At 56.5% G+C, this 55,966-nt stretch carries 53 protein-coding genes and 1 tRNA gene (1 of these 54 cut by a window edge); 24 read left to right on the top strand and 30 right to left on the bottom strand.

What is annotated here, in order from left to right:
- The 4 genes in view from MUY35_RS15350 to MUY35_RS15335 are tightly spaced (at most 50 nt apart) and all read right to left on the bottom strand, a layout consistent with a single transcriptional unit that may run on beyond the window.
- Positions 1-1,438, bottom strand: the 5' portion of a protein-coding gene (locus tag MUY35_RS15350; protein ID WP_248370059.1) for a Ppx/GppA family phosphatase. 104 nt of this gene lie to the left of the window's left edge; the window shows 1,438 of its 1,542 coding nt (coding positions 1-1,438); the start codon lies at positions 1,436-1,438; its stop codon lies beyond the left edge, outside the window.
- A gap of 50 nt (positions 1,439-1,488) precedes the next feature.
- Positions 1,489-3,687, bottom strand: coding sequence for an RNA degradosome polyphosphate kinase (locus tag MUY35_RS15345; protein ID WP_248370058.1), 2,199 nt, complete (start codon positions 3,685-3,687; stop codon positions 1,489-1,491).
- Between the two features lie 41 nt (positions 3,688-3,728).
- Positions 3,729-4,412 (bottom strand): DnaA/Hda family protein, encoded by a 684-nt coding sequence (locus tag MUY35_RS15340; RefSeq protein ID WP_248370057.1) that lies wholly within the window; start codon positions 4,410-4,412, stop codon positions 3,729-3,731.
- Positions 4,412-5,497 carry an AI-2E family transporter gene (locus MUY35_RS15335; RefSeq protein ID WP_248370056.1) on the bottom strand — a complete coding sequence of 362 codons (1,086 nt, stop codon included), beginning with the start codon at positions 5,495-5,497 and terminating at the stop codon, positions 4,412-4,414. Before MUY35_RS15335 ends, MUY35_RS15340 begins: the two co-directional genes overlap by 1 nt.
- Positions 5,498-5,669: 172 nt before the next feature.
- On the opposite strand from MUY35_RS15335, the gene MUY35_RS15330 reads away from it, so the two are divergent.
- From MUY35_RS15330 to MUY35_RS15320, 3 genes are all read left to right on the top strand, one after another.
- Positions 5,670-5,858: a hypothetical protein gene (locus tag MUY35_RS15330; RefSeq protein WP_248370055.1), complete on the top strand. Its 189-nt coding sequence runs from the start codon at positions 5,670-5,672 to the stop codon at positions 5,856-5,858.
- Positions 5,859-5,983: 125 nt separating this feature from the next.
- The gene (proS, locus tag MUY35_RS15325) at positions 5,984-7,336 is read left to right on the top strand and encodes a proline--tRNA ligase (protein ID WP_248370054.1); all 1,353 of its coding nucleotides are present in this window, start codon (positions 5,984-5,986) and stop codon (positions 7,334-7,336) included.
- A 140-nt stretch (positions 7,337-7,476) separates the two neighbouring features.
- Positions 7,477-7,962: a DUF2937 family protein gene (locus MUY35_RS15320; RefSeq protein WP_248370053.1), complete on the top strand. Its 486-nt coding sequence runs from the start codon at positions 7,477-7,479 to the stop codon at positions 7,960-7,962.
- Between the two features lie 24 nt (positions 7,963-7,986).
- On the opposite strand, the gene MUY35_RS15315 is transcribed toward MUY35_RS15320, so the two are convergent.
- From MUY35_RS15315 to MUY35_RS15300, 4 genes are all read right to left on the bottom strand, one after another.
- A complete protein-coding gene (locus MUY35_RS15315) occupies positions 7,987-8,709 on the bottom strand; it encodes an outer membrane beta-barrel protein (RefSeq protein WP_248370052.1) in 723 nt (240 codons plus the stop codon).
- A gap of 232 nt (positions 8,710-8,941) precedes the next feature.
- The gene (locus tag MUY35_RS15310; protein WP_248370051.1) at positions 8,942-10,018 is read right to left on the bottom strand and encodes a 5-(carboxyamino)imidazole ribonucleotide synthase; all 1,077 of its coding nucleotides are present in this window, start codon (positions 10,016-10,018) and stop codon (positions 8,942-8,944) included.
- Entirely contained in the window at positions 10,011-10,499 is a 489-nt protein-coding gene (gene purE, locus MUY35_RS15305; protein WP_248370050.1) for a 5-(carboxyamino)imidazole ribonucleotide mutase, read from the bottom strand. The genes MUY35_RS15310 and purE overlap by 8 nt, the downstream gene beginning before the upstream one ends.
- Positions 10,500-10,553: 54 nt before the next feature.
- Positions 10,554-10,772 (bottom strand): DUF465 domain-containing protein, encoded by a 219-nt coding sequence (locus tag MUY35_RS15300; RefSeq protein ID WP_248370049.1) that lies wholly within the window; start codon positions 10,770-10,772, stop codon positions 10,554-10,556.
- Between the two features lie 166 nt (positions 10,773-10,938).
- On the opposite strand from MUY35_RS15300, the gene MUY35_RS15295 reads away from it, so the two are divergent.
- Together MUY35_RS15295 and MUY35_RS15290 are read left to right on the top strand one after the other, a co-directional pair.
- Complete coding sequence (locus MUY35_RS15295) at positions 10,939-11,352, top strand: Hsp20 family protein (RefSeq protein ID WP_248370048.1); 414 nt, start codon at positions 10,939-10,941, stop codon at positions 11,350-11,352.
- A gap of 4 nt (positions 11,353-11,356) precedes the next feature.
- Positions 11,357-11,596 (top strand): DUF1150 family protein, encoded by a 240-nt coding sequence (locus tag MUY35_RS15290; protein ID WP_248370047.1) that lies wholly within the window; start codon positions 11,357-11,359, stop codon positions 11,594-11,596.
- Positions 11,597-11,669: 73 nt separating this feature from the next.
- On the opposite strand, the gene MUY35_RS15285 is transcribed toward MUY35_RS15290, so the two are convergent.
- The 3 genes from MUY35_RS15285 to trxB form a co-directional block, all read right to left on the bottom strand.
- Positions 11,670-13,382 carry a bifunctional sulfate adenylyltransferase/adenylylsulfate kinase gene (locus MUY35_RS15285; RefSeq protein WP_248370046.1) on the bottom strand — a complete coding sequence of 571 codons (1,713 nt, stop codon included), beginning with the start codon at positions 13,380-13,382 and terminating at the stop codon, positions 11,670-11,672.
- A 167-nt stretch (positions 13,383-13,549) separates the two neighbouring features.
- Complete coding sequence (locus MUY35_RS15280; protein ID WP_248370045.1) at positions 13,550-14,050, bottom strand: RES family NAD+ phosphorylase; 501 nt, start codon at positions 14,048-14,050, stop codon at positions 13,550-13,552.
- Positions 14,051-14,064: 14 nt separating this feature from the next.
- Complete coding sequence (trxB, locus tag MUY35_RS15275) at positions 14,065-15,006, bottom strand: thioredoxin-disulfide reductase (protein WP_248370044.1); 942 nt, start codon at positions 15,004-15,006, stop codon at positions 14,065-14,067.
- Positions 15,007-15,250: 244 nt separating this feature from the next.
- Between trxB and MUY35_RS15270 the strand changes: the two genes are divergently transcribed.
- Entirely contained in the window at positions 15,251-15,751 is a 501-nt protein-coding gene (locus MUY35_RS15270; RefSeq protein ID WP_248370043.1) for an Lrp/AsnC family transcriptional regulator, read from the top strand.
- A 67-nt stretch (positions 15,752-15,818) separates the two neighbouring features.
- Here the strand turns inward: MUY35_RS15270 and pgeF are convergent, their stop codons facing one another.
- Genes pgeF through lgt form a run of 3 tightly spaced genes read right to left on the bottom strand, consistent with a single transcriptional unit; the run spans position 15,819 to position 18,567 of the window.
- Positions 15,819-16,577 (bottom strand): peptidoglycan editing factor PgeF, encoded by a 759-nt coding sequence (gene pgeF, locus MUY35_RS15265; RefSeq protein ID WP_248370042.1) that lies wholly within the window; start codon positions 16,575-16,577, stop codon positions 15,819-15,821.
- Complete coding sequence (locus tag MUY35_RS15260; protein ID WP_248370041.1) at positions 16,574-17,662, bottom strand: SAM-dependent methyltransferase; 1,089 nt, start codon at positions 17,660-17,662, stop codon at positions 16,574-16,576. The genes pgeF and MUY35_RS15260 overlap by 4 nt, the downstream gene beginning before the upstream one ends.
- Entirely contained in the window at positions 17,659-18,567 is a 909-nt protein-coding gene (gene lgt / locus MUY35_RS15255; RefSeq protein ID WP_248370040.1) for a prolipoprotein diacylglyceryl transferase, read from the bottom strand. The genes MUY35_RS15260 and lgt overlap by 4 nt, the downstream gene beginning before the upstream one ends.
- A 92-nt stretch (positions 18,568-18,659) precedes the next feature.
- Between lgt and MUY35_RS15250 the strand changes: the two genes are divergently transcribed.
- The gene (locus MUY35_RS15250; protein ID WP_248370039.1) at positions 18,660-18,911 is read left to right on the top strand and encodes an accessory factor UbiK family protein; all 252 of its coding nucleotides are present in this window, start codon (positions 18,660-18,662) and stop codon (positions 18,909-18,911) included.
- An 88-nt stretch (positions 18,912-18,999) separates the two neighbouring features.
- Here the strand turns inward: MUY35_RS15250 and MUY35_RS15245 are convergent, their stop codons facing one another.
- Positions 19,000-19,788: an SseB family protein gene (locus MUY35_RS15245; protein WP_248370038.1), complete on the bottom strand. Its 789-nt coding sequence runs from the start codon at positions 19,786-19,788 to the stop codon at positions 19,000-19,002.
- Positions 19,785-20,393: a uracil-DNA glycosylase family protein gene (locus tag MUY35_RS15240; protein WP_248370037.1), complete on the bottom strand. Its 609-nt coding sequence runs from the start codon at positions 20,391-20,393 to the stop codon at positions 19,785-19,787. The genes MUY35_RS15245 and MUY35_RS15240 overlap by 4 nt, the downstream gene beginning before the upstream one ends.
- A 96-nt stretch (positions 20,394-20,489) precedes the next feature.
- Here MUY35_RS15240 and MUY35_RS15235 point away from each other — a divergent pair, with 96 nt between their 5' ends.
- The 8 genes from MUY35_RS15235 to MUY35_RS15200 all read left to right on the top strand — a co-directional run bounded on the left by MUY35_RS15235 (position 20,490) and on the right by MUY35_RS15200 (position 28,412).
- A complete protein-coding gene (locus tag MUY35_RS15235) occupies positions 20,490-20,831 on the top strand; it encodes a metalloregulator ArsR/SmtB family transcription factor (protein ID WP_248370036.1) in 342 nt (113 codons plus the stop codon).
- Positions 20,824-21,873, top strand: coding sequence for a permease (locus MUY35_RS15230; RefSeq protein ID WP_248370035.1), 1,050 nt, complete (start codon positions 20,824-20,826; stop codon positions 21,871-21,873). Before MUY35_RS15235 ends, MUY35_RS15230 begins: the two co-directional genes overlap by 8 nt.
- Positions 21,874-22,025: 152 nt before the next feature.
- A complete protein-coding gene (locus MUY35_RS15225; protein ID WP_248370136.1) occupies positions 22,026-23,324 on the top strand; it encodes a Na+/H+ antiporter NhaA in 1,299 nt (432 codons plus the stop codon).
- 217 nt (positions 23,325-23,541) lie between these two features.
- Entirely contained in the window at positions 23,542-24,201 is a 660-nt protein-coding gene (locus MUY35_RS15220; RefSeq protein WP_248370034.1) for an ATP-binding cassette domain-containing protein, read from the top strand.
- Positions 24,179-25,900, top strand: coding sequence for a capsule biosynthesis protein (locus MUY35_RS15215; protein ID WP_248370033.1), 1,722 nt, complete (start codon positions 24,179-24,181; stop codon positions 25,898-25,900). Before MUY35_RS15220 ends, MUY35_RS15215 begins: the two co-directional genes overlap by 23 nt.
- A gap of 1 nt (position 25,901) precedes the next feature.
- Entirely contained in the window at positions 25,902-26,735 is an 834-nt protein-coding gene (gene kdsA / locus MUY35_RS15210) for a 3-deoxy-8-phosphooctulonate synthase (RefSeq protein WP_248370032.1), read from the top strand.
- Positions 26,732-28,186: a phosphomannomutase/phosphoglucomutase gene (locus MUY35_RS15205; RefSeq protein WP_248370031.1), complete on the top strand. Its 1,455-nt coding sequence runs from the start codon at positions 26,732-26,734 to the stop codon at positions 28,184-28,186. Before kdsA ends, MUY35_RS15205 begins: the two co-directional genes overlap by 4 nt.
- A 151-nt stretch (positions 28,187-28,337) precedes the next feature.
- Positions 28,338-28,412 (top strand) — tRNA-Gln (locus tag MUY35_RS15200).
- Between the two features lie 216 nt (positions 28,413-28,628).
- Here the strand turns inward: MUY35_RS15200 and MUY35_RS15195 are convergent.
- From MUY35_RS15195 to MUY35_RS15185, 3 genes are read right to left on the bottom strand one after another with little or no spacing between them, the layout of a single operon-like run.
- Entirely contained in the window at positions 28,629-30,308 is a 1,680-nt protein-coding gene (locus MUY35_RS15195) for a recombinase family protein (protein WP_248370030.1), read from the bottom strand.
- Positions 30,305-30,742 carry a DUF2924 domain-containing protein gene (locus MUY35_RS15190; protein ID WP_248370029.1) on the bottom strand — a complete coding sequence of 146 codons (438 nt, stop codon included), beginning with the start codon at positions 30,740-30,742 and terminating at the stop codon, positions 30,305-30,307. The genes MUY35_RS15195 and MUY35_RS15190 overlap by 4 nt, the downstream gene beginning before the upstream one ends.
- Positions 30,742-30,978: a DUF3489 domain-containing protein gene (locus MUY35_RS15185; RefSeq protein ID WP_248370028.1), complete on the bottom strand. Its 237-nt coding sequence runs from the start codon at positions 30,976-30,978 to the stop codon at positions 30,742-30,744. The genes MUY35_RS15190 and MUY35_RS15185 overlap by 1 nt, the downstream gene beginning before the upstream one ends.
- An 848-nt stretch (positions 30,979-31,826) precedes the next feature.
- On the opposite strand from MUY35_RS15185, the gene MUY35_RS15180 reads away from it, so the two are divergent.
- From MUY35_RS15180 to MUY35_RS15170, 3 genes are all read left to right on the top strand, one after another.
- Positions 31,827-32,582 (top strand): hypothetical protein, encoded by a 756-nt coding sequence (locus tag MUY35_RS15180; protein WP_248370027.1) that lies wholly within the window; start codon positions 31,827-31,829, stop codon positions 32,580-32,582.
- 231 nt (positions 32,583-32,813) lie between these two features.
- Positions 32,814-33,593: a DUF1837 domain-containing protein gene (locus MUY35_RS15175; protein WP_248370026.1), complete on the top strand. Its 780-nt coding sequence runs from the start codon at positions 32,814-32,816 to the stop codon at positions 33,591-33,593.
- Positions 33,577-37,095 (top strand): DEAD/DEAH box helicase, encoded by a 3,519-nt coding sequence (locus MUY35_RS15170; RefSeq protein ID WP_248370025.1) that lies wholly within the window; start codon positions 33,577-33,579, stop codon positions 37,093-37,095. The genes MUY35_RS15175 and MUY35_RS15170 overlap by 17 nt, the downstream gene beginning before the upstream one ends.
- 373 nt (positions 37,096-37,468) lie before the next feature.
- Here the strand turns inward: MUY35_RS15170 and MUY35_RS15165 are convergent, their stop codons facing one another.
- A complete protein-coding gene (locus MUY35_RS15165) occupies positions 37,469-38,470 on the bottom strand; it encodes an IS110 family transposase (RefSeq protein ID WP_248370024.1) in 1,002 nt (333 codons plus the stop codon).
- A 230-nt stretch (positions 38,471-38,700) separates the two neighbouring features.
- Between MUY35_RS15165 and MUY35_RS15160 the strand changes: the two genes are divergently transcribed.
- Positions 38,701-41,607 carry a UvrD-helicase domain-containing protein gene (locus MUY35_RS15160; protein WP_248370023.1) on the top strand — a complete coding sequence of 969 codons (2,907 nt, stop codon included), beginning with the start codon at positions 38,701-38,703 and terminating at the stop codon, positions 41,605-41,607.
- Between the two features lie 120 nt (positions 41,608-41,727).
- Here the strand turns inward: MUY35_RS15160 and MUY35_RS15155 are convergent, their stop codons facing one another.
- The 3 genes from MUY35_RS15155 to dcm are packed head-to-tail and all read right to left on the bottom strand — an operon-like array spanning position 41,728 to position 44,726.
- Entirely contained in the window at positions 41,728-43,014 is a 1,287-nt protein-coding gene (locus MUY35_RS15155; RefSeq protein WP_248370022.1) for an MvaI/BcnI family restriction endonuclease, read from the bottom strand.
- A 25-nt stretch (positions 43,015-43,039) separates the two neighbouring features.
- Entirely contained in the window at positions 43,040-43,501 is a 462-nt protein-coding gene (locus MUY35_RS15150; RefSeq protein ID WP_248370021.1) for a very short patch repair endonuclease, read from the bottom strand.
- A complete protein-coding gene (dcm, locus tag MUY35_RS15145; protein WP_248370020.1) occupies positions 43,494-44,726 on the bottom strand; it encodes a DNA (cytosine-5-)-methyltransferase in 1,233 nt (410 codons plus the stop codon). The genes MUY35_RS15150 and dcm overlap by 8 nt, the downstream gene beginning before the upstream one ends.
- Positions 44,727-44,901: 175 nt before the next feature.
- Here dcm and MUY35_RS15140 point away from each other — a divergent pair, with 175 nt between their 5' ends.
- On the top strand, positions 44,902-45,117 hold the full coding sequence (locus MUY35_RS15140; protein ID WP_248370019.1) for a hypothetical protein: 216 nt from the start codon (positions 44,902-44,904) through the stop codon (positions 45,115-45,117).
- A 92-nt stretch (positions 45,118-45,209) separates the two neighbouring features.
- Here MUY35_RS15140 and MUY35_RS15135 read toward each other — a convergent pair whose 3' ends face one another.
- The 4 genes from MUY35_RS15135 to MUY35_RS15120 all read right to left on the bottom strand — a co-directional run bounded on the left by MUY35_RS15135 (position 45,210) and on the right by MUY35_RS15120 (position 47,731).
- Entirely contained in the window at positions 45,210-45,617 is a 408-nt protein-coding gene (locus MUY35_RS15135) for a DUF5681 domain-containing protein (protein WP_248370018.1), read from the bottom strand.
- Entirely contained in the window at positions 45,614-46,942 is a 1,329-nt protein-coding gene (locus MUY35_RS15130) for a DNA methyltransferase (protein WP_248370017.1), read from the bottom strand. The genes MUY35_RS15135 and MUY35_RS15130 overlap by 4 nt, the downstream gene beginning before the upstream one ends.
- A 77-nt stretch (positions 46,943-47,019) precedes the next feature.
- Entirely contained in the window at positions 47,020-47,520 is a 501-nt protein-coding gene (locus MUY35_RS15125) for a hypothetical protein (RefSeq protein WP_248370016.1), read from the bottom strand.
- Complete coding sequence (locus tag MUY35_RS15120) at positions 47,510-47,731, bottom strand: helix-turn-helix transcriptional regulator (RefSeq protein WP_248370015.1); 222 nt, start codon at positions 47,729-47,731, stop codon at positions 47,510-47,512. Before MUY35_RS15120 ends, MUY35_RS15125 begins: the two co-directional genes overlap by 11 nt.
- 113 nt (positions 47,732-47,844) lie before the next feature.
- Between MUY35_RS15120 and MUY35_RS15115 the strand changes: the two genes are divergently transcribed.
- Positions 47,845-48,381, top strand: a complete 537-nt coding sequence (locus MUY35_RS15115; RefSeq protein WP_248370014.1) for a hypothetical protein — start codon at positions 47,845-47,847, stop codon at positions 48,379-48,381.
- 154 nt (positions 48,382-48,535) lie between these two features.
- On the opposite strand, the gene MUY35_RS15110 is transcribed toward MUY35_RS15115, so the two are convergent.
- From MUY35_RS15110 to MUY35_RS15100, 3 genes are read right to left on the bottom strand one after another with little or no spacing between them, the layout of a single operon-like run.
- Positions 48,536-50,029 (bottom strand): S8 family serine peptidase, encoded by a 1,494-nt coding sequence (locus MUY35_RS15110; RefSeq protein WP_248370013.1) that lies wholly within the window; start codon positions 50,027-50,029, stop codon positions 48,536-48,538.
- Complete coding sequence (locus tag MUY35_RS15105) at positions 50,026-51,093, bottom strand: phosphatase PAP2 family protein (protein WP_248370012.1); 1,068 nt, start codon at positions 51,091-51,093, stop codon at positions 50,026-50,028. Before MUY35_RS15105 ends, MUY35_RS15110 begins: the two co-directional genes overlap by 4 nt.
- A 17-nt stretch (positions 51,094-51,110) precedes the next feature.
- Complete coding sequence (locus MUY35_RS15100; protein WP_248370011.1) at positions 51,111-52,775, bottom strand: hypothetical protein; 1,665 nt, start codon at positions 52,773-52,775, stop codon at positions 51,111-51,113.
- Positions 52,776-52,925: 150 nt separating this feature from the next.
- On the opposite strand from MUY35_RS15100, the gene MUY35_RS15095 reads away from it, so the two are divergent.
- The 3 genes from MUY35_RS15095 to MUY35_RS15085 all read left to right on the top strand — a co-directional run bounded on the left by MUY35_RS15095 (position 52,926) and on the right by MUY35_RS15085 (position 55,684).
- Positions 52,926-53,279 carry a hypothetical protein gene (locus MUY35_RS15095; protein ID WP_248370010.1) on the top strand — a complete coding sequence of 118 codons (354 nt, stop codon included), beginning with the start codon at positions 52,926-52,928 and terminating at the stop codon, positions 53,277-53,279.
- A 29-nt stretch (positions 53,280-53,308) separates the two neighbouring features.
- Complete coding sequence (locus MUY35_RS15090) at positions 53,309-54,334, top strand: hypothetical protein (protein WP_248370009.1); 1,026 nt, start codon at positions 53,309-53,311, stop codon at positions 54,332-54,334.
- Positions 54,335-54,919: 585 nt separating this feature from the next.
- A complete protein-coding gene (locus MUY35_RS15085; protein WP_248370008.1) occupies positions 54,920-55,684 on the top strand; it encodes a DUF6538 domain-containing protein in 765 nt (254 codons plus the stop codon).
- Positions 55,685-55,966 lie beyond the last annotated feature (282 nt).

Here is a 55,966-nt window from a genome sequence, read left to right as displayed (position 1 = left end):
GCGTAAGAACAAGCTGGCGCTTCTTCGGGAACCACTTCAGCCCACCCAGTTTTGTCGGGTCATCCATCGTCAGCATGGCGCCAAAGCGCATCGCTTTTCCCAAAACCTCGGCGTGCATGGCACTTTTCTCTGAAAGGATATCAAACAGCGGCTCGAACCGCGAACCTTCGCGCCCGTTTTTGTAACGGTGCAATAACGCCGTCCCCAAAAATACGCGTTCCTGATGGGTCAGGCCGCCAAGGTTTGCGCGGGTGGCGTTGTCAAAACACACTTCGTGCCGGTAATCGGGATGGGCGCGCCAGCTGACGTCGTGCAACAAGCAAGCGGCTTTGATGACCCGCAACTCGTTGGGTTTGGCCGCCTTAAACAGCGGTTGCAGGAAGGTGAACAGGCGTTTGCCAAAGCCCGGAATGCGTGCGTCCTTCTGTTCAGCCACGTAACACGCCTCGATCAGCGGGTCGCGTTTGCGCAGGCGTTCGGGCATCTGTTCATAAAGCAGCCCCTCGCGGATACCATAGGAGCTGACGGCGATCTCTTTCGGGCGAAACTCGCGGACGAGCCGCCGCAGGACCTGCGCGGCAATAGGCACCAGCGCCATCCGGGCAGACGACGTGCCTGTGCGTTGGCGCACCTGTTCCAAATCTACTTCGTCGATCCACTTCAGCGTGGTGATAAGCGATTTGGGCGTCATGCGGTATTCGTGCAAAACTGTCAGGGGATAGCCGCGCCGTTCCATATCCAATCGCGCGATCGCCCGCCAGGAGCCGCCGACCAGATAAAGCCGTTGGTGATCGGTGCCCATGTCATCGGCCAGTTGCTGCACCACACGCGAAATCTCGTCCTTTAGGCCCTTTTTACCGCCCGGTATGCCCGCCAGTTTCAACGGCCCAAGCGGAGAGGTCACACACTTGCCGACTTGACCTTTCGAGATCGCGGCAAGCTCAAGTGAAGATCCCCCGATATCACACATCAGGCCATTTGCCTCCGGCCAGCCTAGAAGCACACCTTGCGCTGAAAACCGGGCCTCTTCTTTGCCGTCGATGACATAAATCTCCAACCCAGTTTCGCGCAGCACGTCAGCACGAAAGTCGGGGCCGTCGCTGGCTTCGCGAACGGCCGCTGTCGCGACGGCGGAGAGCGGCGGCAGGTTCATACTGTCAGCAAGTGATTGAAAACGCTTGATTGCGGCAAGGGCGCGGATGCGACCTTCGGGGTGCAGCCGCCCGGTTTCGAGCAAGCCCGTCCCCAACCCGCAAAGAATCTTTTCGTTGAAGAAATAGGCCGGACTGCGGGCGGCGCCGTCAAAAACCACAAGGCGGACCGAGTTTGACCCAACATCCACCACGCCCACACGGCTTAACGCCCGGACTGAGGGGTCATTGAATAGCGGACGTCCGAATGGCCCCCAGTCTTCGCCGGTCTCGCCGCGTCCGTCCATAGAATATCCCCCATCTGGTGGTGTCAGTCTAGCCGGGCGGTTGCCTGCGATCAATCTTGTGAATGCGCCAATTCCGGTACGTCAGCCGCCCCAGCAGAACCGCGACCCGAAAGCGATGGGTTTTCCATGAAGAACCGGTGGCAGTTGAATGGGCGGTCAACCGCACTGAGGTCGGCGCGCTGGAAGCTACCATCTGGCTGCATCACCCAACTTTGGGCGACATCAGCAAGATTTGCAGCCATCACTTGACTGACGATCTGCGCCTTAACGGTGGGGTTCTGGATTTCGACCAATGTTTCAACACGACGGTTCAGGTTGCGCCCCATCCAGTCGGCAGACGACATGTAAACCCGCGCCTTTTTCGATGGAAGGCCATAGCCGTTGCCGAAACAGACGATGCGCGAATGTTCAAGAAAGCGACCAACGATGGACTTCACGCGGATGTTTTCAGACAGGCCCTTGATGCCGGGGCGCAAGCCACAGATGCCGCGCACGACAAGGCTGATTTTTACACCTGCCTGCGACGCCGCATAAAGCGCGTCGATCACGTCCGGTTCGACCAGCGAATTCATCTTGGCCCAAATCTCGGCAGGCTTGCCTTCTTTGGCAAATTCGGCCTCGGAGTCGATGCGCGCAATCAGTGTCTCTTTCAAATCCAGCGGGGAAATGGCAAGATTTTCAAGGGATTGAGGTTCCGCGTATCCAGACAGATAGTTGAAGACCCGCGTTGCATCCCGCCCCAGCGCTGCATCACAGGTAAACAGGCTAAGATCGGTATAGATGCGCGCGGTGATAGGGTGGTAGTTTCCTGTGCCGTAATGGGTATAGGTCACCAACTCATCGCCTTCACGGCGCACAACTGTCGAGATTTTGGCATGGGTTTTATAGTTAATGAACCCATATACCACATGCGCACCGGCCCGTTCCAGTCGACGGGACTGGCGAATATTTGCGGCCTCGTCAAAGCGGGCCTTCAGCTCGACCAGCGCGGTAACAGATTTCCCGTCCTCTGCCGCTTCACACAGCTCGGTTACAATTGGGCTGTCCAGCGATGTGCGATAAAGCGTCTGTTTGATGGCAACCACATTCGGGTCGCGCGCGGCCAGATGCAGGAAGCGGACCACCATATCGAACGTCTCGTACGGGTGGTGCAGCAACATGTCTTTCTGGCGGATCGCGGCGAACATGTCGCCGTCGTGGTCCTGCACACGCTCCGGCACGCGGGGCGAGAAGCTGGGCCACAGAAGGTCGGGGCGTTCTTTCAGCACAAGCTGGCTCAGGTCGGCCATGCCGATCATACCGTCCACTTCAACAATCTCGTCATCCGAGACTTTCAGCTCGCGCGTGATCATAGACAACAGGCTTGACGGCGCATCCTTGGTGATCTTCATGCGTACCACCTCGCCCCGGCGGCGGCGTTTCAGGGCGGTTTCAAACTCGCGCACCAAATCCTCGGCTTCATCTTCCACTTCTAGATCGCTGTCGCGCAGGATGCGGAAGGCGCAGCTGCCTTTTTCGACATATCCGGGAAACAACGAGCCGAGATGTTCCAGCAGCAAATCTTCCAGCGGCAGAAAGCGGAACTGACCGTCTTGTGCGGGCAGGGGCACGAAGCGATCAATCTGTTGCGGAATGGGCAGCAGGGCTTTCAGTTTCTGCTTGTCCTTCTTGCGCTCAAGCTCCAGGGCAAGCGTGTAGCCAGTGTTCGGAATGAACGGAAACGGGTGCGCCGGGTCGATGGCCAGCGGGGACAACACCGGAAAGACCTGGCTCAGAAAGACTTGGTCCAGACGCGCGCGGTCGGCTTCGGTCAGGTCCTCGCGACGACAAATGGTGATGTCTTGGCCCTGCATTTCGGCGGCTAGTAACTCAAAGACGCCTTGCTGGCGTGCCATTAGGGCGCGGGCGTCCGAGTTGATCAGCTTCAACTGCTCGGTCGGGTTCAGACCGTCAGCCGCGGGCGTTGTCACCCCTTCGCGGGCCAGTTCGCGCAGACCGGCCACGCGGACCGTATAAAATTCGTCCAGATTAGCAGCTGAGATCGACAGAAAGCGCAACCGTTCCAGCAACGGCACGCGCGGGTTTTCGGCTTCTTCCAGAACACGCCAGTTGAAGCCAAGCCAGCTGAGCTCACGATTGAAGAACCGCCGAGGTCCTTCGTATTCTTCGGTGGGAAGATCTTGCGCGGCGGGAAAGCCCGAGGCAAGGAAGTCAGCGAGCGGGATTTGGGGCGTATTTGTCTTGTTCATGGCGACACTCTATCACGCTGGTGAGCGACGGGAAGGTGACGTTATGTCCCTGATCCCAAGTCTTTGTCCAGAACGCGTGCAGCAAGGTTGCGCGTCAGGGGGCGACCTTCGGAAAGGGCGGCGCGGTCCAACTGTGCGACCAATTGCGCTGCGGCGGCAAGCGATCGATCCATACGGGGCAGAACATAATCAATCAGGTTGGCCGGAACCGCAATCTGACGGTCGTCAAACAGTTTGACCAGCACTGCTGACAGCAGCATGTCGTCGGGCGCATCCAGCCGGGCAAGCGTCGTGCCCTCCATCCGGCTTTTCAGATCGGGCAAGCCTATGCCCCAACGCGATGGGGCCGCATTTGCAGTGACCAGCAGCGCGCCGCCTTCGGCCAGAACCAGATTGTGCAAATGAAACAAGGCGGCTTCGGCGGCGGCGTCGCCCGCGATTTTTTCGGCATCCTCAACAGCAACGTTTGCCCCCGCGAAAGCCTGAATGTCGGCCTGCACAAGGGCTGCCGTATCGACGATCTGGGCCGACGATAGAGCTGCCCAGACATGGGTCAAATGGGTTTTCCCGGTGCCATGCGCGCCGACCAGCACCAGTTTTTGGTTGGGCCAGGCGTGCCAACCTTCGATGGCGGCCATTGCCGCCATATTCGATGGGGTGACAAGAAAGTCATCCAGACCCTGCGCCGCATGGGCGGGCAGGTCGAAGGTCAGTTGCTCGGCCATTACTCCGCGTCGCTTTCGTCGATGACTTGTTGGCTGGTCAACCCTTTGTAAAGCCGCCCCTCTTGATACTTGCCGATGAAGAACCGTGCGACGACACCGAAAGACGCCGCCACGGGCACGGCCACCAACATGCCGACGAAGCCAAACAGATATCCGAACACGGACAGCGCCAACATTAACCAAACCGGATGCAGCCCAACCGAACTGCCAACCAGTTTTGGGGTCAAGATGTTGCCTTCAAAGAACTGGCCCACCAAAAAGATGACGGCGACGGCTCCAAGGCTCCACCATTCGCCCCAGAACTGAAACAGGCCCAGCCCGATGGCCAAGGCACCGCCGACAATAGCGCCGACATAAGGGATGAAGGTGATCAGCCCGGCGATGAACCCAACAACCAACCCAAATTGCAGGCCAATCAGCATCAGGGCAACCGCATAATAGGTGCCAAGAACAAGGCAGACCGTCCCTTGCCCACGCACAAAGCTTGCCAGCGTGTGGTCGATATCGGATGCGATCTGACGGATGGCGGGACGGTGATCAAGCGGCAGCAGCGCGTCTATTTTGGCCACCATCCGGTCCCAATCAAGCAGCATGTAGAACGCCACAACAGGGGTCACCACCAGCAAGATCACGATGTTCAGTACGCCCATAGCCGAGCTTAGGACCGTGCCGACAAGCTCTCCTCCGCGTTCCTGAATGGTCTTGCCCAGGCTTTCGAGCGATTGGCGCAGGGTCGAGTCCTGGTCGATCAGAGATGGAAATTTTTCGGTCAGAAACCCTTGCAACTGGCGAAACAGGTCAGGTGCTGCATCGGCCAGCGCCACGGCCTGCGACACCAGCGTCGGCACCACCAGCAAGACCGCGACCACGAAAACCAAGATCGTAAGGACCGAGATGATGGCCGTGGCGACAGCGCGCGAAAGCCCCATGTTTTCAAGGCGATCAGCGATGGGATCCAGAAAATAGGCAATGGCGCCGCCCAAGATGAAGGGCATGATCACATCACCAAGATACCACAGGGCCAGCGCTGATATGGCGATGGCGATGGACCAGTATTTGGCTTGGGTCTGAACGGGTAGGGACATGCGCGCTCCGGATGGTGATGGTTCCTATGTCGCTCAGGTTCCATCGCTTTTCAAGGGCTGGCCTGATGCGGCCGCATACCGCCGAGACCTGAAGTTTGCCCTTGCCCATGCCGCCATCCGCAGGGATTATTGTTGAGGCCGGGCATTTTCCGGCATGCCGAGGGGACCAAAAATGCGCATTATTCTTGCGACCAGCCTTGCTTGTGTTTTGCTTGCCGGCTGCACGGGCCATAAATACGAACCTCGCGAGCCGGGCCTTACCTATTCAGGCGAAGCCGGGGCGGGCGTTGTTTACGAGGACGGCAAGGTCCGACCGCATACCGAAACGAAGCTGACCATCGGCATTGGTGGTTCGATTTAAGCGCCTATGACGCATTGAGCGCGCCGGACCGGTGAAACCGCGTGTTTCGATCAATGCGCGATTGCCCCGCACGCCACGATGTCATAGACCGCTTGGGACGTTTTCGCGATTGAACAGAGGTCCACATGCGCCTGTCCCGCTATTTCCTGCCCGTGTTGAAAGAAACCCCGTCAGAGGCGCAGATCGTCTCGCACCGCTATATGCTGCGTGCGGGGATGATCAAACAGCAATCCGCAGGGATTTATTCCTGGCTTCCGCTGGGTTTCAAAGTTCTGCGCAAGATCGAAAACATCGTGCACGAGGAACAGATGCGCGCCGGTCATATCCCGATGCAAATGCCGACCATCCAATCTGCCGATCTGTGGCGTGAAAGCGGTCGGTATGACGGCTATGGCGAGGAAATGCTGCGGATGCAGGACCGTCACGGTCGCGACATGCTGTTTTCGCCCACCGCAGAAGAGATGGTCACCGACATCTTCCGCGCTCATGTGAATTCCTACAAAGACCTGCCGCTGACGCTGTATCAAATCCAGTGGAAGTTCCGCGACGAAATCCGCCCGCGTTTCGGCGTGATGAGGGGGCGCGAGTTCTATATGAAGGACGGCTACAATTTCGACCTGACGAAAGAGGATGCGTTGCACGCCTATAACCGTCATCTGGTCAGCTATCTGCGCACTTATGAACGGATGGGGCTGCAAGCCATTCCGATGCGCGCGGATTCAGGCCCGATTGGCGGCGACTATACCCACGAATTCCTTGTGTTGGCCGAAACCGGGGAAAGCGAAGTGTTCTATGACAGCGAAGTCACCGACCTGACCTTTGGCGACCGCGATATCGACTTTGATAACGTGGCGCAGTGTCAGGGCGTGATGGACGAATTCACCTCGCGTTATGCCCGCACGGATGAAACCCATGATGCGGCAGAATTTGACAAGGTGCCCGAAGACCGTCGCCGCGTGGCGCGCGGGATCGAAGTGGGGCAGATCTTCTATTTCGGCACCACCTATTCGGACAAGCTGGGCGCGACGGTCGTCGACAAGGACCAGAAACAAGTGCCCGTCCATATGGGCTCGCACGGGATTGGCGTCAGCCGCCTGTTGGGCGCGATCATTGAAGCCAGCCATGACGACAAGGGCATCATCTGGCCCGAAGGCGTGACGCCGTTCCACTGTGGGATCGTCAACCTGAAGCAGGGCGACGACGAGGCCGACGCGGCCTGCGAGGCGCTGTACGAGCAGCTCACCAATGCAGGGCTGGAGCCGTTATACGATGACCGAAACGAACGGGCGGGCGGCAAATTTGCGACGATGGACCTGATCGGGCTGCCATGGCGCATCACCGTTGGGCCGCGCGGGTTGAAAAACGGTGTGGTCGAACTGACCAGCCGCCGCACCGGGGAAAGCGAAGAACTGACGCCCGAGGCCGCGATTGCCAAGGTGATGGCGATTTTCAAGCCGCACCATGTGCGCGGGCTCTGAGCCTGATTGATGAACCCGTTTCAGCGGCGCGCCATAGGGTGCGCCGTTCCTGATCTCGCGAAGCAATTTGCGGCTCCCCTTGACCTCGCTATCTCCCTTTGGGAGTCTGTAGGCAAAGAGCAAACGAGCGGGAAACGCATATGATCCGGGCATTGGCGATGATCGGCGGGCTTTCAGGGGCAGTGGCACTAAGCCAATTCCCTGAGTTTTCGCAGCAATATATGCAGCGGCTTGCAGGTGCGCGAACCGAGTTGAAAGTTGTCACCACAGGGTTCGACCTGACCGCCAAAGCCGCTGGTTATACCCGTGACGAGGCGCTTGAGGAAATGGGCGGGTCGGATTTCCAGAATAACCTGCGCGACCAGATGCAAGTTAACTTCAAGCGATTTGAGCGTCTGGACGCCGCCTATACGTCGCTGAAAGGCACCGAGCCCTTGGCACGGCTGGCAAAGGTATGGCATTTCCGCGAAACGGACCTGGTCAAACGAACATGGGACGATTTCCGGCCAGCGATCCCGGTAACGGCCGACGGCCTGCTGTGCGCTGGGATCGGCTTTGTGGGCGGTTGGCTGTTGGTGTCGCTGATACTGGGCGCGTTCCTGCGTCCGTTCCGCCGCAGGGCCTAAGCACGAAACGGGCAAACTGGATCGTCAGAACCGCAGGTTCAGGCCGACCTTGACCGAATGAAACAGCGGCGTGGCGATCGTGCTGTTGCCCAGCCCGTCTGACAGCGTGTCCTTGCCATAGTTCATATATTCGTATTCGCCGGTGACCGACAGGCGCTCCGTCAATGGCTGTTCAATCCCGAAGCCCAGGATGTAGCCGTTACTGGCATAGGTGTCGTCAATGGCAATGGCACCAGATGACCCGGACCCGGTCACGCTATAATCAAGTTCAGCGCGCGACAGGCCGACGGTACCATACACAATCGAATTCAGAACGGGCCAAACGTAGCCGGCCTTCAGGCGCAATGACAGCGCGTGGTTCAATTTGGTCGTGCCACTATAGCCAGCTGAAGTGAAACTATCCTCGACTTTTCCGCCTTCTACAGCGATCTCCGGGCCAAATATCCACCGATCCAACTGCCAGCGGTAGCCTGCGCGCAAACTGCCCGCCCAGCCGCTGTTGTCATACTGCCCTAGCGTGAGGTTAGGGCCAGAGGTTTGGGTCACACCAATTCGATCACCGCCGCTGAAATTGTAACCAAGCGTGGCCCCGATATAAGCCCCTTCCCAATAGGGTTGATCGTCGGCGATGATCACCTCGACTGGGGCATCAATGACCGGGTCGGACAGGCTGCCAGCAAGGGCAGTCTCGGACGCCAGAAGCAGGGAAAGACAGGCGAAAATTTTGCGTGTGCTGAAATATGGCAACTTACTGATCCACCAACTGAACAATTAACAAGACAGATGTTCTTTAGCCACAAAACTTAGGGGATGGAACACTTTTTTGGGTCATATTTAGTGTTAAGATTACCTGATCCGAGGTGTGCGCTTCGGTTGCGCCAATGCGCAGGCCCGATTGTGGGCGCAGGCTCTTGCACTTAGTTGACAACAACCCAGTCGTCCGCAGGGCGAGGATCAGGCCAGTGATGTTGGAAAGGTGCTATTTCAGGGTCGATGTCACCCGGTTCACATGCCCCATCTTGCGCCCCGGTTTCACCTCGGCTTTACCATACAGGTGCAGTGACGCGTTGGCTTCGTGTGCGATTTCGGGCACCCGTGCCATGTCGTCACCGATCAGGTTTTCCATCACCACATCCGCATAGCGCGACCCATCCCCCAGCGGCCAACCGACGACGGCCCGGATGTGTTGTTCAAACTGATCAACGGTGCAGCCTTGCTGGGTCCAATGGCCTGAATTGTGCACGCGTGGGGCAATCTCGTTGATGATAAGCCCTTGCGATGTAACGAAAAGCTCGACCCCCATGACGCCAACATAGCCAAGCGCATTCAGAACCTTAGCGGCCAATAGAACCGCATCTGTGCGCTGGGCACTCGTCAAACGTGCGGGGACGGTTGTGGTCGCAAGGATGCCATCCTTGTGCACGTTTTCGCCCGGGTCAAAGCAGGCGATATCACCGTTGATACTGCGGGCGGCAATCACGCTGACTTCGTGGGTGAAATCGACAAACCCTTCCAGCACGGACGGTGCACCCTGCATGTCGGAAAAGGCCGTGTCGATCTGATCAGGCGACATGATCCGGGCTTGTCCTTTTCCATCATATCCGAAACGACGGGTCTTCAGAATGGACGGCGTGCCGATCAGATTGATCGCGTTTTGCAGGTCATCAAGAGTTTCGACGTTTTTATAGGGTGCGACCGCAATTCCAAGGCGAGACAAGAAGTCCTTTTCGGTCAACCGGTCCTGACTGACCCGCAGCGATTCGCGACCGGGCCGAATGGGCCGGTGCTGCTCCAACGCGTCCAGTGCGGCGGTGGGGATATTCTCAAACTCGTAGGTGATCACATCGACCGAGGCGGCGAATGCTGCAAGCGCCGCAGTGTCGTCGTAACCTGCCGTGGTGATACGGTCTGCCACCTGACCGGCGGGCGGGTTGGTGCCCGGCTCAAAAATGTGGGTTTTGAAACCAAGGCGAGAGGCCGCAACCGACAGCATACGGCCAAGTTGGCCACCGCCAAGGATACCAATCGTTGCGCCGGGGGAAAGGGGCTCAGTCATCTGATGGCTCGTCCGGAATCGAGGCTGACAGGGCGTCGCGCCAAGCATCCAGCCGCTTCGCAAGTGCCGGATCTGACACCGCAAGGATACCTGCAGCCATCAAGCCTGCATTGGCAGCTCCCGCTGCGCCGATGGCCATGGTGGCGACCGGAAAACCCTTCGGCATTTGCACGATGGAATAAAGGCTATCGACACCCGACAATGCGCGGGTCTGCACAGGCACGCCGACAACAGGCACGCGGGTTTTGGAGGCCATCATCCCGGGAAGATGCGCGGCCCCACCTGCGCCAGCGATAATCACGTGAAGCCCACGTTCCGCGGCGGTCTTGCCGTAAGTCCACAGTCGATCCGGCGTACGGTGGGCCGAGACGATTTTCGCCTCATAGCCGATGCCCAGCTCGTCAAGAATTGTGGCGGCTTCTTTCATCGTGAGCCAGTCGGACTGGCTGCCCATAATGATCCCGACTTTTACATCTGTCATGGTGACCTCGCGTCTTGGAAGCCCGCTTTATAAGGGGATGGGGCCGTGATGCAATCAGGCAATGATATCCGGCGTCAGTTTGTCTTCGATCCGGGCAATCTTGTCTTTCAATGCAAGCTTCTGCTTCTTCAGACGTCTAAGACGCAATGGGTCAGCATGGCCGCTTTCTTCCAGCGCATGAATCGCGTGGTCCAGATCGCGATGTTCGGCGCGGAAAACCTCTAGCTCCACCCGAAGCACATCTTCGGTTTTCATCTCTTTGGCGTTGCTCATCTATGGGGTCATTCTTTTTTGCTCGTGCATCCACAGCTTAACGCCAAGCGCGCCCCAAGGCCAAGAAAAAGGCGCCTCTTGCAAGGGGTGCTGACAGCCCCCATATCTTCCACACGGTCGCCAAATTTGGGGCCCTCAAACGTGTCGCTTCTTTAAGGACGTGTCGATGACAAAGATGAATTTGGGAACGCATCCCTTCCTGCTGGGGTTTGAACAGCTTGAACGCATGGTCGAACAGGCCGCGAAAACCGGCAAGGATGGCTATCCCCCCTTCAATATCGAACAGGTTAGCGACCTTACCTATCGCATCACGCTTGCGGTGGCCGGGTTTGCCGATGATGACCTGTCGATCACAGTCGAGAACGCAAAGCTAGTGATCCGTGGGTCGCAAGGCAACCTCGGGCCAGATCGCGTGTTCCTGCATCGCGGCATTGCAGCGCGCCAGTTTATGAAAAGCTTCGTTCTGGCCGATGGTGTCGATGTTAAAGGGGCGAAGACCGAAAATGGGCTTCTGCACATTGACCTAGAACGCGCCGAACCCGAGCGTCTTGTGCAGACCATCCAGATCAAGAAGGGGTGAGCAAATGAACCATAAAATATCTTTTGGACAATTCGAAACTGGCAATATTGTCTATGTGAAGGCGGTCGCGATTGATGACCTGCCAGATGCCATACAGGACGAAGCCCGCGCGCAAGCAGACGGTGCCGATACGCTTTATGCCGTGCACCGCGAAGATGGAGAACAACTGGCCTTGGTCGTTGATCGTGAATTGGCCTATTCGCTGGCCCGACAGAACGATTTCTCGCCGGTGTCGATCCACTAAGCCATGCTGAGCCACTGATCCAATGAAGAAACCCGGGGAATGCCCCGGGTTTTTGCTTATTTGTTGGGTGGTGTCAGCCCCGGATCAAGCCCATGTTTTCGAGCTTCAACAGAACCTGGTGGGCGCAGTTGTCCACGTCCACATTTTCGGTCTCAACTCTGAGTTCGGGGTTTTTCGGAACATCGTAGGGGTCCGAAATGCCCGTGAACTCTTTAATCTTGCCTTCGCGCGCCAGTTTATACAGCCCTTTGCGGTCACGGCGTTCGCATTCTTCGATCGAGGTGGCGACATGCACTTCGACAAACGCGCCGAATGACTCAATATCTTCGCGAACCGCGCGGCGGGTCGTGGCATAGGGCGCGATCGGTGCGCAGATGGCGATGCCGCCGTTCTTGGTGATTTCAGACGCGACATACCCAATGCGGCGGATGTTCAGGTCGCGGTGTTCTTTTGAGAAGCCAAGCTCGCTTGACAGATTCTTACGCACGATGTCGCCATCAAGCAGGGTGACGGGGCGGCCACCCATTTCCATCAGCTTGACCATCAAAGCGTTCGCGATGGTCGATTTGCCCGAGCCGGAAAAGCCGGTGAAGAACACGGTGAACCCTTGTTCGGCGCGCGGTGGTTTGGTCTTGCGTAGTTCTTCGACAACGGCGGGGAAGCTGAACCATTCCGGGATTTCCAGACCTTCCGACAGGCGGCGGCGCAGCTCGGTGCCCGAGATATTCAGGATCGTCACGTCGTCCTTGTCTAAAATCTCGTCCGCCGGTTCGTACTGTGCGCGGTCCTGCACATAGACCATGTGTTTGAAGTCGACCATTTCGATACCCATTTCGTCCTGATGCTTGCGGAACAGGTCTTGGGCGTCATAGGGGCCATAGAAATCTTCACCAGCTGCGTTTTTGCCGGGGCCAGCATGGTCGCGACCAACAATGAAATGGGTGCAGCCGTGGTTTTTGCGGATCAAACCGTGCCAAACCGCTTCACGCGGGCCGGCCATGCGCATGGCTAGGTTCAGAAGGCTCATCGTTGTGGTGGCGGCGGGGTATTGATCCAGCACCGCCTCGTAGCAGCGCACGCGGGTGAAGTGGTCGATGTCGCCCGGCTTGGTCATGCCAACGACGGGATGAATTAGCAGGTTGGCCTGTGCTTCCTTCGCGGCGCGGAAGGTCAGTTCCTGATGCGCACGGTGCAGCGGGTTGCGGGTCTGGAACGCCACGATGCGACGCCAGCCCAGCTTGCGGAAATAGGCGCGCAGTTCGTTCGGCGTGTCACGGCGGCCACGGAAATCGTAGTGGATGGGCTGCTGAATGCCGACAATCGGGCCACCCAGATAGATCTTGCCAGCGACGTTATGCAAATAGTTCACCGCAGGGTGCGTGTCGTCGTCTGCACCAAATACCTTTTCGGCTTCGCGGGCCTTGTTCGGTTCCCAACGATCGGTGACGGTCATCGTGGCCAGAATCACGCCTTCCTGATCGCGCAAGGCGATGTCTTGACCCAGCTCTATTGTATCCGCGAAGTCTTCCGAAACGTCCAGCGTGATCGGCATCGGCCACAGCGTGCCATCAGCCAGCCGCAAGTCTTCTACAACACCATTATAGTCCGCTTCGGACAGGAAACCTTTAAGAGGGTTGAACCCACCATTCATCAGCAGTTCAAGATCACAGGTCTGGCGTGGGGTCAGATCGTGGCTGATCAAATCGACTGCATCAGCCTTAAGCTTCTGAGCGCTTTCGTACGAGACATAAAGCTCCGGAATGGGAGCGAGGTTCGACAATTCCATGCAATTGACCTTTACCAAAATGAGTATAACGGACCACGTCCGGGTTAGCGGGCGTTTAGACCCGAAAAGGGGCCTGTTTCAAGCACGCGCAGTGGCATTTTACGCTTTAACGGCGAAATGCGGCTATTTTGCCTATCAATTCGCGCCAATGAAGACCCGTTTCCTTGCTAGGTGATGGTTTGTGGGTTCCAAATTTCCGGGTTGCCCGCGGGCGGTACAGTTGGCGCGTTGGCATCGTTCCAGCGAAACAATGTCAGGTGGGTCAGGTCAGTTCGGCCGCGTGACGGCGTGAGCAACCCGTCAAACCCCTTGTCGCGAACCTGATCGCTGACGCCCCATGTCGGGGGGTGGATGCCGTGCGCGTTCAGGTCGGCCCAAAACACATGCATTTCGTTCAGGCTTGTGCCAACGGCAGCGCGCGTGGAAGGGTCGCGCAGGTCGATGATCCGCGCGTCCGCGACGTCAAGCGGAAAGATGCCGCGGGGCGTGTCGTTTGGTTGCAAACAGGCTTTCACCGCAACTTTACAGCCCTCCGGTGCGTCGGACAGGTAAAGGGCAGGTTGGCTGCTGTGATGCCAGCGCCCGTTGGTGGCGCGAGCCGGGGAAAGAAGCCGATCTTCCTGCCCCAGAAACGCGGCGCGCCAAAAGCGCCCTGTCAGATGGGTCACGTGACCCGCAAATGTCACTCTTGTTCAGCCAGAAAATGCTCGGCTTCCAGTGCGGCCATGCAGCCCATGCCTGCACTCGTGACCGCCTGCCGATATTTGTGGTCGGTCAAGTCGCCTGCTGCAAAGACGCCCGGGATTGATGTGGCGGTCGAATCCGGTTTGGTCACCACATAGCCGCCCATATGGGTTTCCAGCACGTCTTTGACCAGTTCGTTGGCGGGGGCGTGGCCGATGGCGATAAAGACGCCCTTGGCGGGTATTTCCGTCATCTCGCCGGTTTTCACATGCTTAACGCGCACGCCTGTTACGCCCAACGGGTTTTCGTCGCCGACAACCTCTTCCAGCGTGTGATCCCAGAGCGTGACTATTTTCTCGTTCTTCATCAGCCGGTTGATCAGGATTTTTTCAGCGCGCAACTCGTCACGGCGATGGACCAGCGTGACTTTCGACGCGAAGTTTGTCAGAAACAGCGCTTCTTCTACCGCCGTGTTGCCGCCACCGATAACGACGATTTCCTGCCCACGATAGAAGAAACCGTCGCAGGTGGCGCAGGCTGATACGCCGAAGCCTTTGAACTTCTCTTCACTGTCCAGCCCCAACCATTTGGCGCGCGCACCAGTCGCCAGAATGACCGCATCGGCCTTATAGATCGTGCCGCTGTCGCCTGTTGCGGTGAACGGGCGTTCGGAAAGGTCCAGATCAGTGATCAGGTCGCCAATGACCTCGGTGCCCACTGCCGACGCGTGCGCTTCCATCTTGACCATTAGGTCAGGGCCTTGGATCTCAGTCTCTCCGGGCCAGTTTTCGACTTCGGTGGTTGTGGTCAACTGACCGCCGGGCTCCATCCCCTGAACAAGGATCGGCTCCAACATGGCACGCGATGCGTAAACGGCAGCGGTGTAGCCAGCCGGGCCGGAGCCGATGATAAGGACTTTGGTATTGCGAGTTTCGGACATGCGGATTTCCTTGAGCATTCAGGGTTCTCAACGCATATAAGGTGACCTGCCGCTGGTGGAAAGCCCGTGTGCGAACAGAAATGTTTGTGACTTTGCTTTGACTCTGCGGGTTGGTTTAGAAATTATGTTGCGCAATGGCGAAAGATTGTTGCGTATTTGATCGGCCAGCGGTAATCTCTGCGCAATTTCCAATGACAAGTCTGGTTCTTCCGGGATCAGTGCGCCCTCCTGAAAAGGTTCATCAATGTCTGTAAGCAAACTTGACCCAATTGATCGCATGATTCTTGCCGAACTGCAGGCGGATGGTCGCATGACGAATGTCGAGCTGGCAAAACGGGTGGGCATCTCGGCCCCGCCTTGTCTGCGGCGTGTTCGCACGTTGGAGGAGCAGGGATTGATCCGCGGCTACCACGCCGATGTCGACGCGCGCGCCCTTGGGTTCGAGGTGCAAGTGTTTGCCATGGTCGGGCTTGTCAGCCAAGCCGAAGCTGATTTATCCGCTTTCGAAAACCAGTGTCGCGGCTGGTCGCTGGTTCGGGAATGCCACATGCTGAACGGCGAGGTGGATTTTGTTTTGAAATGCGTGGCGCCTGATCTGTCGACCTTCCAGACTTTCCTGACTGAAGAGCTGACAGCGGCGGAAAATGTGGCGTCCGTGAAAACCTCTCTGGTCATTCGCGGCGCGAAGGACGAACCGGGCGTGCCCTTTGATATTTTGGAAGCGCGGATGGGTGAAGCGCACTAACTATCGCGCTTCGCTGAAATGACCCCCAAGGCCGCCAGATGGGCGGCTTTGTTGTTTCTGCGGGGTCTTACAGGCGAATGGCCGAGATCAAACGCCCATAATCTGATTCTTTGCGGTGGCAGCTGCGACGGTAGGAATAGAAGCGGTCAGGGTCTGAATAGGTGCAGTGGCGCACCCATTCTGCGTGACCGACGCCAGCTTCGCGCAGCCGATGAAGGCCGAAGCTTGGCAAGTCAAACATCGGCCGATCGCCTTCGCCGCCCGCGAAAAAGCGGCCATAGTCTGGGTTTTCGTCCATGAAACTGTCGAAGAATTCTGGGCCGACCTCATAGGCGCGCTGGCTGATTGTTGGGCCGATAATGGCGGTGATATTTTCGCGTGTGGCACCCAAGGCGAACATGGCGTCCACTGTCGCCTCCAGCACGCCGTTAACTGCGCCTTTCCAACCAGCATGGGCCGCGCCGATGACGCCCGCAGTGTGGTCGGCAAAAAGAACCGGCTGGCAATCTGCGGTTAGGATCGTCAGGGCAAGGCCGGGCGTGGCTGTGACCAGCGCATCCGCCTTGGGGTTTTCGCCGTTAATCGGTCCGTCCACCACCACCACATCGGGCGAATGCACTTGATGGACGCCACACAACCTGTCGCCGTCCACCCCCATCGCGCTGGCCACGCGGTCGCGGTTGATCAAGACCAGTTCGGATTGATCCTGACTGCCCGTGCCGCAATTCAAGCCAGCATAGACACCCGAAGACGCGCCCCCCCGACGGGTGAAGAACCCGTGTTTCAACGGTGCAAGGGCGTCTGCGGTGATGATTTCAAGGGTCATGCGGGGTCAGCATTGGGCAAATTACGGGTGAGGCCGGGCAGATCGGGCGCATCTACGCGAGTCAGACCCAGCACTTTAAAGAGCGTCCCCATTTCATCGGGGTGCGTCAAGCGTCGGTGTGCCTTGATATGGGCGTCAAGCGCATCGCCGCTGAGGTTTGAGGCTAAAGTCTGTGCGCGCTGTGTGATGCCCAGCCGTTCAAGGAATATGCCTTGGGGGGCCAGTAGGTGCGGCGACAGTGGCTGGGCCGCGCGCACCAGCGCCTCGAAATCTACATGTACGGTCAAGTCCGCCGCGCCGGGGGCAGTGAACGGGTCAACGTGATCATGCGTGGCGACGGCCTGCAACGTGTCGCCTAGCGACCGCCAGTCGCCATAGTCAATGATCAGTGCCGCGCCGCCATGGGCGTCAATCCGCGCTGCAATCTCGCCAAGGATGGCGGTGGCGGCCGGGCACAGTTCGACCACGTCGCCATCGCGTGTGTCTTCCAGGCGAAACGCAAGGTCGCGCACGGGCAGGGGCGCGGTCGTTCCGACTGTCAGCTTGCCGTCGTCTAGTCCGACCTGACGTTCGCGCCAGCCCGCCCCGTCGCGTTGGAACTGGTGGATGGGCAGGGCGTCGAAGAACTCGTTTGCCACAAGAAACAGAGGGGCATCGGGCAGGGAGGCGATGGTGTCGTGATGGGTGATCGCGTGTGGGGCAAGGGCTGTGGTTTGCGCGGCCCTCAACACCGGAGACATTTCAACCAGATGAAGCTTTGCCGCCGCGTGAAACCCCGTGCCCCCCTTGGTGGCGCGCAGGATATCGGCCATCAGCGTGCCGCGTCCCGGCCCAAGCTCGGCCAGTGTAAATGATGCGGGCGCGCCCTGATCCAGCCACGCCTGCGCCAAGGCCAACCCCAGCATTTCGCCAAACATCTGGCTGATTTCTGGCGCGGTGGTGAAATCACCTTTGGCGCCCAGCGGGTCGCGGGTGGTGTAATACCCGTGGGTGGGGTGCATCAGGCATTCGGCCATGTAATCGGCGATCGAGATCGGGCCAGTGGCCGCAATCCGGCGGACCAATATCTCGGCAAGCGGGGTCATGGCGCACTTGTTCTTGGTGTGCGCTGCGCGGCCCAGACCAAGGTGACGATCCCGATGGCGATCATCGGCAGCGTCAGTGTCTGCCCCATCGTCAGTCCCCAGTTGCCAAACTGGATCACATGACCCAACGGGTTGTCGAACGTGATGAACTGCGCATCCGCCTGCCGGAAAAACTCGACCGTGAATCGGGCCAGCCCGTAGCCAAGGAAAAACAGCCCTGTCAGCATCCCCGGCCGTTTCAACCACCCGCGCCGGAACGCGAGGGTCAGAAGGATTGCGGCCAACACCAGCCCCTCCAGAATAGCCTCGTACAGTTGGCTGGGATGGCGGGCGCAGGCCCCAAGGGCGGCGTCCCAAGCGGGGCAGGTCTGCGCGGCGTCGCCGGGAAAGATCACGCCCCAGGGGGCCGTGGTTGGGCGGCCCCAAAGCTCGGCATTGATGAAGTTCGTCACGCGCACCAGACCGATGCCAATTGGTGCGGCGATGGCCATGAGGTCAGCAAGTTTAGCCACCGCGATCCCATGCTTGCGCGCAAACAGCCACGTGATGGCGATGATGCCAAGAAACCCGCCGTGAAAGGACATTCCGCCCGTCCAAACCTTGAGGATGTCCAGCGGGTTTTCTATGAAATACGCCGGATCATAGAATAGCACGTAACCCAGCCGCCCGCCCAGAACGATGCCGACGATCGCCCATGTGGCAAGGTCTTCCAGTTGCGGCCGCGTCATCGGGGCGTCGCCGCGCCACAATGCAGGCTTTGCAATGGCGCGCGCGATGATCCACCAACCGATTGCAATACCGGCCAGATAGCCCAGCGCATACCAGCGCAGGGCGAAGGTGAAAGTGCCGATATCGACCGAGAAGATCTCGGGCGATATGGCGGGAAATGGGATAGCTAACAACATGGCGCATTCCTGACCCCGACAGACGGGGCAAGTCAACCTTGTCTCTGCACGCGGATATCCCCATATAGAGGACAACAAGCGAGGAGATGCCGATGCAGACGCGGAACAAAATTCTGGACGATATGTCCCAACTGATGACCAACGCCATGGGCGTGGCGCAGGGCGCGAAGGACGAAGCTGAGACAGCAATGAAAAGCTGGATGGACCGCTGGTTGGCGGATCGTGATTTCGTGACCCGCGAAGAATTCGACGCGGTGCGGGCGATGGCCCAAAAGGCGCGCGAAGAAAACGAAGCGCTGAAGGCCCGTCTGGACGCGCTTGAGAAAAAGAAAACCAAGAGCTGACGGTTTTGTGACGAGGTTCCAAAGCCCGCTGGCCCCGCGTGGTCTGGCGGGCTTTGTCTTTTTGTTGCAGGTAGAAATGCCTTAGCGGTTATTTCAGGATTGGTGGCTTTTCAGGGTCCGATCCCGGCGCAACCGGTGCCAAACGCTGCGGAGTTTGCGGTGCAGGCAAATCAAACCGCACCCCCAATGCCGCCAGCTTACCGCCTACTTGATCGCTGCCCGCGAAGAAGCCCACGTCTATTTCGCCCGCATCAAGCCCCGAAAAGGTTAGCGCCTCATTCGCAGCCCCCGCCAGCGCGTTCTCGGCGCCCGCAACTGCATCAATAAACCCGAGCAGATGCCCTTTGCGCCCATCGGCATACGTCACGCCAGCCAAACACGCGTGGCTCGCCAATCCGCCCGCGCTTGCCAGTTTGGCGTCCAGCGCTGCGATCAGCGTTTCGGGGGCGGATGGGCTGTGCACCTCTGCAATCCGCGCCTCGACCTGTTGGGGGCCGGATTTCAACGTGTCCGCCAGCCAATCCAACGCATCAGATGGGATCAGGATTGAGGATGGGGCCACGCCAAGGTTTACCCCCAAGCCGATGTTCTGACCCGCCAACATGCTTGCGATCACGCGGCCCGGAAGGGCGGCATAGGGGGCAGGGGCGCCGACGAATTCCGCCAGCCGATCTTCGCGGTCGAACACCAGAACAAAGGATGCGCCCTCCAATTCGAATATATCGGGTGTGATGTCATTGCCAACTGGCTCTTCAGTCAAAAGCAGGAACAACTCGCCATCCGCCAGACGTTCATAGAACCGAAGCCGCGCCGCGTCATCGTTCAGGTCGGCCTGCATCGCGGTGTGGGCGTCATCAAGGCGGGTTGTTTCGGTCATAGTTTGGCCTCTGCGCTCGGGTGCGACAACATCTCTGCCACGCGGGCTTGTAAGACCGGTAACAGCTTGGCTTCGAACCACGGGTTTTTCTTCAGCCATCCCGTATTGCGCCACGACGGATGTGGCAAGGGAAAGAGCCGTGGCGCATGATCGCGCCAAGCTTGAACGGTCGCCGTCACCCCCTTGCCGCGTCCAAGATGGCGCGCCTGCGCATAGCCGCCGACCAGAAGCGTCAGTGGCACATCTGAAAGGGTGGCATCCACCCGGTCGGCCCATGTCTTGGCGCATATCTTGGGCGGCGGAAGGTCGGACCCCTTCGCGTCATAACCCGGAAAGCAGAACCCCATCGGCGTGATGGCGATGCGCGTCTTGTCATAGAAAGTTTCCCGGTCAACGCCCATCCAGTCGCGCAGACGGTCGCCGGACGGATCGTCAAAGGGCAGGCCCGATTTGTGCACCCGCATCCCCGGTGCCTGCCCAATGATGCGCACTCGCGCAGCGGGCTGGAACCAGACCACCGGGCGCGGGGCGTGACGTGTTTCAGTGGCGGCAAAGCGGTCGGCACATAGGCGGCAGGCATCGATTTCACGGGCTAGATTGGTCATGGTCACAAGTTAGGGACCGGCAGCCGCCCATGCAATATTTCGAAGTTTGTCGAAATAAGTGTTGCCTTGGTTATTCATTTCTATATTTCTAGAAATATGAAATACGAATCTCTTGAACCACTCAACCTCGACATTGCCGCATCGCAATTTGCAGCCCTTGGGTCCGAACACCGCCTGTCAGTGCTGCGCGCCCTGGTGCGGGCTGGCCCCGAAGGTTTGCCCATTGGCGCGTTGGGCGAACGGTGCGGGGTCACGGGCTCTACGCTCACGCACCATATGAAAATCCTCGCCGCTGCGGGACTGGTGACACAGTCAAAACAAGGCCGCAATATCATCTGTGTGGCCGCCCAATACGAGGTTATGTGCGCGCTGTCTGACTATCTTTTGTCTGAATGCTGTGCCGATTGCCCGGACGGAAAGGGCCACGATCATGGCTGAAACAACTCAATCGCACCCGCCTTCAAGAAACTGGAAAATTGATAAGGCATGGGTCGTGATCTTACTGATCCCGCTCGTTCTGGCCCTGTTCGCGCCGGACGAAGTCTGGCCGATGATCACATTTGCGTTGACCGCATTGATGCACACGGCCCCGTTTATCCTGTTTGCGATCCTAGCGGTCGCATACCTGAAGGCGACGGGGGCGGAAAACCTTCTGGCCCGCGCGTTTGAGGGGCGCGAAGTGCGCATGATCGTGCTGGCCGCATTTGCAGGAGGCCTGTCCCCCTTCTGCTCGTGCGAGGTTATCCCGTTCATCGCCGCCCTGCTTGCTGTCGGCGCGCCCTTGGGGGCCGTCATGGCGTTCTGGCTATCCTCGCCATTGATGGACCCCGCAATGTTCGCCATCACGGCTGGCACGTTGGGTACGGGGTTTGCCGTGGCCAAGACCATAGCGGCGGTGTCGATCGGCCTTTTCGGTGGGTTCACGGTCCGCGCAATGGCTCACACGGCCCTGTTTGCCGATCCGTTGAAGAACGCACCGGCCCCGGCGTGCTGTTCTTCGTCGGGCTGTGGCACCGGATCGGGTGCTGACATCTACTCGGGCGAGGTCAACTGGCAATTCTGGAGCGATCCGGCGCGCCGCACAACCTTCGGGACAACAGGGTTTGAGAACCTTCTGTTCCTCGGTAAATGGCTGCTTCTGGCCTATATGATCGAGGCGTTGATGCTGCGCTATGTACCCGCCGATCTGGTGGCGCAGGTTCTGGGTGGGTCTGGTATCGGGCCCGTCTTGCTGGCCGCAATCGTTGGCGCACCAGCTTATTTGAACGGTTATGCCGCCGTGCCGATGGTGGCGGCGCTGCTTGAACAGGGCATGTCCAATGGTGCCGCGATGTCCTTTGTGATTGCTGGTGGCGTCAGTTGCATCCCCGCCGCTGTGGCCGTCTGGGCGCTGGTCAAACCACGCGTCTTTGCGGCCTATCTTGGGCTGGCAATCATTGGCGCAATCGTGGCTGGTCTAAGCTGGGGGGCCATCGCCTGATCAGGTCCACTGACAGTGTTTCAAGCTCGACCATTGTCGTTTTCCGTCAGGTGCAGTATTTCCTGAGACCAACGAACAACACGGTCGCGTCTCAGCTTTTTCATCGCTGGGGCGCGGCCTGTTTGTAGAACGGGAACCAGATGGGCCATCTTATGTATCGCGTATGGAACTTTGTCTCGACCTACTCAATCCTCCTGGTTTGTGGAGCGGTGCTTGCACTGATCTGGGCCAACATTGATCCTCAGTCCTATCGGCAGGTCGTCGACTACCCACTGTGGTTCAATGATTGGATCGGTGTTGATATCGGACATTGGGAACAAACCTACGGCGAAGCCGGGCGTATTTTCGAATATGGCGATATCGAACACGTGGTGACGTTTCACTATCTTATCAATGATATGTTGATGGCGTTGTTCTTTGCCATCGCTGGTAAAGAAGTCTGGGAAGCCCTGATCCTTGAACGCGGATCATTACGCGGCAAGAAGTCGGCGACCCCACTTGTTGCGACTGCGGGCGGCATTTTGGGCCCGATCGTGGTGTATCTTGGCATTGCGTACTTCCTTGGCTCGACAACATTTGATGCGGTGTCGCGCGGCTGGGCCGTTCCAACTGCGACCGACATCGCGTTCAGCTATCTGGTCGGCCGTCTGGTCTTTGGTGCAGCCCACCCGGCGGTTCGCTTCTTGCTGTTGCTGGCCATCGCCGATGACGCGGTGGGCTTGATTATTCTGGCGGTCTTCTTTCCTACGGGCGAACTGGCACCGATCTGGCTGCTGCTGTCCGTAGTGGCGTCTGCGGCGGTGTTTCTGTTCGTCAACTTCCTTCCACGGCGCCTGGATCGGGGCGACCAACTGCGCCACCGTTCGACATGGGTACGCAAGAAGCTGGGGTGGTATCCTTATGCCATTGCCGGGTGTCTAAGCTGGTATGGTTTTGCGCGGGCCGGCATCCATCCGGCGCTGGGCCTGCTGCCGGTCATCCCCGCTATTCCCCACGCAGACCGCGCTTTCGGCTTGTTTGCCGAGGCCGAGAAGCACTTGAGCGACACCTTGAACCAAATGCAGCACGGATTGGCCATTCCTGTGAACATCATACTGTTTTTCTTCGGGCTTCTGAATACAGGTGTCGAATTCGCAGCCATCTCAGAGGCCACTTGGCTGGTTTTGGCGGGTCTGGTCATCGGTAAGCCCGCAGGCATCTTCCTGATGGGGTGGCTTGCGGCCTATCCAATGGGGCTAGGGTTGCCAGTCGGTATGCGTCTTTCTGATCTGATGGTGATTGGGTTCGTTGCGGGTATCGGCTTTACCGTGTCGCTTTTCGTCGCTTCGGTGGCGTTCAACGCCGGGCCGGTTCAGGATGCGGCGAAAATGGGAGCCTTGCTCAGTTTCGGCGCGGTTTTCCTGGCGCTTGTGGCTGGTAAAAGCCTTAAAGTGCAGAAACAAGAGCACTAAGGCCGGTCATGGATTTCAGTGTGTCTTAGGCTCGCTCCCAGACGTTTCGTCACGCGACTTTAAGGGATCAGTTCCCGAAAAATTCCCCGCAATTAGAGGCACATCATTGATATGTGCGGGTGGTTTTCGACATAATGATGCCTAAGTAAGCGATTATAGCGCTACGTTAAGAAAGCTTGTCTATAAATGTCAGGCGAAAGCAGTGCCGGAGCACCAAATGCTCGAGTTCGACAATGTCAGTAAGTCCTTCTGGACGGGACAACAACGCAAAGTCATTCTGGACGATGTGTCCTTTCGGGTTGAGCTGGGAAACTCCTTGGGCATTCTGGCGCCCAATGGCACCGGCAAGACAACGCTGATCAACATGATGGCGGGGCTTGAAAAGCCAGACGAAGGTGAAATTCGCCGCGGGTGCAGGATTTCATTTCCGCTGGGCTTCATGGGCGGCGTGGTTGGAAAGCTGTCGGCTAAGGAAAACGCGCGTTACATCGCAAAAATCTATGGCCTTGATCCTGACTATATCGAGGCATTCACCCAGTGGCTTTGCGAGCTCGAGGAGTATTTTGATTTTCCTGTGGCCACTTACAGCGCCGGTATGCGGGCGCGTTTTTCCTTCGCATTGTTGCTAGCGTTGGACTTTGACATTTATCTGATAGATGAGGGTATGCCGCAAAGCACGGATGCGCAGTTTAACCGCAAAGCAGGCGACGTGCTGCGTGACAGGCTGACCAATTCAACGGTGATCATCGTGTCGCATCAGGCGCAGACCCTTGAAAAGTTCTGCCAGTCGGCGGCGGTCCTTCGGGATGGCCAGCTTTATATGTTTGAAACTTTGGAAGAAGCGAAACGGCTTTATGACTACGAAACCCAGGGCTAAGAAATTTCGCATCAGCCGAACGTCGCGGGCTCGGCAGCCGGAGTCCGTCCAGTCCGTCCAGTCCGAAAACGACGTTTTCGCCCAGCGGATACAAGCCGCCGCCAAGGACGCAAATTCAACGACACCAACGGCCGATGTGGCGCAAAGTGCGACCAGCCAACGCACGCCAAATCCGTTAGAGGAATTGGCTCAATCAGCAACCGAGGATGGGTTCCCCAAAGAAGGCTTCGTCTCGAAAAGTCAGCTAGGGCATGCCCAGACCAACGAAGATGAACTTGCCGTGATAGAGGCGATCCGGAAAGAGGGCTTGACCGGCCGCCAGCTTAGAATGGCGCGACGGGTTGCACAGAAACACGGCATAGCGGTCGAGTCCGACTTTGATGCGGTCCACAAGCTCCGTCAGGCGGGGATTGACCCGTTCAAACGCTCGAACATGCTGGAACTTGTGGGTGCCGATGGCGGGGGGCGAACCACTGGCAAAGGGGCAGATAACTTGCCGCAGACGCGCACGTTGCCGCCGCTGCCCGCAAGCCATGTTTATGACGAGGCTGATCGCGCGCGGTCAATCCGCGAAATCCAGCTGGACATCGCGCGCCGTCGCCGCAGAAACCTGCGCCTGCTGTTTGCGCGTCTGGCGTTTTTCGTCTTTCTTCCGACCATCGTTGCGGGGGTTTATTACTACAAATACGCGACCCCAATGTATGCCACCAAGACAGAGTTCGTCATTCAGAAGGCAGATGGCGCAGCAGGCAGCGGACTGGGCAGCCTGTTTGCTGGCTCGGGCTTGGCGACTTCGCAAGATAGCATTACGGTGCAAAGCTATCTGACCTCGCGCGATGCGATGCTCAGGCTGGACGGCGACATCGGTTACAAGTCGGTCTTTTCCGATCCCAACATAGACGCGATCCAGCGCCTTGATGAAGATGCCACCAATGAGGGTGCATATAAACTCTATAAGAAAAACGTGAAAATCGGCTTCGACCCTACCGAAGGCATCGTCAAGATGGAGGTGGTTGCACCAACACCAGAACAAAGCGCCAAGTTTTCCGAGGTCTTGATCTCATACGCCGAAGAACGGGTCGACAACCTGACCCAACGGCTGCGCGAAGATCAGATGGAGGGCGCTATTTCCAGCTATGAAAAAGCTGAACGCGACATGCTGGACGCCCAAGCCGAAGTGTTGCGCCTGCAAGAGGATATGGGCGTTTTCGATGCGAACTCTGATGCGTCAGCTTTGATGACGCAGATCACTGGTTTCGAAAGCCAACTGCAAGAAAAGCGCCTGTCCTTGCAACAGCTTTTGGACAATACACGGCCCAACAAAGCGCGGGTCGATGGATTGCGCGGTGACATTGGCCGACTTGAAACGCTGATCGCCGAATTACGTGGCAGGTTGACTGAAACGGGCGGCGAAAATGGGTCGCTGGCGTCGATCAGCGGGCGTTTGCTGATCGCGCAAACCAACATGCAAACACGCACCGCTTTAATGCAGCAATCGCTGCAGCAGTTGGAAACCGCGCGGATCGAGGCCAATAAGCAAACACGCTATCTGGAACTTGGTGTGCGTCCTGTTGCACCTGACGAGCCGACCTATCCACGGTCGTTTGAAAACACGTTGCTCGCGTTCTTGATATTCGCGGGACTTTATCTGATGGCGTCAATCACAGCGTCGATCCTGCGTGAACAGGTATCGTCTTGATATGAAAGATGTGGCTGTCGGAGATCTGCGCATTGGCAACGACCGCCCCCTGATCATCATCGCGGGTCCCTGCCAGTTGGAGGGGCGGGACCACGCTGTGATGATCGCCGAAAAAATGGCGCGCATCTGCGCCGATTGCGGGGTCGGCTATGTGTTTAAGGGATCCTTCGACAAAGCCAACCGGACGTCATTGTCGGGCCAAAGGGGCCTTGGGATAGACGAAGGTTTGGCCGTCCTTGCGGCGGTAAAAGATCAGGTGAACGTGCCGGTTTTGACCGACGTGCATCTACCGGATCAATGCGGCGACGTCGCCCGCATCGCCGATGTCCTGCAAATTCCCGCATTTCTGTGCCGACAAACAGATCTTCTGATTGCCGCCGCAAAAACTGGCAAACCCATCAACATCAAGAAGGGTCAGTTTCTCGCCCCGTGGGACATGGAACATGTAGTCGCGAAAGTGACTGGCTCGGGCAATGCGCAGGTGATGTTGACCGAGCGTGGCACGTCATTTGGCTATAACACGCTTGTCACGGACATGCGTGCCTTGCCGCAAATGGCGGCATCTGGATACCCGGTGATCATGGATGCCACCCACGCTGTACAGATGCCGGGAGGGCGGGGGGTCGCGTCCGGTGGGCAGCGAGAATTCGCGCCCGTCCTTGCGCGCGCAGCAGTGTCGCTGGGCATCTCAGGCGTGTTCATTGAAACCCATCCAGACCCCGACAACGCGCCGTCAGACGGGCCAAACATGATCCCGCTGGACCAGATGGCGCAGCTAATCGCGGATCTTGCGGCCTTTGATCGGCTGGCGAAGGAAAGACCTTTGCGGCGATGACGATGCGCTTATGTCCCAGCGGATTTAGGGAATATGACGCCCGCTGGCGTTACCCGGATGATATCGATCTGGACGGCATGCGTGCGGTCGGGTTGGGTCTTGGTACGCAGTTGATGCGACGCGGTGCGGGGCGTCAGATCATCGTCGGCCATGACCACCGAAGCTATTCCCCCGCGATGAAAATGGCGCTGTCGGAAGGTCTGATGCAGGCTGGTGCGCATGTGCACGACATTGGTATGAGCTTATCGCCCACGGCCTATTTCGCTCAGTTTCATCTGGATGTGGGCGCGGTCGCGATGGTAACTGCCAGCCACAACCCAAATGGTTGGACCGGTATTAAGGTGGGTTTTGATCGCCCCTGCACGCATGGGCCTGCGGAGATGGCGGAGCTGAAAGCCATCATTCTCCGTCAAGATTTTGATCGAATGGAAGGGGGTAAAATCGAGCCTGTGGCGGGTGTGAAGGATGCATATCTCAACGATGTGGTGTCGGGCGCAAAGATCTCGCGCCCGCTGCGCGTGGTCTGTGCCACGGGCAACGGAACCGCAGGTGCGTTCGCGCCTGACGTTCTGCGACGGCTTGGCATTGAGGTGATCGAGCGGCACTGCACGCTTGATCACAGCTTCCCAAACTACAACCCAAACCCGGAAGCCCTTGAAATGCTCAGTGATATGGGCGCGGCCGTCCGCGAAAGTGGGGCAGATTTCGGTGTGGGGTTGGATGGCGACGGCGACCGCCTTGGCGCTGTGGATGATGCTGGTAACGCGGTGTTTGCCGACAAATTGGGGTTGTTGTTGGCGCGCAATATCGCGGGCGCGATGGCTGGGGCGCGGTTTCTTGTGGACATAAAATCCACCGGGCTGTTTGCCACCGACCCTGTCTTATTGTCCTACGGCGCGGTTGTCGAATATTGCAAAACTGGCCATAGCCATGTGAAGCGGCGGCTTCGTGCGATTGGCGCGCAGGCGGCGTTCGAAAAGTCCGGCCACTTCTATTTTGGCAATCCAATAGGGCGCGGTTTTGACTGTGCCCTGCGCGCGATGGTCGAGCTTTGCAGGTTGATCGACAACAACGGTGATACGACCCTTTCAGACCTGATCGCGTCCTTGCCACCAAGTTGGACCTCTCCCACCCTTTCACCCACATGTCCGGATGATCAGAAATACGAGGTTGTCGCGCGACTTACAGAGGTCTTTCGTCAGATGCAGCGGAACGGCGACATGATTGCGGGACGCAAAATTGCCGACATTCAGACGGTCAATGGCGCGCGCGTCCAGCTTGACGACGGCGCATGGGCGCTTGTCCGTGCGTCCTCCAACACGCCCAACCTCGTGGTGATCTGCGAAAGTTTCACCAGCAAAGCTGACCTTCGCAAGGTGTTTGCGGGCTTTGACAACATCATCCGCCGAGAGTCAGTTATTGGTGCTTATGACCAGACATTATTAGATTAGGACCCAAGTCGAAACGCCGCCCGACGGATCATCGCGACGTGGCGGCTATCCCTTGGCATTGGCGCAGTTTGCCACGAATGGATTGTGAGAAAGAATCCACTAATTTGGGGTTGCGCTGCGGGTTGGCTTTGGCTAGGAAAGCGCGCACAGTTGGGGTGTAGCCAAGTGGTAAGGCAACGCTTTTTGGTAGCGTGTACCGTAGGTTCGAATCCTACCACCCCAGCCAACACTCATGACAAATTCATACCAATACCAGTCTTCGGATTTTTCTCTGTGTTTTCCGGGGTCTTTCAGGGTATCCGGATACCCCAGACCCGGAACGTGCCGTAAATCAGTGAGATTCTGCTAAAAGTCTGGAAACGGCTTTTGGACGGTCGACGGTAGGGTGTGTTAGATGCTGCTGGGATTATGCGGGGCTGGTCCTATCAGGATCCGAGCCTATTTACAGGGTGCGGAACACTTCTCTCTGTTCATCCCAAAGTGCCGGAATGGCATGGCGCAGCAACCATTCTGATGTCAGGCCAGTTGGTTGAGAACCGGCAAATACATCTCTCAAGACATCCGGAGCCAGGAATGCCAGATCGACCAGCTTGTAAACCCGGTGTTTTGATACGCCTTCAGATGCAGCAATCTCGGCATAGGTTTTCCCGGCTCGGATCAGGTTAAAGTAGTGATGCGCCTTTGCGATGTTTTTGAACAGGGTTTCATCGCGCGGACTGGTTGTGTCGGACAGGACAAGTTTCGTTTCAACACCCCGCTTGCGGTGTTGGAACGCGGCGTCGATCTCGAGGCATTCTTCTGACACACGTTTGGAGGCAACATCCAGAATTTCAGCCAGATTTTCCGGGGACATAGAAATCTTGATCTGTCCTGGTTTGATTTGAATGCGATGACAAAGCGGCAGGAGAAGACTGCGCTTTTCGTTGTGCTCATTGGCTTCAGTACCAGTGATTTTTGCCAGCTTTTTTGCAATCGCTGCAGTCTCTTCTGTTGTTGGGTCGCTCACGATATTTGCCGTCACGGCCGGGGTACCCAGATGCTTGCGGAGCAGTGTAGCAACCAGTGTTTCCAGCTCAGGCCCGGGCAGTCGCCAGCCAGATGGGTCTTTGGCGCCTTTACTTCGTATCAGACGGTTTGAAACATAGTATCTGAGCCGATGTCCTTTGGAGGACTTTGTATGGCTCGGGGTGAGACGATCACCGGTTTCGTCAAACAGTTTGCCAATCAGAAGTGAGGCCTGTTTTCGACCACCTCTTCCCTGTCCTCTCTCTTTGCCGAGGCGGTTGCTAACTGAACGGCCCATCAACTGGTCCTGCAGCGCATCCCACAGCTCTGGCTCGATGAGCGGTGCATGCTGGCCGGGATACACGTTTGTCTTATGGCGAATGCGGCCCGTGTAGACCGGATTGGTCAGGATGTAATAGATGTGACCAAAACTGAAGGGCGTTCCGCCCTTCAGCCGGCCCGATGACAATGTGCGGATGGCTGTCTTAAGACCCAGCCTGTCTGCCTGATCTTTCACTTTCCGAACCGTGCCATGCTCTTTGTAGAGATCATAGATCGTTCGGATAATCTGCGCGTCCGGCTCCTTGACCTTCAGCGTTCTGCCATCAGGTTCATAGCCCAACGGTACGTTGCCCCCCATCCACAGGCCTTTCTTTTTGGAGGCTGCGATCTTGTCGCGAATGCGTTCGGCCGTAACCTCCCGCTCAAACTGGGCAAAGCTGAGCAACATGTTCAGCGTCAGCCGCCCCATGCTTGTGGAGGTGTTGAATGATTGGGTCACAGAGACAAACGATCCGCCTGCCTCATCCAGAACCTCGACGATCTTGGCAAAATCACCCAGCGATCGTGTCAGCCGGTCGATCTTGTAGACAACAATCCGGTCCACCTTGCCTGACCGGACGTCTGCCATCAGCCGCTGCAACCCAGGACGCTCCAGTGTCCCGCCCGACAGCCCACCATCATCATAAGCATCAGGAACCAGAACCCAGCCCTCAATCTTCTGACTGGCGATAAAGGCCGCACAGGCTTCGCGCTGTGCATCCAGCGAGTTAAACTCTTGCTCCAGCCCGTCTTCCGAGGATTTGCGGGTATAGATCGCGCAGCGGGTCTTCTTCATGCGACACCACCCGATTTGCTTTTCAGCCCGAAGAAGCGTGGTCCAGACCAGCTCGTCCCGGTGATGTGCAGGGCTATGGCCGACAATGACTTAAACCGCTCACCATTCATTACATATCCATCATCGCTAACATCGACCTGATACCGCCGCCCGTTCCATTCCCTGACAAGCTGCGTTCCTGGTCGGATTGCTGCCGGTGTGTTCCTCATGGTCTTACCTGCGCTTGCGGAATCGAAGGCCCGCTTCACGTCCGGCGACAGCCCGCCAAACCGGCGGCACTGAACATGCCAGATCAGTGCCTTACGCATGAAAGTCATCGACAAAAAGTGAGGTGGTGTGTTGTCGAAAGCCTCTGTCCAGGCCACCCGAAGGGTCGAACGATCCATGTCAGAAAGTTCTGCCCAACGAGCTTCTACCGCGCTCTCAGCGGTCATCAGACAGCATCCGCCGCGGGCCTGTCGACAATGCGGTATCGCAAGGGCTTGCCGCTGCCCGGCTTCTCAGCGTCCAGCACGTATCCCGACTTGCGCAGGCCCGTCAGTGCCGCACGTGTGGAGTGTGGCTGCCAGTTGAATTTCTCGCTGATGGCGGCAACATCCGCCCCGGCTTTCCGGCTCAGCATCTGAATCAGTTGGGCTTTTTTGGTCGATGGTTTTGTTTGTTGGGTCATGAGGTCTCCTAATCAGGTTACACAGGACCTGACCGGCCCTGCTACCGACCACAGCCCGGAGGTCCGGGCGGAGAAGTTCACGCGCACGCTTCAGGTGCGTCGCTACGACAGTTTGCTCTGTTTGGCCAGCTAGTCCAGTCATTTTGTGGAGAACGGCCCTAAGCCGCCTTTGGCCGTGATGCTTCGATGCTGCAGTCGCAGCCCGCATTGCCGCCATTCGCTGCGGACGCCAAGCCGATGACACCTTATACTTCTGCTGGCGTGGACGAACGTGCCTTGCCTTGCAAAATGAGAATTACCACATGTAAATTGATTGCCCGAAAACGGATCGACTCAGACTGAGCAAAAAGGCGCACCCGATGAGCAGCGAACTTCCACTCCCTGAGAAGCTTGGTGGGACCCGAAACCACGATGAAAAGCATCCTTGGGTAGGGCTTGTCGGGCGTGGCAACAGCGGGTGGAGTTATGCTACGTGGCGAAAAGGCAGCTTCAGCACAACTGGAAATCCGGGTTTGGCCTATACCTTTTCCACTCAAGAGGCCGCCTTAGCGTTTGCGAACAGCTTTCCGTTCGGTGGCAAGAAATCCGCAAAGCGCCTAACAGTTCTAAGTAACCCAACTTCACAGGGCGACCGATACTGGCGGCGATGAAACCGGTCAATGCCATCTGATACATTTCGTTCAGCGGGTTCGGCCCTTTGTTGCCTTCGACTGGCTTTCTCTATGCTGCAGTGCAGCCGTCGAAGGAACATTCAAAACCCTTGATCTCTAAGTTGTATCATTCAAGGGTTGTGTTGCGCTCCGAACTTTCACAATCTGTTTCAACTATTTATTTTGAAAGGAATTCTTTTGACCAATACCATTCGTGTTCTTGTTCCAATCGACAGTCATGACAAGAACGCTCTCCAAACTGCGCTGGCTTATGCAAAAAAGATCTGCGAACAGGAGAATTTTTCAGACGTTGTCTTGCTGACACACACAAAGAACCAACTCACGCAAACAAGCTTGTCGGGTTTTCTCGGAAAGGCAGTGGTGCAAACTCTGGCAAAGGGAACAGCCTCATTGTCAGGGGGCATTAAACTGCACGCTGAAACGATGCGCACAATGAGCCAATCAGCTCGGAAATCGGTTGTGCTTGTTTACTATGCGGAGCAATCGATTCTCGATTTTGTCGATGGTCTGCACAACATAGGTGGAGTGGTAGTAGTGCCCGAGTTTGAAGGGGAAGCAGATGATTGGTCACAACGTTGGGGAGTTGTTGTACACGGTGAGAAACGGCAAGAACCTGCAACGTTGATCGAAGATCAGACCGTCGTCAAAGCGCTGGAGACACTGACACAGATCGTTAACCTATCCACCGGCTTAGGCAATCCGCGTGACAAAGAACATGCAAATACCGTGCTACGAATTCTTCGAGCAAAAGGACATGCCGATCCATCTCCTCACATCAAATCTTGGGCAATCCAACATGGTTGGCGTCCCAAAGATGGCCTGGCGCTGGAGGAATTGTCTCGTAAAATTTGGAATCTTAAGAGCAAGCCAAGCCTCTCAGGATTTTATAATGTTGAAGAACGCTATCAGAGTTGGCGGGATGATGGAGGTTAACACAAAAAGGAATTCTTAGATCTCGAGTGCATCGACCCAAAGCAGGCTGAGGTAGTCGAGGGCAAAGTCAGTGTAACGACATCAAAGCCAAGTAAGATGGATGACGAAATCCCTTTCTAATGAGCCACTACACAGGTCCACCAAAAAAGGCAATTTTTGAAGTTGAATTGGACTCTTATCCACTCTCTTACTTATGAAGTTCCAATTCTATTCTACGAAAGAAGTTTATGAATGCCCATATTCGATGGATGGTGCAGCACAGCGGATACTCCGGTTGGAAACAACACGCTTAGGGTGCTGACGGGCCACCCTGCACACCTGGGAGTGGGTGTTCAAGCGACGGCGACGGTTGTGCCAGGACACTATGCTTCAGAGGAGCATGTCGCCCGGGCTTTGAGGCGGCTTGGAAAGCCGGCGGCGGCAGCGCTGATTGAAGAGAAACTACCGACGACGAAAGCGATCCGTTCAGGGGACTTAGGCGAGATCTATGCGACAGAATGGATCGACGCACAGAGTAATGGCTATCGGGCCCCTATCAAGCGCCTGCGTTGGAAGGACCACCGCAACATGGCGATGCGCGGAGAGGACGTGATTGGAATGCTTCAAGATCCACAAAGCATGCGCCTTCATTTCCTTAAAACGGAAGCAAAAAGCCGGGCGGCTCTCAGCAATCAAACCCTTACCGAGGCGCGCGCAGGGCTGGACAAGGATGGTGGGCTTCCATCACCACATGCATTGTCGTTCGTCTCCGCACGATTGATGGAAATGGAAGATTTGCCGTTGGCCGACGCCATCGATGATGCACTACTAAAACACGGTATTCCAAAGGAAAATGTGCGGCATCTGCTCTTTACATTCTCCGGCAATGCGCCCGACGCGCTTCTGACTGCCGCCTTGCAAGCTTACCCCGGCGAGTTCAACCAATGGGGTGTTGGCCTACGCGTTGAGGGCCACGGTGCCTTCATCGGCGCGGTCTATGATCAGGTGATTGCCAATGCCAACAACGCCTGAAGAAATTATTGCCGACATTGCGCAAGCGACTGCTGCGGGGTTTCGCGGCAGCTTGATCGCGCGCGGACAGGCACGAGCGATCATCTGGCGTGATGGCGTGTTGCCACCAGACTCACCCAACTTCGATGACCGTCTGAGCTACGATCTGAATTCTTACGGCTATGCGCTTTTGGGTCTTGGTCTGCGACTTCGCGAACTTGACGGTGACGCGACGCAGGCGCGCATAGCGTTCGAACAAGCCGCTACAGCGCTAGAAGCAGTTGTCGCCAAAGGGGATCCGAACGAAAGCAATCGCAACTTCCACTTCGTGATGGCAGCAGCGAGCTACCATCTCGCCCACCTGACGGCTCGGGCATACTCGCTTCTCACAACCGTTGAGAATGACGAAAACTTCTCACCGCTCGAACGCGCCCTTGCGCTCCTTATGCGTCGGGACTTCACGGCGTTTCGGACCGTCGTGTTCGACTACCGTGCTTCGCAAACGGGCAGCGATACCAGTATTACTGAACTTCTACGGGCACGCCTGGACCAGAAAGAAGCAACCGAACCCGTTGTTGATGGCGGAGACGATTTTCTCTTCGAGGCCCTCGACACGGCATTGATCGACACGTTTTTTGCAGCGCTGTCCTTGTATGTTCTCGCCATCGAGCGGGGTGAAAGCGCGCTTGTGGATCAGGCAATTGAACGGCTTCAAAACAGCATGTCGATTTGCGCCGAGTTCAACCTCTTACCCCAATGGTGGTCCCATCGCATCGCCATCCACCTGCTCAGCGATCTTTGGTCGAACACGTTTCATGAACGCGTGCCGCTTCAACCCTTGGGTGGTGAAGCCGCTGACTGGCCCGCTCTCCGCGAGTTATTCATAGCGTCACTCCACCAACGGCGCAAAGCGGAGATCGATCTCTGGCCCTCTCAGATCGAAGCGGCGGCGCGCGCCGTGGATCAGTCCGACGATCTGGTAGTCTCTCTGCCGACAAGCGCCGGAAAAACCCGCATCGCAGAGCTTTGCATTTTGCGGTGTCTTTCTGGCGGACAGCGAGTGGTGTTTGTCACTCCGCTTCGGGCGCTCTCGGCCCAAACCGAAACTACCCTCCAAAAGACGTTTGGCCCTCTTGGGAAGACCATCTCTGCGCTCTACGGCAGTGTTGGGGTCAGCGGGTTTGATGAAGATGCGATCCGCGAGCGCAACATTGTGGTCGCTACACCCGAGAAGCTCGATTTTGCTCTCCGCAACGACCCATCTCTTCTGGACGACGTTGGCCTCCTGATCTTCGATGAAGGACACATGATTGGCATCAATGAGCGGGAGGTCCGATATGAAGTACAAATCCAACGCCTCCTGCGTCGACCGGACGCCGAGCAGCGACGAATTGTCTGCCTGTCAGCCATTTTGCCGGACGGCGATCAACTTGATGATTTCTCGCAGTGGTTACGGCGTGATCAGCCAGGAGATATAATCAAGCATGACTGGCGTCCGACAAGATTGAGGTTCGGAGAGGTCGTCTGGAACTCTCCGACAGCGCGTCTGAATCTCCGTGTTGGCGATGAACGTCCATGGGTTCAGCGCTTCATAGTCGGTGAGGTCCCTCCGACTTGGGTTCCACCGAAACGGCGCCGCACAACTCTATTCCCAAAGGATCAACGAGAACTCTGTCTAGCTACAGCTTGGCGATTGGTCGATGACGGCCAGACCGTATTGATCTTTTGCCCCATTCGGCGCAGTGTCGAACCTTTTGCCGAAGTCATTGTCGATCTTCATGAACGTGGAGCATTGCGATCACTCCTAGAAGTGGAACCGGATCAATTGGGCACTGCAATTGCCTTGGGTGAGGAATGGTTGGGACCCGACAGCGCACTCTTGAAATGCTTGCGCTTGGGGGTGGCGCTCCATCACGGCGCTCTCCCGACCGCTTACCGAAAGGAGATTGAACGCCTTTTGGGAGATGGTGTCCTCAAGGTGACGATTTCTTCGCCAACACTCGCACAGGGTCTGAATCTCTCGGCGACAGCTGTTGTGATGCATTCGCTGCACCGCAATCGGGAACGCATCGATGTTTCTGAGTTCAAGAACGTAATTGGCCGGGCCGGGCGGGCTTATGTCGATGTGGAAGGCGTCGTCCTCTTTCCAATGTTCGACGGCATTGCCCAGAAGCGACGGAACTGGGAGGCGCTGATCAGCGATCTGGGTGCCCGCAACATGGAGAGCGGACTCGCGCTGTTGGTTTGGACACTGTTGTCTCGAATGCATCGGCGCCTTGGGGGCGACCTGAACGCGCTAGTCGGATATGTCGCGAACAACGCGATTGCCTGGGCTTTCCCTGAGATTCCAAATGAAAAGCCAGAACATCGCGAGCGTGCGCATGCTGAGTGGGAGCGACATATCGCAAATCTCGATACCGCTATCCTGAGCCTGATCGGAGAAGATGACGTCCCAGACGCTGAGATTGAAGCTGCTCTCGATGCGATACTCCAATCATCGCTTTGGCATCGCCGACTTTTGCGCCTGAACGAAGATGTGCAGCTTGTCCTAAAGGCAGGCCTAGTCTCCCGCAGCCAATTCATCTGGAATCAATCCACTGCGCAGTCCCGCCGCGGGTATTTTCTTGCCGGAGTTGGACTATCAACAGGGTTGGCTTTAGATGCAATCGCTGCGGACGCAAATCAGTTGCTAGTTCAAGCTAACGGGGCACTGCTCAACGGTGAGGGTGAGGAAGCGATTGGTGCTATCAAAGCCCTTGCTGAAATGGTCTTTGCGATCGAACCGTTTGTGCCGGAGAAAATGCCAGACAATTGGCGTGACATTCTTCGCGCCTGGCTGTTGGGCGAGCCACTTGCTGCCGCAGCTGCAGGTCAGGAATCCGAGACGTTGCAATTCGTAGAAGGTGGGCTGGTCTATCGACTGTCTTGGGCGATGGAAGCCATTCGCGTTCGGGCCTCTGCGAATGGCGATACTATCGGCGACATCGGATTTACACTCGATGATTTTGAGCTCGGATATGCTGTTGCAGCTGTTGAAACGGGCACGATCAACCGATCTGCCGCCATGCTCATTCAGGCCGGATTCAACTCGCGGCTCGCCGCAATCAAAGCTGTGACAGATACAGGCACTAACTTTCAGACTGGTGACGAGCTTCGCTTGTGGTTGCAGTCCGAATCCGTTGCCGCTTGGAGCGCTCAACCCAATTGGCCTACGACCGAAACTAGGGACATGTGGGTCGCATTCACGAAGAGCTATGAACCGGCCGAAAGCTTAGTTTGGACTGATCGTCGATACTGGGCAAACGTTGAATGGTTTGACGGTCAACCAACAGCAGGCTCACCTGTGCAGATTCATCACAACGATGGGCAGTTATTTGCACTTGGCCCAGATGGAGAGCCGCTTGGTTTGGTGAAGGCTGCACTCAACCCTGGAAGGAATGGTTTGGTACGGGCCCATGTCGCCCAGGAAGAAGGCCGTATCGACATCTCCTATCTCGGTCCAGCGGGCCTATCCGGCGGATGACGGAAGCTAGCCACTCCATTTTAGAAGATCCCAATGTCCACTTTCGCAACTTGGCACTTTGCCACTCACAACCGCAGCGAATGTCAGCTTCTCTAATTGGGTGTCTGGGTCAAGCGCATTTTCCTTCTTCTAGATGATTAGGATCGCTTCTCCGGGTCACGCTTCTCTTCGCAGTCTGTTTTGGTGTTCGAATGGCACCGCTGCATGCATGTGTCGGATCGGTTGTGGAGAGCCCTGCTTCCCGGCGCGCTTCAAGTTGCGCAGCAGACATTTTCGTCTTCATCCACAGACCTCGTCCGGATTGGACGATCCCGTCAGTGTCGGTGTTTGGCGATTCAGATCATGCCGTTCCTCCTACCTGTTCCTGACGGAATTACGTGCCATCAATCCACATGCGGTGCAGAAGAACAGCGAGTTTACGGGCAACGGCTACAACCGCGCGTCTGCGGCCTTTGGTACGCATCAACCGCATTCCCCATGACTTGATCTGCGATCTAGCCATCGTTCTCATGAGCAAAGCATTGGCTGCCGCGTAGAGAGTGGCGCGTACATCCCGGTCGCCTGCCTTCGATATACGACCGGGATTATCGTGTTCACCGGACTGGTACCGCCTGGGTGTAAGTCCAAAATGCGCGGCGACTGTTCGTGATCGTTTGAACCGGCTTGGATCATCGACAGCAGCCTTGAACGTTAGTGCCGCGATTGGTCCAACACCAGGGACAGTCATCATGCGCATGCAGACCGCGTCCTGGGAGGCCGCGCGTTTTACCCGACGATCCAGTTCCAAGTAGTGCTGAAAGAGGACCGCCCGGGCATCCAGCAGTGGAATGATCGCGTGCGCGAGGACATCATCCATTTCAATCATGGGACGCACCAAGCTATCGAAGCTACCATGCTTGACTGTCTTGGGCAGCCTGACGCCGAAGATCTTCAACAGACCGCGCACCTCGTTGGCCAAATCCATGGTTTTCTTGAGTAATGCCTTTCGTGTGCTCAAGAGCGCACGCAGACCATGCGCCTCGCGGCTTTTCATGTGAACCGGGCTGAACCAACCAGTGCGCAGTATCTGCGCTATACCCCATGCATCTGTTTTATCTGTCTTGTTCCGCATGGCCGACAACGCCGCGCTGACCTGCCTGGCTTCCATACAGACGATGTCAAAGCCCTTCTCTTGCAGACCAAAGAACAAATGCTGGCTCAACGCACTTGCCTCGAACCCGATACGTTCAATAGATTGGCCGAACTCGGCGAGGCAATCGGCGATGTCATCAATCTCGCACGGCAACTCCCGTTCAAGATGCACCTTGCCCTTCCTGTCGACTATGCAAAGCGCACACGACCGAAGCGACACGTCTAATCCAACATAGTATTCCATTATCTGTCTCCCTTGTTCACAGCATTGCTGTGAGTTTATCGGGAGCTCGACCTCAGTGCAGGGTCAGCCCAATTACGCATGCTTCCCGCCCAGCCGTTCGCCCGATTTGAGAGCATTGCCGGGTATAAGTGGGCACAGTATTCGCCCATTCGCGTCTGCAATGTGTCCCAAAAGGTTCCCCGCTGTCCGATATCTGCTACACCTTGGGAAAGTCTGGTAATTTGGTGCTCATGAACCTCGCCTCAAAATCCTTCCTGGGGTTCCTGATTGACCCTCTCGGCCGACATCCAAGGTCCCTAACCCTGCAAGACAAGGGTATTGCGGCACGCGGGGCGGGTTCGCCCTGGATAGGGCTCGAAAACATCGCGACGCGCCCAGCAGTGAGGAAGGGCCTTCTCTCATCTTCGCTGTTACTCAATCTCGGCGGCGACCGGAATCTGACCTTGCCAGCGGTGGATGCGTCTGCAGCAAGATACTTCGCAGACGCGGCTGCCACCGCCTGGACGGATTTCAACCGGGCGGAGCTCGAAGCTGAGGACGCTGCGGTCCGCCGCATCCTGCAAGCGCTCGATTCGCTCAAGGTGCCGGATGCTTACCCAGCGGCATGCCACGTAGCGCCATTGGTGCGCGATGCTGCCGACCTGAACGGCCGTGTGCTGTCCAAGCTGAATGCGGAGGCCGTTGGCAACAAGGTGATGTCCCGAATTGCCCCGATCGTGGCGTTCGCATCCGATCCGAATGCCATCCGGGACGCGTCAATCGAGGCATTTGTGGAAGCACAGCTGCTTCGATGGAAGGATTTTTTCGACACGGTCGAGTCCATGCCACTGACGCCGGAACAGCGCCTATCGGTTGTCGTCGACGAAGACGCAACGCTGGTTCTGGCCGGCGCGGGGTCGGGCAAGACCAGCGTGATCACCGCCAAAGCCGCTTACCTCGTGAAGGCGGAGATACGGAAGCCAAGCGAGCTCCTGCTGCTTGCCTTCGCGAAAGACGCAGCAACTGAGATGTCGGAGCGGATCGAAGCCAGGTGCGGGGTCCCCGTGGCAGCTCGCACGTTCCACGCGTTGGCCTACGAGATCATTGGTGAGGTGGAAGGAGAGAAGCCGCCTTTGGCGCCGACCGCGACGGACGACAAGGCCTTCCTATCGCTCATGAAGGACATCCTGCGGCACATCGTGGCGACTGCCAGCGAGATCGCGCAAACCGTGATGGGCTGGTTCGCCGGGTTCTTCGACGACTTCCCGACAGAATGGGACTTCGAGACCAAGCACGAATGGTATGCGCAGATCGAAAGCCGCAACCTGCGGACGCTGCAAGGCGAGACGGTGAACAGCTTCGAAGAGCTTCTGATCGCCAACTGGCTCTTCAGAAACGGTATCGCCTACGAATACGAGCCGAGCTACGAGCACAAGCTCAAGAAGACCAGGCGCCGCGTCTACACACCCGATTTCCGGCTGACAGAGAGCGGCGTCTATATCGAGCATTTCGGCGTGCGCAAGAAACGCGGCAAGGACGGCAAGGAGGAGCTGACGACGGCCCCTTACGTTGATCGCGAGGAATACCTCGAGAGCATGGACTGGAAACGGCAGGTCCATGCCGAGCACGAGACGGTTCTGCTGGAAACCTACAGCTGGCAGCGTGAAGAAGGGCGGCTGCTTGACGCGCTTGCCGAGAAGCTCGAGCCCCACGTCACGCTGCGGCCGGTCCCGGACATCGAGATCTACGACCGCGTCGCTGAGGTCGGGGTGGTGGACAGCTTCACCTCGCTGATGGGCACCTTCCTGCGTCACTTCAAGAACGGCGGCTACCGGGTCGAGGACTGTTCAGACAAGGCGCAGACGCTGAAGATGGGCAAGCGCGCCGAGGCCTTCCTAAGGATCTTCGGGGCTGTGTTTCGGGAGTATCAATCCCGTCTGGGTGATCGGATCGACTTCGAGGACATGGTGAACCGCGCCACCGCACTCGTCGAGAGCGGGCGCTACCAGAGCCCGTTCCGACATATCCTCGTCGACGAGTTCCAGGATATCTCCACCGGGCGGGCGAAGCTGATCCAGGCACTCAAGCGCCAGCATTCCGATGCTAAGGTGTTTGCCGTCGGGGATGACTGGCAGTCGATCTACCGCTTCGCCGGGTCGGACATCCATATCATGCGCAATTTCGGTGCGGAATTCGGGGGCACCTATGCAGGTGCCACTGGTGTCCACCGCACTGTCGATCTCGGCCGGACCTTTCGATCAGTGGACAAGATTGCTCTGGCCGCCCGCCGCTTCGTTCTGCGCAACCCCGCGCAGATCACCAAGACGGTAATACCAGCAGGTGAGACGGACGAACCTTCGATCAAGATCGCCTGGACGCGGCGCGACACCGGGGAGAAAACCTTGGACGACGCCGTGGCTTCTCTTGCGGCCACTGAAGGCAAGGGAGGCGCAAAGCCGTCCATCCTGATCCTGGGACGATATCGGTTCCTGAGGCCCGATGTCGGGCGGCTTCTGCGCCAAAACCCCGGGGCGACGATCACCTTCAAGACCATCCATGCGTCGAAAGGTCTGGAGGCCGATCACGTCATCATCCTCGGTGCCGACAACGCGAAGATGGGCTTTCCGTCGATGATCGTCGACGACCCTCTGCTCAGCCTGGTATCGCCCGAGGCCGAGCCATATCCGAATGCCGAAGAAAGGCGCGTGATGTACGTCGCCGTGACCCGGGCCCGGCGGACCGTGACCATCCTTGCATCCGAAGCGCGCCCCTCCGTCTTCGTCGAGGAACTGATGAAAGAGCCCGAATTCGGTGTGGCTGTGCCCTTGGAGGCTCAGAAGCACACCCACACCTGTCCGGGTTGCGGAGGCCGTCTGCTTCACATGGCAGGAAAGGACGGTCGTGACTGGTATCGCTGCGAGCACGTGAAGCTGTGCGGCAGTCGCATGCCGGCTTGTCCCGCCTGCGGTGTCGGCCTTCCGATCCGTTCCCGGATCAGTGGAGAAATGGTTTGCACTGATTGCGGGGAGACCCAGCAGGCTTGCCCGAGTTGCGAAGCAGGATGGCTTGTAGAACGGCGCGGCCGCTATGGAGCATTTCTCGGCTGTGTCCGCTTCCCAGACTGTGATGGCAAAGCCAAGCTGCAGAAAAGTGCATGACATGCTGGAAGAGCGCGATCCAGCCGCCATTGATAGGACCGAAGACGAAGGTCCGCAGGCAGCGCATTCGGGACATTCATGGTCGCTGCAGCGAAAGTCCGGTTTCCGTCCATGAAGCCTTCACAGCATTTCCTGCTCAGCTTTTCGATAAAGCCCCGACAGTGCCTGATGCCGCACTCGAAACTGGCTCCGTCGCTTGAGCGCGGGTCTGGCTGAAGTCGCCCCCTCAAGTTTGAGCGCCGGATCATAGTAGACGACACCCGCTGAGACTGACTTGAGAAACAGGAAGAAGTCCGTCCCCTCGCACATCTCGATGCGACCGCCGTACTGGTATTCAAACGGAGGCCCCTGTCGGATTGATGGCACGTAACAGGCGCGCGCGTGCTTTCTGTTCCAGTGTGAAATCAGCCCTTCAAAGGCCCAGGTCGCCGCTCGCGTCCCATCAGCATCGACAAGATGGATGCCTCCGTCCATATCGGTGATTTTGCCCTGGGTGGCATCGTAGCCACTGAGGGAAAGGCTCAGTCCCGTCAGCCCGTTCGCCTCTTTGCCGATCGCGTATGCGCCGCCAAAATTGATCCGGTCGGATTTACCGGACTGATCCGGATAGCCAAATCGCCGGACAAATGCGTCCGGCCCGGCCTCACGGTAGTATCCGGCCGTCGGTTCAGGGGTCATTAACGTGACCACGCTTTTGGGTGCAAATCTGATGAAGTCACGGACACCGTACTGTTTGATCTCCCAGCCAAGGTAGTCGGGGTCGGCATTGCCGTTCGGCGTAATGCCAAGTTCTGCCTCAAGCGTGTATCCGCCACCGTTTTGGGCCTGATAGGGCTGAGGTCCGTGAGGTCCGAGCTTTTGGGACTTGATCCACCCAGTCTGGTGGATTTCTCTGAGCCGGTTGATGAGAGCTGTGCGAGTGTCTGCAACCCCGGTTCGCAACCCGGTCAGGTTCAGAAACACCCCTGTGGTTTCGGGAAGCTCTGCTGCATCAAGGGCTGACACGACAGGATCAGACCAGCCCGCGGCAAAACCAAAGACGCGACCGTCCGGACATGTGCCAAGGAAGAGAACCCGCCCCGGGTCGCGTGACCGCATCAGGTCTGAAGGCGCCCGCTCCGCGCCTTTGAGGAACCCGGAGATACGCACTTCAGGGTATTTCGGATAAAGGATCAGAGAGACGTCCGGCGCCAGTGACAAACCTTGCGCATCAATCCAATAGAACCGCACTCCTGCTTTTGCCCGATCCCGCACACTGCCTGCCTTTGACGAGCTGTCGGTTTCTATGGGCCCATGAGGAATAGTGTTGAGCGCTTCAAAACCTCCACCGAGATAAATCTGGTTCTTGGAATTGTCGTTTGGTGCAAGCCGCTTGGCATAAAATGCCGTTGCGCCAGCTGCAGCCATGCGATCCAGCAATGATGTCAGATTGTCAGACAGTGTCCTCGCCCCGGAAAGATGCTTCTTTCCGGTCAGAGGACAACCATGTGGCGATGTTGTCAATCAGGTCTTCCCGCGGAAGCTTGCCACGTCCCTTAAGGGCGCACTCCCAGACGCATGCAATCCGCCAGCCTGCAGCTTTAAGCGCAGCCAGGTTCCTCTGATCCCGTTCGACATTCCCGCCAATCTTTTCTCGCCAGAACTCTTCCCGGGTTTTTGGCCATTTGAAGAGCGGGCAATCATGCCCGTGCCAGTAGCAGCCGTTCACAAAAACCACGGCCTGGTACTTCGGCAGCACCAGATCCGGGCGGCCCGGAAGCTTGCGATCGTGCAACCGATAACGAAACCCGCGAGCGTGAAGCCCATGGCGGATGAGAAGTTCGGGTTTTGAATTGGTTCCCCGGATCGCCGCCATGTTGCGACTGCGAGCTTCCGGGTTATGGACGTCAGCCAACTTTTCTGACCGGATTAATCGTCTGTCCCTGCAGAATTGACCGGACATGCGGCTCCATAACCCGGGCGACCTCAGCAAAAACCGGGACGGCCACCGAGTTCCCAAACTGCTTGTAGGCCTGGGTGTCCGAAACCGGGATCCGGAAATCTTCTGGATAGCCCATCAGCCGGGCGCATTCCCGGGGAGTAAGTCGGCGGGGATTGTTCCCCTCGCCACGGCTCACCAGGATTTCGGATCCGTCTTTGTAATACCGGGCGGACAGGGTCCGGGCGATACTGTCGCCATCCACTAGCCCGAAGCCAAATCCGTTTCCCATGGCTTTATGCTTTGCGGCATAGTCCTGCAGGTATTTCCAAAGCTTGTCGGACAGGGTGTATTTGCCGCTGACGGCAGCGTCATTGCCGAGCGTGAAATGGCTCTCCGGGTTCTCATTGCCGTTCTCCGGGTGCAGGATGTCCCGCATGCGGCGCTCCCGGTGGGGTGGCAAAATAACATCATCGAAACTGAACGGCACGTCTTCGCGGAAGCCAACAATGACAATCCGCTCTCGGTGCTGCGGCACAAAATGAGCGGCATCAATGACCCGGGGTTCCGGCACATAGTAACCAAGCTCATCCCGCAGCTTACGCATGATGACCTGGAACGTACGACCTTTGTCATGGCTGCGCAGGTTCTTCACATTCTCGAGCATGAAGGCGGCAGGCCGGTGATGCTTGAGGATCCGCAGCACGTCAAAAAACAGTGTGCCCTGAGTTTCATCATCAAAGCCGTGAGCGCGGCCAAGAGCGTTCTTTTTCGATACCCCTGCAATTGAAAACGGCTGACAGGGAAAGCCCGCGACCAGCACGTCATGTTCGGGAATCTCTTCGGCTTCGATTTCGGTTATGTCCCCGGCAATCGGGCGGTTGTCAGAGAAATTGGCATCGTAGGTCTGCTGGGCGAACCGATCCCATTCTGAGGTGAACACGCAACGCCCGCCTGCGCTCTCCATAGCCTTGCGCAGCCCGCCAATCCCCGCGAACAGATCGATAAAGGAAAACGCCGTACCGGAAGTCTCCGGCTGACGCGCATCGACTTCCATACGAAGAAGGTTCATTACACCTTCGCGCGGGGTTTCCTCACCACGTTTCCAGCGGTAGATGTGTCCCTCAGAATAGCCGAGAATCTTTGCCGCTTCGGCGACTGAGTGCCCGGTTTTCTGTAATAGAAGTTCGAATTCGGTCATTCTGCGCGCCCTCCGGTGCCACGATTTAGTCTCGCGGGGAATTTTTTTGTCACTATGGCGGCAGGGTTCCCGTGAGACAAGAACATTCAGAAAACAATTTGGTGAATGTCGGGTTAATCCTGATCACAAAACAAACAACTGGACTTGCTTTCCAAAGGAAGCGTCAGTCGCCACTATGGAAAACGACCCGAAAGATACGGTTCAGCGCCTGTTTGCGGAAGTGACGGCCCGGCTTGAAGAAGCGGCACTTGCGGCACTTGAGGGGCAGTCGCCGTGGATAGACGCCGAAAAGGCCCGAACGGCCGCGTCGTCGGTGCGTGAACACCTGGCAGATATTGACCGAGGGCTGGATGCGGCTGAGATGATCGCCGCGCGGTATCTGCGCGACTGATCAGAAAACCTGCCCATCGACGGACGTCCAAGCCGGAAAAGCCATTCGGCTCCGGTCCGCGGAACCACTGTCGATGAAAGGTCTGTCATTTACTACTCTTCCGTTTCCGGGCCTCTTGCAAGAAACTCGTCGTGGGTCATGCGTTGACCGTCCGGCAGCACAAACTCCCACACAACGGGTTCCGGCTTGGTCTCGTTCTCAAGTAATTCCGGTGCGATCCGTTCGACCTCTTTCAGGAACGCCAGCATGTCACGCATGCTCCCGTTCATCGCCTTTTCAGTGAGTTTTTGCACATAGGCTTCGCGTAAACGGATTGTTTTTACCCTGCCGTTCACGCGCACCTGCACTTGTTGGTTCAATGTTTCCCGCAGTAGTGTTCGGACGTTCTCGCTCTTTTTAGGGCGGCCTTTGGTATTTCCCGATTGGCCCTTTTTAAACTGTGTTGCCTTTGGCGGTTTCCCATAGCCAACCTCATAGTCCTTATTGTGTTTTTTACTCATTGGTTTGCCTCGCGCTCTTTGGCGACAGCATCAAAACTCTCGAAACTATCTGCATGTATTGCTGTTTCGCCGGTCGCGTCTGCCAGACGGCGGATGGTCAGATCGGCGTAGTGCGGATCAAGTTCAACACCGACACCAATGCGACCGGTCTTCGCGGCCGCCAGCAGCGTCGTGCCGGATCCGGCAAAGCCGTCAGCGATGATGCCGCCACGTTTCGAGCAGTCCATGATCGCGTCGGCGATCATGTCTATCGGCTTCACCGTTGGGTGAGCTTCAAGGTCATCCATCCGGCCCGCGCGGAAAGTGTTTGCGCCCGCGTATGTCCAGAGGTTTGAGCGGTGTCGTCCGGTTTCACCCAGCCCGAAATTGTTGATGTGGCTTGCCCCACCATGCTTGAAGGCAAACACAAGTTCATGCTGCGAGCGATAAAACGACCCCATACCTGCGTTGGTTTTGGCCCAGACACAGAGGTTCTTGAATTCCGAATAAACCCCTTCAGAAGCATCAAGGAGTTCGCGCATATGACGCCAGTCCATACAGATGAAATGGATGGCACCATCGGCGCTGACTGAGGTCAGATTGCGGAATGCGCTGCGCAGGAAATCGGTAAAACCGCCCTGGCTCATTTCACCTGAAGCCATTGCGAACTCACGGTGCTGCTTCTTCCCGAGCCCGGACACATGACCGGCGATGGGCACATTGTACGGCGGATCTGTAAAGATCATCTGTGCCTTTTCATTGCCCATCAGAGTTTGCCATGACACGCGCTCAAGCGCATCACCGCAATACAGGCGATGTGAACCAATCAGCCAGAGATCGCCTTTTCGGCTGACCGGTGATGCGTCTGTTTGCGGGAGCGGAACGATCTCTGGCTCCGATGGTTTGTCATCCGCCAACAGCACATCAATCTCGCCCATCTCAAAACCGGTCAGTTCGATACTGAAACCAATATCCATTTCCAGAAGGCCCTGTAGCTCGATTGCCAGCAATTCATCATCCCAGCCGGCGTTTTCCGCCAGTTTGTTGTCAGCAATGATGTATGCGCGTTTCTCTGCTTCACTCATATGATCAAGCTGCAGGGCCGGTACCTCTGGCATACCAAGCAGCTTGGCAGCCTCGAGACGTCCGTGACCGGCAATAACACCGCCGTCCGCATCGATCAGGACAGGGTTGGTCCAGCCAAAAGTTGTAATACTGTCTGCGATTTGCCGGATTTGCTTTTTGGAATGCGTGCGCGGGTTGTTTGCATATGGCTTGAGGTCGGAAACCCGCCTTGGTTCAATGCGGCCCGTGGGCAGGGATGTCGACAGGTTCTGTTTGTTCATGGGATCACCGGAGGTTTGTTCGTCGCGAACAACTCTGGCTGCAAACTGGCCTGATAGCTTGCCCAACAATCAGAGGGTTATTTCCGGGCGGATTTCCCATTTGGTGATTTTGCAGCCCCCGCAAGGTTGCGTAGTTTCTTGTGATGCCCAGGCTGCCCATAGAGCATGTATGAAACGATCATCCAGGCCGCCTCCGAAGGGGAATAGCTGTCTTCGACTTCGGGAGCATAGGTGTTATTCATGCTCACTGCCTCCGGTAGAGCATCCGGATCACCTTTCTGGGCCTTGCGGATGGCATCATAGCAGTGGGCCGCATGCAAGCCGACAACACGACGCTCCAAGGGCGATTCACCCTTCCGGCCACGGGTTTCAATACTGCCTTCAAGGTAGTCACAAATCCAACCCAACAGCTCTGGAGGCAGTTCTGACGCCTCATGTTCACGAAGTTCGCTTGCGATGTCGACTGGGTCGACCTTCTCCGGCTCGCCCTGTTCAATGTGGCGAAGGGCGCTGGCGAAAGGGCGTAAATCTACCGCTGGTCTGATCTGGCAATCATCGTTTTTATTGTCATTCCCCATCGACTGGTTCTTCCAGAAGTTTGGACGCCGGGATGCCGAGGGGCTCCGCCAATTGAGCCAGAACAAGAACTGTCGGGTTCCGTACGCCTCGCTCAACACCGCTGACATAGGTTCGGTGAAGGCCGCATTCCAGCGCCAGCCTCTCCTGTGAGAAACCGGCAGCCTTGCGGTATGTCTTGAGATTCAGCCCGACCAGCCTGCGAATATCCATCCCTATCTTGGGTCATGAATGCAGACGTCAAATCTACAGACTATGAGTCTCTTTTTGCTTGACTGGTTGCCATCTGGAAGCGTGACTGATGCCCAGGTCATTGCGGAGCAATAATGAAAGACACCATGCACAACGATGCTTCCAGCCTTCGGGAACAGTATCTTGAATACGGCTTTCTCGGTGAACTCTGCCGGGAGATGTGGAAACGCGGGATTGAAATGGACATCCTGCGCAGCCATACCGACCGCAGCGGCTATGACATCCTGCTGGAGGCGAATGGCATTGAGCGACATGTGCAGATGAAATCCAGCTTCATCGGAGCCAAAACCGCAAGGCAAAAGATCAACATTCGGCTGGCAGACAAACCATCAGGCTGCGTGATCTGGGTACGCTTCGACCCGGAATCTCTCAAGCTGGCAGAGTTTCTGTGGTTCGGTGCACAGCCCGGCGAACCACTGCCCGAACTGGGAGACAAGATCGGCAAACATGAGAAGGGCGATCAACACGGATACAAAGCCCAACGTGCTGCTATCCGGATGATCAACAAAGGTAGGTTTGAACTTGTACCTAGCATACCCGATCTTGCGGACCGCCTGTTCGCACCGGACTTAACAAAATGGCGCTTACGCGCCGTTGTATGCATTGCTTGAGAATACGAGAGCGAATAGCATACACAGCTGCAGTGCGGGGCAAGGCGCCAACTCAGTCTGCTAATCTCAATAGAGTTTTGGCCTTGCCATCAACTGCCGGGTGGCATCTCGCGGTCATGCCGGCAGCCCCCTCCAATTGTTTCGGGTCAAACACTTATTTACGGAACAAATGGAGCGCCAAATCTCTTCCGAGCAACTTGGCCAAAGTGCCGGCTTCGTCTTTGGGCCTCGCGCCAGGACGGGTTAATTTTAGCATGCTAGGTGGGATCAAGCTAGCAAGTCCACCTGCGATGGCGGCGGACGCCGACGTGCCTGCAAACCGACAGAACAACGAGGCAATTTCGTAATGCTCCCCGTCCGCCAAGGGCTTGTACTTGTAAGACGCAGGATTATAACCAAAGCGTCCTGGAAGATCAGTGGTAATGACGTCCCGAGGTGGATATTTCGTAGATGCTTTGGGGCTTCCCAACTCCTTATCGATAGTCCCCCAAGGATCGATTTTCTGTTCTGTCTGATCAAACCTCGGCAATTCTGTACTTAACGTACGGATCATCCACTGTGAATTCTTCTCATGATTTGAAGTTTCCTCGAGACCGATGGCTATCTCGAAATCAGGTGAGTAGCTCAGGTCATTCACAACAACGGTCGTGTGGCCACCTTCTTCGACATAGTATCTTTCGCAAGCACCCACGGCCCAAGGACCTTCCCTTTCGGAACTTAGGGATGCGGGATAGACTAGGTTTTCTAGATCATCATTGCCTGCGGCGCAAAATACGAGGCTTTCCTTACAAAGGTCAAGAAAAGCATCTTCCAAATCTTCCCAAGGTGTACCATTGTATTCAGCTGGGCGCTCCCAAGAATCAGCGACGACCACGATCGAGGGCGCAAGACATCTCGCGTATTGAATTGCGTAGAAAAGCATCTCAGGACGCGGTGATGCAGACACCGAAAGCGGAACAATCTGACTGAACGGATTAACCCCGGCGTAGGGAAGTTCCACGCATTGGCGAATGACGGACTCGTCGAAATCGCCATCAGCACGGCCGTGAAAAAATGCAGGTTCCCGGAGCGAAATTGTTGTCGGTCTCGCTCCGATCAAACCAGCGACAGCAGTGCCGTGAGCTCCAAAGACTCGCTGCTGGCTGTTTTTAAGCAAATCATTGTTATTATTGTTATATTTTTCGGTGATCCAAGCGCGCTCTTTGGCGATGGCAGCACCCAAATCGGGTTCCATTGTCATGGTCGCAGCTTCGATCTGCATTCTCGAAGCATCGTTGGCCGGGACAATATTTGTATCGAGGACAGCAAACGTCCCCTTATCGAACCGACTGAAATCCCGCATCAGTGCTTTGTCGACTGAATCTTTTAAATTGGGGTGATTGTAATCCACTGCAGTATCAATAATCACAACACGCATAGGTGGGTTGTCGGCTACACCCGCATATGCCTTTGCTTCGTCCCAAGCAGGGCTAGTGTAGCTCCCAAGGTCGTTCACGAGCCCCAATTCCTTGAGGTGCCAGAGCGCATGAAACGCCGGGCGGAAGCCAGTGCCGGACGGGTGACTGAAAAAATCGGGATGGCTGTCAACATAGCGAAGGTCGTTGTCAGCTGCATAGATTGGCTTTGGATTCTGTAAGTCGTTGTTCATGAGAAGTAATCCTCTCCTAGCCACTCCGCGCGGACATCGCGGATCTGGTCCTCAAGAATAATTTCGAACATCGGCGCGCATAGGCGAGCAAGCAATTGGCCGCCTTTCGTGTCCGACGGGATATGCAGGCCAGCATGTTCGCGGTTTTCAGCCACTTCCTGCGCTGCAAAAAAAAGTGCTTCGCCACCTGGGTGCTCCGGGACCGCGCGCGTGAAAACTTCGGCGATCAGGAAAGACTGGAAGGCGTGGTTCGACGGATAAGAAGAAAAGGCTGGCACCGGAATGAAGGGCTCCAACTTGGAGTTAAGGATATGCGGTCGGGGTGCATTGAAGCGTTCCTTATAGAGGAGCCCGATCAAGCTTCCGAGCCAGAGGATGGTCTGGAACATGACTGCTGTTTGCCCGCCCGGTGTGGCGACGTCTGCGCCGAGTGGAAGCATGAATGCTGTCAGGTCGTTGCTAGCCTCGATGCGTATGCGTTCCCGACGATATTCTTGGTTGGGCTCGCGGAGCGCATTCTGAAGATCAATAAGCGTTATCGCCTCGTCTAACCGAACCTGAACTGCCGGCGGCGGTGGGAGAACATCGGGCGGGAAACAGTCCCAACCAAATTCCTCCCTAAGATTGAAGAGCCGGTCAAGTTCCCGCCAGGGAACCTCAATCGTCGGCCAATCAATACCTCTAGTGGTTAAGCCCGTAGCGCCGGCACTGTAGACAGATTTGTGAAGACTCTTATGCAGACTTTTGTGAAGGCTCTTGTGGAGCGATTTATGCAGTGATTTGTGCAGTAATCCACCGCCGACGCTGAATGTACTGTTCCGATCGTTAACTCTTGGATTGATGGCATCGCCGAGAGCTTCAAAAAGAGCGTTCAGATCACTGGGGATATTACCCTCAAAGAACTCCACGATTGCCCCAATGAATTCGGAAAGTGAATTGTACACAGGTGGAGTCTTTCGCAAACTCAATCTATCGTTGTCCACCAATAGCCATCCGAGTTTCAGTATCTCCACGATCTCGGTCTCACACTCAATTTCTTTGTGTTGCTCGCATTCTTCAGTCATTAATTCCCCCTATTTCCTCAGGTAATTCCATTGCGTTGAAAGCTCTCGGTAAGCGACCGCCCTAGGTCACTCGGAGTTCGACGGATCATGCTCTCAGTCCAGGCGCCAAAGTCATAATTCGGACGAAGGCGCCGAATGCGCGTGTGCATTAGCATGGCATCTTGCTGGTTCCCCACTAGTGCGAACCCAGCCATCGAATAGCGCAATGCACCGATGAAACGCGGCTTACGCATTAGCGCCTGATTGGCGTACTTGAGCGACGTGTGGTAATCTCCACGCGCCATCGCCAGCATCGATCCGGTAACATCATAGGTGTATCGCCACGGACTGCTTGCACCGAACTTTTGGCAGCGCTGAAAAGCTGATTCAGATCCTTCCAGATTGCCTCGCATCATCCTCACCACGGCAAGATGATCAAGATTGAGGGCAAGGGTCGGTGCCAGATCATGTGCACTTTCGAGCAGTAATTCTGCAAGATCGTTCTCGCCTAGCAGCATGTGGGCGCAGTAGCCTGCGAGGCTCTGCCAAAGAGGTAACATCGGATTGGAATTTGGGACGTTCGCAATCAACTCGCAGAGAGTTTCCGGGGAAATTCGATGTTCCGTCTCTAAGCCCTCGTTCTCTTTGAAAACTTGTGCAAATAATCGCAAGCACTCGAACACTGGCGGAGCTCCATTCTCAATCATGCATTGGATCTGGGTTTCGGTTCTGTGAATGAGTTTGTCATCCAGAGAAAACAGCGCGGTAATTGCCGTCCAGGGGAAAAGATCGGGCACGTTGCCGGCGACACTGCTCGAGGCGAGATGTGCGAGTAATGTCTCCGTCGCGACGTTTGCATGATCCTCGACGTGCACCGAGTAGGCATCGAACGGAACAGAAACCCAGACAATACGTCGGGAACTGGCCTCGAACAGCCGGAGTGTCAATCGCAGACAACTACCTCGCAGTTCGACAATGGGTTGTAAGAGATGCGTTGGACCGGTTCCGGACTCGATTGGCAGCGGTAGAGCGTCTACATCGAAGCCGCGCAGATCGTGGATATCAAGCTCAGTCATGTAGGACACGGATCGCGCCATCGAGTCGAGCACCGCGTTGATTCGAAAGAGTTCTTCGAGATTCAAGTCGGCATGAATTGCGGGGAAAATACCGAGAACTACGGGTCGATTTGGCCTAGTTCCAATCTGTGCCAACGTTCCAATCTCGACTGGCGCAGGTACATTGTCGATGTCGTATCCAACGCGCTTAGCGCGAAGCCAATCTTCGAATCCTTCGCAATCCTGCAGCGGCAGGTCCAATCCTTCCAAAAAAGTTGCACCGGGCACCAAACCGGGGTGCGCCAATATCCGGTCACGTGCAAGAGAGATCACATTACGGTCGGCTTGGATAACATCCTCGCCAAGGGCCGCGATATCTCGCTTCAGCAGATAAACGGCGGTGCGCAGGCTTGCATTGGACTTCGCTCGGGTGGCGGAACCCCAAAACATTTCCTGAAGAACTCGCCGCGACGTGGATTGGGTTGGCGCATCAATCAAAACGGCGAGTATTGCCTGGCGCAAAGGGCTACTGGGAGTTATATCAAAATCGTTATTTAACCTCAGCCGAAAGGGTCCATATAAATGTGCTCGTGCCGTAGCCGTTTGGCTCCGCTCAAGCACGTCCGCTTCCTCAGATTCACGATCCAAGTCCGTTTGCCTTTCAATTAGCCGCCAGAGTGTTTCAGAAAACTTTTGGGCACGAGGAGCGTTCTGAAAGGGGCCGATGACGCTTTGATGACGGTCAGCTCATAGTCTCTCTTCACACGCAGAATGTGCGTGAGACACTGGAGAGAAAAAATGTTCAAAAACTTCATACATGACCATAAATCCGAAATCACCGGAATAGCGCAGCTTACGTTTATAGGGGCAACACTACTCCTGATTGCAATTCCAATCAATGCAACCGCGCAACAATCCGGCTCTTGCCAGCCATCGTACTCAATGGCCTGTCAAAACCTGCGCGGCACTCAAAGTAACGACTCATTCAATTCCTACAATCGTATCCAGCGCCAAAACGAAGATCGGCAACATAAAGAATATCTGCGCCGAAACGACTTCCAGAATGGCGTTACTCAAAGGACTGGCCCTACAGGAGGGATCAGAGATGGCGGCCGCGGTGGCTGGGTTGGTTACCAATGGTCGACCCAATAAGTCGAGAACACAAATCAGGAGCATTGAAAATGAAAACGTCGAAACTAATCAACTCCACAACAACAGCTGCAGCCATCACTTTGTTGTTTGCATTTCAATCGAATGCCGATGGTGCAGACGCAACCGAGCTACCCGAAGTTGCGGTGATCAACGAAATCCAAACCATTAGGCAGGCGGATTTGTTGAAGCTGTCAGAGCCTTTCGTCGTCAATGGCGATACCCGGTTTGATGGATGGTTCATCAAGACGGACAGGCTGGTCTTCGAACCAGGTGCAAAGCTAACCTTTTCGGCGCAGGCGCTAGACCGACGGCGAAATTTCTTCATCATCGCTAGAGACATAGTCGTTCGGGATCCGGCAAATCCGGGGACCATCACCTACGAAAAACCTCCAACCGCCACTGCGTCTGCAAAACCGGGTCAAGGTCCCACCGGTACACATGGCCCCGCTGACGGCAATCCGGGTGGGACTGGGGGAGGAGGTGAAACAGGCGTACCGGGTGCGACGGGATTTGCCAGCCCATCAATAACCATTGCCACCCTGAATGTGCCGTCCTCAGGGCCGCACGTCGATTTGACCGGCGGAACTGGTGGGCAAGGTGGGCAAGGTCAGAAAGGTGGCGACGGAGGTAACGGGCGGAAAGGAACGCCTGCATCTTCAAGCTTTTTTGACTGCAAAGCTGGTGGTGGTCGCGGCGGAAACGGTGGCACCGGTGGGCGCGGAGGCGATGGAGGTGTTGCTGGCACGGGTGGTAGCGGTGGTACCGTGACAATATTGTCGTCCGCTTCGTTGCTCCCGAGTCTAAGCCAAAAGTTCAGGGTTACCGTTTCGAGCGGGCAACCCGGTTCCCCAGGGGCGCCCGGTATTGGAGGTAGAGGTGGTGCTGCGGGTCCGGGTGGACAGGAAGCAAAACCCTATTGCGGTGGAGGACCCGCCGGATCTCCCGGGTCAGTCGGCAGCTCGGGGGCCAACGGGCAGGCCGGTTCACCTGGAACCGATGGTGACTTTTTCGTAGGCATCGTTGACAAAAATCATTTCCCAACAGTCTTCGATTGAAAAGCGAAAGCGCCGGTAACCGGCGCTTTCAAATTCTGGAACAATTTTACCATGTAGCCACGAAAGTCTGTAATCGATTGCTCAAGGGCCTTTTTGTACTTGGTGAAGCATTTTGACCGTGATCTCAAACCCAGCATTCACCGCAACTCCATAGAAAGCCTGCTTCACTATGAATGCAAGTATTTGGGAAAAAATAGTCAACCCGCATACTGCCACAGTCGTTTCCCTGCTCCCCCGCGTTATTTCATTGATAACCGCGTGGAATTTCCCTGTTGATTAGTTTAGGGAATTCCTTTGCAAGCCACTGTTTTCTTAACTGAATTCAAGACCTCCAGCCCGAAAATCGATAAATTCAGCAGTTTTTCCCTGTTAATTTCCCTGTTCTTTGGGAAATTATAGCCCAGACTGGCTAGCTTGAGACTGCGAACACAGCCAACTTCCACATAACCTATTGATTTTACTGAGACGCGTTTTGCTCGTTGGGAATCTATTCCCAGCTGCATCTCGTAGGTGCATCACGTTTAAGCATCTCGCTCGGTTTGCGAAATAAAGTTTCGACACCTTCCAACCCGAGGGGATGTCGTTATGACTGGACTAAATCATGTTACCCGCCGTGGAGCGGTTTACATTTGGCGAAGACGCTTGCCTGCAAGGGTTTCCAAGACCTCGTACATTCAAATCAGCTTTCGCACTTCGCGGTTTTCCACAGCTAAGATTCTCGCAAATATTGTGAACTCGGGCTTTGAGGCCTGTAATGAACGTATGAAAAGCAAGCGGATCACAAAGACTGAGGCGCAGCGCTTCTTGTCCGATCTGGTTGCACAGAAACTGGAGCAAATCGAAGAAGAGCGATATTATGAGCCAGACGCCCCAACGCCAGAGGAATGGTGGCAGCGATATCTCGCACAGAGAAGCCGAGCGGTTGCGTCGCGCCTCGTGGCGGCCCGTGGGTGCGCAGCAGAGCTCTTACCTGAAGATAACGCGGAGTTGGGGAAAGGTGGGTATTCCGAGCAAGATTTGTCCTGTATTCACAAGGAGATTGCAGCCCTAAAAACTGAAATCGCAACCCCAGAGTATGAAGCATCAAGCCGGGCAATGGCTGAGGCAGACCTTGGTCGTCCTGACTGTGATGCCCCGGCTCTACGTGCGGTGAGATCATTGCGCTTAGTGGCGCAAGCAGAAGCATTGGAGCGCTTTGATCGTCGGAAGGTGGCATCGCCTTATCCGAATCTGGATCTCGATTTGCCACCAGCAATTAGTGACCATTTACATTTGGTCAATCTCGATCCTCCCAAGCCGCTTGAACGTCGTCGCTACAGCGATGAAATCACGTCTATCGTGTCTGACTAGATCGCAAGCCGAAACCGTGTTGAGGATGACCCAGCCGAACTTATGAAAATTGCTAAAGATGTGAAGCAACGCAGGGCTGTCCTAGCTCAATTCGCTGAAGCGACGAACGTGACTGCTCTCTAACCTACGACAGGAAGACTTGTTTTACTATGTCAGTGTTTTGAAGAGATTGCCAAAGATCTATCGCAAAAGCCCAGACGACCAAGCACGATCCCTTGAAGAAATTCTGAAGCGGGCGGAAGAGTTAGCATCACAAGAGGTGGGGCTGTCCCCGAACACGAT

It is taken from the genome of Aliiroseovarius sp. S1339 (genome assembly GCF_023195695.1).
Classification (GTDB): domain Bacteria; phylum Pseudomonadota; class Alphaproteobacteria; order Rhodobacterales; family Rhodobacteraceae; genus Aliiroseovarius.
Note: the sequence above shows the minus strand (reverse complement) of the source record. Positions and strands in the feature narration are given on the sequence as shown.

Bases quoted from the DNA above. Each gene is read 5' to 3' on its own strand.
- MUY35_RS15310 (WP_248370051.1), bottom strand. From the start codon at position 10,018: ATGACTGAGCCCCTTTCCCCCGGCGCAACGATTGGTATCCTTGGCGGT.
- MUY35_RS15220 (WP_248370034.1), top strand. From the start codon at position 23,542: ATGCTCGAGTTCGACAATGTCAGTAAGTCCTTCTGGACGGGACAACAA.
- MUY35_RS15215 (WP_248370033.1), top strand. From the start codon at position 24,179: ATGACTACGAAACCCAGGGCTAAGAAATTTCGCATCAGCCGAACGTCG.
- MUY35_RS15195 (WP_248370030.1), bottom strand. From the start codon at position 30,308: ATGAAGAAGACCCGCTGCGCGATCTATACCCGCAAATCCTCGGAAGAC.
- MUY35_RS15290 (WP_248370047.1), top strand. From the start codon at position 11,357: ATGAACCATAAAATATCTTTTGGACAATTCGAAACTGGCAATATTGTC.
- MUY35_RS15335 (WP_248370056.1), bottom strand. From the start codon at position 5,497: ATGTCCCTACCCGTTCAGACCCAAGCCAAATACTGGTCCATCGCCATC.
- MUY35_RS15245 (WP_248370038.1), bottom strand. From the start codon at position 19,788: ATGACCGAAACAACCCGCCTTGATGACGCCCACACCGCGATGCAGGCC.
- MUY35_RS15260 (WP_248370041.1), bottom strand. From the start codon at position 17,662: ATGACCCCGCTTGCCGAGATATTGGTCCGCCGGATTGCGGCCACTGGC.
- lgt (WP_248370040.1), bottom strand. From the start codon at position 18,567: ATGTTGTTAGCTATCCCATTTCCCGCCATATCGCCCGAGATCTTCTCG.
- MUY35_RS15090 (WP_248370009.1), top strand. From the start codon at position 53,309: ATGAAAACGTCGAAACTAATCAACTCCACAACAACAGCTGCAGCCATC.
- MUY35_RS15175 (WP_248370026.1), top strand. From the start codon at position 32,814: ATGCCCATATTCGATGGATGGTGCAGCACAGCGGATACTCCGGTTGGA.
- MUY35_RS15285 (WP_248370046.1), bottom strand. From the start codon at position 13,382: ATGGAATTGTCGAACCTCGCTCCCATTCCGGAGCTTTATGTCTCGTAC.
- MUY35_RS15340 (WP_248370057.1), bottom strand. From the start codon at position 4,412: ATGGCCGAGCAACTGACCTTCGACCTGCCCGCCCATGCGGCGCAGGGT.
- MUY35_RS15230 (WP_248370035.1), top strand. From the start codon at position 20,824: ATGGCTGAAACAACTCAATCGCACCCGCCTTCAAGAAACTGGAAAATT.
- MUY35_RS15155 (WP_248370022.1), bottom strand. From the start codon at position 43,014: ATGGCTGCAGCTGGCGCAACGGCATTTTATGCCAAGCGGCTTGCACCA.
- MUY35_RS15300 (WP_248370049.1), bottom strand. From the start codon at position 10,772: ATGAGCAACGCCAAAGAGATGAAAACCGAAGATGTGCTTCGGGTGGAG.
- pgeF (WP_248370042.1), bottom strand. From the start codon at position 16,577: ATGACCCTTGAAATCATCACCGCAGACGCCCTTGCACCGTTGAAACAC.
- MUY35_RS15165 (WP_248370024.1), bottom strand. From the start codon at position 38,470: ATGGAATACTATGTTGGATTAGACGTGTCGCTTCGGTCGTGTGCGCTT.
- MUY35_RS15190 (WP_248370029.1), bottom strand. From the start codon at position 30,742: ATGACCGCTGAGAGCGCGGTAGAAGCTCGTTGGGCAGAACTTTCTGAC.
- MUY35_RS15105 (WP_248370012.1), bottom strand. From the start codon at position 51,093: ATGACTGAAGAATGCGAGCAACACAAAGAAATTGAGTGTGAGACCGAG.
- MUY35_RS15135 (WP_248370018.1), bottom strand. From the start codon at position 45,617: ATGAGTAAAAAACACAATAAGGACTATGAGGTTGGCTATGGGAAACCG.
- MUY35_RS15085 (WP_248370008.1), top strand. From the start codon at position 54,920: ATGACTGGACTAAATCATGTTACCCGCCGTGGAGCGGTTTACATTTGG.
- MUY35_RS15205 (WP_248370031.1), top strand. From the start codon at position 26,732: ATGACGATGCGCTTATGTCCCAGCGGATTTAGGGAATATGACGCCCGC.
- MUY35_RS15130 (WP_248370017.1), bottom strand. From the start codon at position 46,942: ATGAACAAACAGAACCTGTCGACATCCCTGCCCACGGGCCGCATTGAA.
- MUY35_RS15225 (WP_248370136.1), top strand. From the start codon at position 22,026: ATGTATCGCGTATGGAACTTTGTCTCGACCTACTCAATCCTCCTGGTT.
- MUY35_RS15110 (WP_248370013.1), bottom strand. From the start codon at position 50,029: ATGAACAACGACTTACAGAATCCAAAGCCAATCTATGCAGCTGACAAC.
- MUY35_RS15185 (WP_248370028.1), bottom strand. From the start codon at position 30,978: ATGACCCAACAAACAAAACCATCGACCAAAAAAGCCCAACTGATTCAG.
- dcm (WP_248370020.1), bottom strand. From the start codon at position 44,726: ATGACCGAATTCGAACTTCTATTACAGAAAACCGGGCACTCAGTCGCC.
- kdsA (WP_248370032.1), top strand. From the start codon at position 25,902: ATGAAAGATGTGGCTGTCGGAGATCTGCGCATTGGCAACGACCGCCCC.
- MUY35_RS15295 (WP_248370048.1), top strand. From the start codon at position 10,939: ATGACAAAGATGAATTTGGGAACGCATCCCTTCCTGCTGGGGTTTGAA.
- MUY35_RS15235 (WP_248370036.1), top strand. From the start codon at position 20,490: ATGAAATACGAATCTCTTGAACCACTCAACCTCGACATTGCCGCATCG.
- MUY35_RS15250 (WP_248370039.1), top strand. From the start codon at position 18,660: ATGCAGACGCGGAACAAAATTCTGGACGATATGTCCCAACTGATGACC.
- MUY35_RS15115 (WP_248370014.1), top strand. From the start codon at position 47,845: ATGAAAGACACCATGCACAACGATGCTTCCAGCCTTCGGGAACAGTAT.
- MUY35_RS15270 (WP_248370043.1), top strand. From the start codon at position 15,251: ATGTCTGTAAGCAAACTTGACCCAATTGATCGCATGATTCTTGCCGAA.
- MUY35_RS15125 (WP_248370016.1), bottom strand. From the start codon at position 47,520: ATGGGGAATGACAATAAAAACGATGATTGCCAGATCAGACCAGCGGTA.
- proS (WP_248370054.1), top strand. From the start codon at position 5,984: ATGCGCCTGTCCCGCTATTTCCTGCCCGTGTTGAAAGAAACCCCGTCA.
- trxB (WP_248370044.1), bottom strand. From the start codon at position 15,006: ATGTCCGAAACTCGCAATACCAAAGTCCTTATCATCGGCTCCGGCCCG.
- MUY35_RS15120 (WP_248370015.1), bottom strand. From the start codon at position 47,731: ATGGATATTCGCAGGCTGGTCGGGCTGAATCTCAAGACATACCGCAAG.
- MUY35_RS15240 (WP_248370037.1), bottom strand. From the start codon at position 20,393: ATGACCAATCTAGCCCGTGAAATCGATGCCTGCCGCCTATGTGCCGAC.
- MUY35_RS15170 (WP_248370025.1), top strand. From the start codon at position 33,577: ATGCCAACAACGCCTGAAGAAATTATTGCCGACATTGCGCAAGCGACT.
- MUY35_RS15330 (WP_248370055.1), top strand. From the start codon at position 5,670: ATGCGCATTATTCTTGCGACCAGCCTTGCTTGTGTTTTGCTTGCCGGC.
- MUY35_RS15140 (WP_248370019.1), top strand. From the start codon at position 44,902: ATGGAAAACGACCCGAAAGATACGGTTCAGCGCCTGTTTGCGGAAGTG.
- MUY35_RS15345 (WP_248370058.1), bottom strand. From the start codon at position 3,687: ATGAACAAGACAAATACGCCCCAAATCCCGCTCGCTGACTTCCTTGCC.
- MUY35_RS15160 (WP_248370023.1), top strand. From the start codon at position 38,701: ATGAACCTCGCCTCAAAATCCTTCCTGGGGTTCCTGATTGACCCTCTC.
- MUY35_RS15095 (WP_248370010.1), top strand. From the start codon at position 52,926: ATGTTCAAAAACTTCATACATGACCATAAATCCGAAATCACCGGAATA.
- MUY35_RS15320 (WP_248370053.1), top strand. From the start codon at position 7,477: ATGATCCGGGCATTGGCGATGATCGGCGGGCTTTCAGGGGCAGTGGCA.
- purE (WP_248370050.1), bottom strand. From the start codon at position 10,499: ATGACAGATGTAAAAGTCGGGATCATTATGGGCAGCCAGTCCGACTGG.